This window comes from Methylobacterium sp. A52T (genome assembly GCF_053346095.1).
In genome coordinates this window covers 1-54,824 of record NZ_JBKFBI010000022.1, presented here as the reverse complement: position 1 = coordinate 54,824, position 54,824 = coordinate 1, and the positions used below count along the sequence as shown (strand labels likewise).

Sequence of the window (54,824 nt, the reverse complement as noted above, 5' to 3'; positions counted from 1 at the left end):
GCAGGAGCGGCCGGCCCCGGCGCGGCCCGAGCGTCAGCAGGCGCCGGATCGCGATCAGGCTCCGCCCCAGGGGCGGCCCGCGCCGGAGCGTCCGCCGGCCCCGCCGCAGCAGCGCCAGGCGCCCGACCGGGATCGCCCCGGTCCCGATGACCAGACGAACCGTCCCGCGCAGCGCGACGCGGCCCCCGACCGGTCCGCGCCGGATCGCGGACCGCAGGGTCAGCGTCCAGGCGGTCCGGGTGCGCCCGGCGACCGGCCTCAGCCGCCGAACGCGCCCCCCGGCGCATCCGGTCGGCCGGCCCAGCGCCCAGACGCGCAGCCCGACAACCGCCAGCCCGAGAACCGCCAACCCGAGAACCGCGCCCAGCCGAATGGCGGTCCCGGTGCCGAGCCCGGCCGGCCGCAGGCGCCCAACGCCGCTCCGGGCGTTCCGGGACGGCCGTTCCAGCCGCAGGGAGCCCAGCCCGAGGGACGGGCGCCGGCCCAGCCCAACGGTGCCCCCGGCGCCGAGCCCGGACGGCCGGTGCCGCCCAACATGGCCCCCGGGATTCCGGGACGGCCGTTCGTGCCGCCGGGCCAGGCGCCCGCCCCCGGACAGGCCCCGGCGCCCGGTGGCCCGCAGCCCGGGACGGCGCCGGCACAGCCGGGACAGCCGGGACAGCCGCCCGTGGGCGGCCCGGGGCGTCCGGCCGACCCGAACGCCTTCAACCGGCCGGGACAGCCGGGCTACGTCCCCGGCGGGTTCCGCCAGAACGACGGCGTGCGCGACTTCGAGCAGGTCCGCACCGACCGGCGCGAGTTCCGGGAGGATGGCCGGACCTATTACCGGGAGCCGGGCCGCATCATCGTGCAGGATCGCGACGGCTACCTGATCCGCCACGACGAGAACGAGCGCTTCCGCACCCTCGACCCGCGCGGCTACCGGTTCGAGCGGCAGGGCGCGGATTTCTACAGCTACGTCGACCGGCCCGGCGGCGAGCAGATCGTCACCGTCACGAACGATGACGGGCGGATGCTGCGCCGCTACCTCCGCTACCGCGACGGTCGCGAGGTCGTCCTGATCGACAACAGCTACGCCGGCCCGCTCCGCCCGATCTACGAGGACGTGGTGGTGCTGCCGCCGCCGGAGATCCGCATCCCGCGGGACCGCTACATCGTGGATTACGCCCAGGCCGACGAGGCGGAGGTCTACGAGGCGCTGACGGCGCCGCCCGTGGTCCAGGTCGACCGCCGGTACACGCTGGACCAGATCCGCTACAGCCCGGACCTCCGCGCCCGCCTGCGCTCGGTCGACATCAACACGATCACCTTCGACACCGGCTCGTTCACCGTCACGCCCGATCAGGCGGCCAAGCTGTCGGTGATCGCCGCCGCGATGAACCGCGCCATCCAGGCCAACCCGCGGGAGGTGTTCCTGATCGAGGGCTTCACCGACGCCGTCGGCTCCGCGCTCGACAACCTGTCGCTGTCGGACCGGCGCGCCCAGTCGGTGGCGACCGTACTGACCGAGCAGTTCCGCGTGCCGCCGGAGAACCTGACCACCCAGGGCTACGGCGAGCAGTACCTGAAAGTGAACACGCAGGGCCCGTCGCGGGAGAACCGCCGCGTCGTCGTCCAGCGGATCACGCCGCTGCTGCAGCAGGGGCAAGGTCAGGGGCAGGGCCAGGCAGCGCCTCCGCCGCCTCCGCCGCCGCGCTAGGGCGGCCGCCACGCGGGCCCGTCCCGCGCGGCAGTTGACCGTGCGGCCACAGCGCCTCACCACCGGTTGAGGACAGCGGCGCGGGACGGTCATGGACAGCGAGGCGGAGGACGGGCTCATCCGGTCGGGCACACCGGTCTTCCGCCGCACGGCTCTGGCCCTGGCGGCGGCCGGCTTCTCGACCTTCGCGGTGCTCTACGCGGTCCAGCCGCTGCTGCCGATCTACGCGGAGGATTTCGGCGTCTCGCCGGCCGCGAGCAGCCTCGCCCTGTCGCTGCCCTGCGGGCTGCTGGCGGTGGCGCTGCTCGTCGTCAGCCCGCTCTCGGAGATCTGGGGGCGCAAGCCGGTGATGCTGGCCTCGCTGGTCGCCTCGGCGGTGCTCACGGTCGTGGCCGCCCTGGTCCCCGGCTGGTACGGCTTCCTGGCGCTGCGCGCCCTCACCGGGCTGACGGCCAGCGGCCTCCCGGCCGTCGCCATGGCCTATCTCGCCGAGGAGATGGACGCCAAGGCCATCGGCCTGTCGATGGGCCTGCTCGTCGGCGGCAACGCGCTGGGCGGCATGTCGGGCCGCCTGATCAGCGGCGTGATGGCGGACTTCGTCAGCTGGCGCGCCGGGCTCGCGGTGATCGGCGGCCTCGCGCTCGCCGCCGCACTGGCGTTCTGGCGCTGGCTGCCGCCCTCGCGCCGCTTCGTGCCGCGCCGGCTGGCCTGGGCTGAAGTCCCGGGCAGCTTCGCCCACCATTTCCGCGACGCCGGCCTGCCCTGGCTCTTCGCCGAGGCGTTCCTGCTGATGGGCGGCTTCGTCTGCATCTACAACTATATCGGCTTCCGCCTGCTCGACCCGCCCTACTCTTTGAGCCAGGCGGTGATCGGGATGATCTTCTCGGTCTACCTCGCCGGTATGGTCAGCAGCCCGGTCACCGGCGAGCTGGCGAGCCGCTTCGGCCGCCGCCGCGTCCTCTGGGTCGCCACCGCCGTCGGCCTGGCCGGGATCGTGATGACGCTCTCGGACCGCCTGCTGCTGATCCTGGCCGGCATCGTGGTGACGACGGTGGGCTTCTTCGGCGCCCACGCGGTCGCGAGCAGCTGGGTCGGGCGGCGGGCGCTGCGCGACAGGGCCCAGGCCTCGGCGATCTATCTCGGCCTCTACTATCTGGGCTCGTCGGTCCTCGGGACCGCGGGCGGCTGGTTCTTCGCCCATTCCGGCTGGAACGGCGTGGTGCTGTTCGTGGGCGGGCTGTACGGTCTGGCGCTGATGATCGCCCTGCGGCTGTCTCGCCTGAAGCCGCTCGCGACCTGATCCGGGAGATCCGCCGATGAACGCCCGCAGCCACGCCCGACACGTCGTCGACCAGTTCGGCGCGCAGGCCTCCGCCTACGTGACCAGCGCCGTGCACGCCGCCGGCGCCGATCTCGAGCGGATCGGCGAGCGGGTCCGCGCGCGACCGGGCCTGCGGGTGCTCGACCTCGGCTGCGGCGGCGGCCACGTCGCCTTCGCGGCCGCCGCCGCTGGCGCCGCCGTCACGGCCTACGACCTGTCGGCCGAGATGCTGGCGGCGGTCGCGGCCGAGGCGGCCCGGCGGGGGCTCGACCGGATCGAGACCCGGCAGGGCGGCGCCGAGGCCCTGCCCTTCCCGGACGCGAGTTTCGACGCGGTCCTGACCCGCTACAGCGCCCACCACTGGCGCGACGTGCCGGCGGCCCTGGCGGAGGCGCGACGGGTGCTGCGGGCGGACGGGTTCCTCATCGTCAGCGACATCGTCGCGCCCGAGGATCCGCTGCTCGACACGCACCTGCAGGCGCTGGAGCTGCTGCGCGACCCCTCGCACGTGCGCGACTACCGGGTCTCGGAATGGCGGGCCCTGCTGGAGGCGGCCGGATTCGCGCCCGGCGACGCGACGCCGAGCCGGCCGCGCATGGAGTTCGCGAGCTGGATCGCCCGGATGCGGACGCCGGAGACCCACGTCGCGGCGATCCGGGCGCTGCAGGTCGCCGCGCCCGCGGAGGTCGCGGCGCATTTCGCCATCGAGGCCGACGGCAGCTTCCTGCTCGACGCCGCGCTGATCGAGGCGCGCCCGAAGCCCGGCCGCTGACCGCTCAGGCGGCCGCGCCGGAGAGCCGGCGCGCCGCCCGCTCCCGCCCGATCAGCGGCAGCAGGCCGGCGAGGTCCGGCCCGTGCTCCACGCCGGTGAGGGCGAGCCGGAGCGGCATGAACAGGCCGCGGCCCTTGGCCCCGGTGCGGGTCCGGATCTCGGTCGTCCACGCCTTCCAGGTCTCCGGGCCGAACGGCTCGGACGGCAGGGTCTCGCGGGCGGCCGCGATCACGGCGGCCTCGGTGAGCACCGGCTCGACGGGACCTGCCACGACCCGCCACCAGTCGGCCGCCTCCGCGACGCGCCCGAGATTGGCCCGCACCGCGAGCCAGAAGGCCGCGGCCCCGTCCTCGGGGATCCCGAGAGCCGCGAGGCGCGCGGCCGCCTCCGGGTACGGCATGGCGTGGACCAGGCGGGCGTTGAGGCCGTCGAGCTCCGCCGGGTCGAACCGGGCCGGCGCCCGCGAGATCTCGCCGAGATCGACGAGGCCCGCGAGGGTGTCGAGGTCGGGCACCGCCCGCACCGATTCGGCCGAGCCGGTGAGCACCGCCAGCGAGCGCACCGCCGCGGGCTCGTAGCCGGCCTCGCGCAGGCCGCGCAGCGACAGGTGGCCGAGGCGCTTCGACAGCCCCTCCCCGTCGGCCGTCGTCAGCAGGTTGTGGTGGCCGAAGACCGGGACGGGCGCGCCCAGGGCCTCGAAGATCTGCACCTGCACGCCGGTGTTGGTGACGTGGTCCTCGCCGCGGATGACGTGGGTGATCCCGAGATCGGCGTCGTCCACCACCGACGGCAGCGTGTAGAGGTAGCTGCCGTCGGCGCGGATCAGCACCGGGTCCGACAGGGACGCGCAGTCGACATGGGCGGGCCCGCGGACGAGGTCGTCCCAGCCGACGGTCCGCGCCTCGAGCAGGAACCGCCAGTGCGGCCGGCGGCCCTCCGCCTCCAGCGCCGCCCGCTCCTCGGCGGTCAGCCGCAGCGCCGCCCGGTCGTAGATCGGCGGCTGGCCGCGGCCGAGCTGGCGCCTGCGGCGGCGCTCCAGCTCCTCCGGCGTCTCGTAGCAGGGGTAGAGCCTTCCCGCTGCGCGCAGGCGGTCGGCGGCGGCGTCGTGCTGCGCCGTGCGGTCGCTCTGCCGGGCGAACAGGTCGGGCACGATGCCGAGCCACGCGAGATCCTCTCCGATCGCCTGAGCGAAGGCCTCCGTAGAGCGCTCCGCGTCGGTGTCGTCGAGGCGCAGCAGGAAGCGGCCGCCGGTCCGGCGGGCGAACAGGGCGTTGAGCAGGGCCGGCCGGGCGTTGCCGATATGGAGATACCCGGTCGGCGAGGGTGCGAAGCGGACGAGAGTCATGGCCCGCTCTCTAGCCGATCTCCGCGGGAATGTGCGCGGGACTTCGCGATCACACCGGCCCGATGCGCCGCCCCGCGGCGCCCGCTACCCAGGACGCGGGAAACCCGTCAGAAGGGCGCGCGTGGTGCGGTGCAGGATGTGAGCGGCATGGCGACGGACGAGACGGCCGACATCGTGGTGGTCGGCGGCGGGATGGTCGGCCTCGCCAGCGCCATCGCGCTGAGGGACCGCGGGCTCGACGTGGTGCTGCTGGACCCCGGCGAGGCGCGGGCCCGGACCTCCTACGGCAATGCCGGCGTGGTCAGCCGCGGCTCGATCCTGCCGATGTCGAGCCCGGCCCTGTGGGGCAAGCTCCCGGCCTACCTGCGCAACGCCGATCGCGGCCTGCGGCTGCACTACGGGCATCTCCCGCGGATAGTGCCCTACACGGCGCACTTCCTCGCCGCCGCGCGCGCCTCGCGCTGGCGCCGCGCCGCGGCGGCGCTGCTGCCGCTGACCAGCGCCGCCTATCCGGCCCACGAGCGTCTCGCGGCCCGGGCCGGGACCGGCGACCGGCTGCAGCGGACGGGCTGGATCAAGGCCTACCGCACCGAAGCGGCCTTCGCGTTCGCCGCCCTCGAGCGCGAGATCCTGGCCGGGCACGGGGTCGCCTTCGACATCCTCGACACCGCGGCGCTGCGCGCGCTCGAGCCGGCGCTGGTGCGGCCCTACGCGCGGGCCATGCTGCTCACCGAGACGGGATCGGTCCGCGAGCCCGGCCGGCTCATCGAGGCGTGCGAGGCCCTGTTCACCGGTCTCGGCGGCCGCCGCCTGCGGGGCAGCGTCGCCCGGCTGGAGCCCGAGTCGGACGGCTGGCGCGTCGATCACGACGGCGGCGCGGTGCGGGGCCGACAGGTCGTCCTCGCGGCCGGCGCCGCGTCCGGGGCGATCGCCCGGACCCTCGGCTACCGTTTCGCCGTTGCGGCCGAACGCGGCTACCACCGCCACTACGCCCTGCATCCGGACAGCCCGCCGCTGACCCGGCCGATCCTCGACACGGGCGCGGGCTCGATCCTGTCGCCGATGGGCGAGCACCGGGTCCGGGTCCTGTCCGGTGTCGAACTCAACGCGCGCGCCGCCGCGCCCGACCACACCCAGATCGATGCGGCGTCCCGGGAGGCGGCCTCCACCCTTCGGCTCGGCGGGCCGCTGGACAACGCGCCGTGGCTCGGCTCCCGGCCGTCGACGCCCGACGGGATGCCGGTGATCGGCCGCGCACCCCGGCACGACGGCCTGCTCTTCGCCTTCGGCCACGGCCATATCGGCCTGTCCACCGGCCCGATCACCGGCGAGATCGTCGCCGACCTCGCCACGGGCCGGGAACCGGCCGTGCCGGTCGCGGCCTTCGCGCCGGAGCGGCTCCTGCGCTGGCCGCGGCTGCTCTGAGAGCCGCCTCCCTCAGCGCCAGTCGTAAGGGTTGTAGGGCTCGAGCGCGGCCTCGACCTTCCGCAGGATTTCCGGCTGGCGCTGGAGGTCGGCCTCCCGGGCGAGCGCCCGGAGGAAAGCCTGCGGGCCGTGCTCCAGGTCGCGCGTCAGGCCATTGTAGCGGTCGGCCGGCTCGACATGGGCGGGATTGACCGCGACGCGGTAAGCGAGGCCGCAGGTCGGCGGGTCGATCCCCAGGCGATAGCAGATCCGCACCCGGGCGAAGGGGACGTCCGGGCGGTAATCGACCCGGTAGCCGCCGAGACGGAAGGCGCCGCCGGTCGCGCGCTCGGCATAGGCCAGCGTCCGCGCCACCGTGGTGAAGCCGGCGGTGCGCCGGTCGCGCACGAGGTCGATCGCCGCCCGTTCCGTGGGCACGAAGGATTGCGCGCAGGCCGGGCCGGACACCAGCGCGACCAAGAGTGCGGGAACGGCGAGTCTCATGGCTTCTTCATGCAGACCGCGACGGGCTGGGCATCCTTGGCGGCCTTGGCGGTCATGTCGAGGCAGCCGACCGTGGAGACGCCGTCCGTGACGGTCACCGACGGCACAACCGCCATGCCTCGGCAGTAAGCGCCAATCAATTCCTCGTCACGGCGGCACGCCACGTCGAGGCGCACCTGGCTGTTCAGGGACGGTCCCGGCTGTCCGGCCGGTCCGGCCGGTCCCGGGTCGCCCGCGGGGCCGCGGGCGCCGGTGGCGCCGTTCACCCCCGCCGGCCCGGCCGGCCCCGCCGGTCCCCGATCACCCTTCGCTCCGGGAGGTCCGGCCGGTCCCGGCTTCGGGGCATCGCAGGCGGCGAGCGCGAGCGCCATCGCGCCGACCACGAGCGCGATCAGGGGGGATCTCATGGGGTTCTCCGGCACGCCTGCGCGCGAGGAACTGGCGCGCGCCGGCGGTGCGTCAACCGCGCGTCGCCGACACGCCGGCGCTATTACAACCAAAAGTAGCAGCCGTTTGATAACCCTGGTCTAGTCGATCGAATTAAGAGTTTCGCAAAAGCTTGGCGTCAGATCGGATGAGGTGGCTATTTCCGACTGATCTGCTCGCACATGAACAGCCGAGGACTTGTAGGAACGCAGGTCAGAGTGACGCCAGGTTGTCTCCTCGCGCGCCTCGGGCGCGACACCGGGGGCGCGGCCGCGGTGGAGTTCGCCCTCGTGGCCCTGCCCTTCCTGGCGCTGTGCGGCGCGATCATCCAGATCGTGTTCCAGATGTGGGCGACGCAGAATTTCGATCGCGCGCTCCAGAACGCGGTCCGAACGATCTTCACCGGCCAGTTCCAGCTCGACACCGCGGGACAGACCAATCCGGCGACCGTGCTCGCGACCCTGAAGGCGCGGATGTGCGGGTCGCCCGTCAGCCCCGTGCCCACCGTGTTCAACTGCCAGAACGTCAAGATCGACGTCGCGACCTCGAGCAGCTTCGCGAGCGCGACCGCGACCAAGCCGATCGACACCGCCACGGGCACGTGGAGCACGAGTTTCGGCTCCAACTACAAATGCGCTTCGCCCGGCACGATCGTGATCGTCACCGCGGCGGTGCCGTTCCCGACCTTCTTCAACCTGATGGGCCTCAACACCAAGCAGTTCACCAGCGGCTCCGCGGAGGGATCGAGCCTGCTGACCTCCACGGCGGTGTTCCGCACCGAGCCCTACCAGATCGTCGGAGCGAGCCCGTGCCCGTCCTCACCGTCCTGACCCGGCGGGCGGCGCGGCTCCGGCACGACAGGCGCGGCGGCGCGGCCGTCGAGTTCGCCGTCATCCTGCCGATCCTGCTCGCGATCTGGGCGGGTATGACCGAGGTGACGCACGCCATCGACGAGTGGCGCAAGCTGACGCAGCTCGGCCGCACCGTGGCGGACCTGACGGCGCAGGGCGACACACAGAACCCGATCAGCACCACCGTGATGAACGACATCCTCGCCTCCGCCACGGCGGTGATGCGCCCGTTCGACACGTCGAAGGTCAAGATCGTGGTCAGCGCGATGGGCACCGACGTGAAGGACCCGAGCGGTCCTCCTTTGGTCTGCTCCAGCGTCGCCAACACCAACGGGACCGCGCGGAGCCCGGGCCCCGCGCCCAGCCTGACCGTGCCGGACGGCTACCGGATGCCGGGCATGCGCTACGTCCTGGCTGAGGTCAGCATCAGCTACACGCCGATGATCGGGAGTGCGCTGGTCAAGCTCGCCAAGGGCGTGAGCAACACGATCACGTTCACCAGCAGCGCGCCGTGGCCGACCCGCGGCGGCCAAGCCTACGGCACCAGCACCTACACGGAAGTCGTCCTGCCGGACGACAAACAATCGAACTGCGATGGCACGAAGATCGTCCGCTAGTCCTGACGGCCGCCCCGAGCGGCGCCGCGATGTCCTGCGCGACCGCGGCGGCAACGTCGCCCTGCTGTTCGCGTTCCTCAGCGTGCCGATGGTGATGGTCGGCGGCGCGGCGATCGACTACGGCTTCGCCACGCGGCTGGAGACGAAGCTCCAGGCCGCGGCCGACGCCACGGCGCTGCTTCTGTGCCAGACGCCGCTGACGACGTCCGAGACCGAACTCAACGCCCTGGCGCAGACGACGATGACCGGTGCCATGGGGGCCGCGAGCCTCGTGGTCGACCGGCTGGCCATCACCAGCAACCCGCGCAAGATCACGCTCACCGCTCACAAGCAGTCGACGACCTTCTTCGGCGGGCTGACCGGCACCCAGCGCATCAACCCGGGCGCCGTCTCGCAATGCGCCACGCCGCTGCCGAAGACTTTCGAGATCGCGCTCGTGCTCGACAACACAGGCTCGATGGCCGCCTCGAGCGGGGGACAGTCGAAGCTCCAGGCCGTCCAGACGGCCGCGACCGACTTCGTCAACTACGTCTACACCAGCCCGGCCTTCTCCAGCGCGACCAAGGTCGCGATCGTGCCCTTCGCCGCCGCCGTGGCGGTCGATCCGTCCGCCTACCGCTACGCGAGCTGGATCGATCAGAACGGCCTCTCCAGCTACCACTGGACGAACATCGTCCAGTCGAATCCGGCGCCGTTCAAGAACCGCTTCGACGTCTTCGCGAAGCTGCAGGCGGCGAACCGGAACTGGGGATGGGCCGGCTGCCTCGAGGCGCTCCCCTACCCCTTCAACGTCCAGGACGGAGCGCCCACGACCAAGGATTCCTTCTACGTGCCGCTGCTCGCGCCCGACGAGCCGGGTGACGGCACCTCGGGCGGCGCGTCATTCCCGGTCGGCGCCTCGCGGGCGACGGCCTACAGCTACAACAGCTACATCGACGACGAGACCGGCCCGACATGCCGGAACAGCAGTACCTACAACACCGCGCTCGGGCAGGCCTGCAAGTACATCACGCCCAAGGATGCGGCCTCCGGCGCCCCGCTCGGCATCCCGAACGGTCCGAATTTCGGGTGCACGACCCAGCCGCTCCAGAGGCTGACCAGCGACACGAACGCGTTGAAGACCCTTATCAGCAAGATGGCGCCGTCCGGATCGACGAACATCCACGAGGGTTTCATGTGGGGCTGGCGCACGCTCTCGCCCAACAGCGTCTTCGCGGACGGCCAACCCTACGCGTCGAGCGCGAACAGCTCGAACGCGACGACGATCAACAAGATCATCATACTGATGACCGACGGCACGAACAGCTGGGGCACCAATTCCAGCGCGCCGACCGGCTCGCTCTACTTCGCGGCCGGGTATTTCAAGAACGCCAATGGCACGACGCCGAACCCGCGCCTGACGACGGCATACCAGAACACCAATATCGCCGACAGCAATACGGCGCGGAAGGCGCTCGACGCGCTCACCGCCGAGGCATGCGCGAACACGAAGTCCGTCAACATCTCGATCTACACGATCGGCTTCAGCATCCCGACGGATCCGATCGATTCGGCCGGGCAGACGCTGCTGCGGAACTGCGCCTCGTCGCCGGACCAGTTCTACCTCGCCAACTCGTCCGACGACCTGATCAAGGCCTTCAAGTCGATCCAGGCCAGCATCGGCGCGCTGCGGCTGACGCAGTAGGCGTCGCGCCAACGGAAAGCGCAATGCGGCGCGCGGCCGGGTCCCGGTCAGTCGTCGCGGTAGACCCGCTCGCGGCGCTCGTGCCGCTCCTGCGCCTCGAGCGACAGGGTGGCGATCGGGCGCGCGTCGAGGCGGCGCAGGGAGATCGGCTCGCCGGTCTCCTCGCAGAACCCGTAGGACCCGTCCTCGATCCGGGCCAGCGCCGCGTCGATCTTGCCGGTGAGCTTGCGCTGGCGGTCCCGGGCCCGCAGCTCGATCGCCCGGTCCGTCTCGGAGGACGCGCGATCGGCGAGGTCGGGGTGGTTCTCGTTCTCGCTCTGCAGAGCCACCAGCGTATCCTGCGCCTCGCGCAGAATGTCGTTCTTCCAGCTCAGCAGCTTGCGCCGAAAATATTCGCGCTGCCGGTCGTTCATGAAGGGCTCGTCGTCGGACGGGACGTAGCCGTCCTCCAGCTGCACCTTCGCCATGCGTCACCCTCGCTGGATGGTAAACCGCCCACCAGGGGATGGCCGGTGTGCGGCGATAACGTGAGGTGCCGTATAGTCGAGGTGCCTCATCGCCACAACGCACACGGATGCAGGGGCTGTAACTGGCTGTCACTGCATCGCCGCGTGCGGCAAACAGGCCACGGTACAGATGTTTTACGCTGTCATCTGGTCCGCAACCGTACGATCGCTTCTGCGATCTCGGTGGTCAGGCTCCGGGCGATCGGCAGCCTGTAATGGGTTTGGTCGAAGAACTGGTCGGGATCGGCCGCGGCGGGGCGGCCGTCGCGCCAGTCGACCACCGTGCTAAGCGCGTGGGTCGCCAGCACAGTGCGCACCTCGGCCCGGCAGGCCGCCTCGGCCCGCGCCCGAGGGCTGCCGGGCGGCGGCTCGCCGCGGGCGTAGACCGGCGGGAACACCACCACGACCGGCGTCTCCGCCGGGATCTGGGTCAGCTCGGCGCGCAGGCGCGCCGCGATCGGGAATGGCCCGCCGTGCCGCGGCTCCGGCTCGGATCCGACCGGCTTCTCCAGCGCCGCCTTCTTGGCGGGATCGACGCCGAAGCCCTGACTCAGGTAGTTGCGCTCGTAATCCCACCAGCCGTCGGCCACGGCGGACTTGCGGCGCGGGTTCAGGAGCCAGCCGATGCGGTTGACCGTCTCCTGCGCGGCCGAAAAGCGGATCAGCCCGCGCAGGTAGGCGGCCCAGTCCCCCACGAGCCAGTAGGGAAAGCCGTGCTCGCTCGGGAAGGACGGGTCGTCCGCGCACCAGAACGCGTCGGCCGAGAGCACGATCGCGGCGGGGCGGGCGTGGTGCCGCAGGTACCATCCCAGCAGGGCGAACTGCTCGGACGGGCCGGTGGCCGGCACCGAGAGCTGGAGGAACGGGATGCCGGTGAGCCGGGTGAGTGCCGCCGGCTCGATGAGCTGGATGTGCGAGTTGCCGATTACCACGCCCGCATAGGCCGGATCGCGGCCGCGGACGGCCGAGGCCGTGCGCGGCCCCTGCGGCCGCACGGCCCCTCGCGACAGCAGCGTCGAGCGGCCGGTATCGTAAGGGTCGACCAGCACCGCGAGGGCCAGGTAGCCCGCGAAGAGGCCGACCATCGACAGGGCCAGGGCGCGGGCGAAGCCGCGCCAGTCCCTGTCGGTCGTGGGGGGTGCGGGCGCCATCCTCAGAACTGGAAGTAGATGAACTCGTAGTTCGCATCGTCGCCGATCTTCAGCAGGACGAGCACGAACAGCAGCGCGAAGCCGAAGGCGAGGAGGCGGCGCGGGGGCAGCCGGTGCACCGCGTTCCAGGCGGTGGGCCCGACCGTCGCGACCAGGGCGGCGATGGCGATGGTGCGCCACTTGAAGCCGGAGCCCCTCGGCGCGAGCCCGAAGAGTCCTTTGAAGATCGCGAGGGCCGCCTCGAAGCTCGTCGCGCGGAACAGGACCCAGGTCAGCACGACGAACAGGCTGGTGAGCGCCCAGCCCAGCGGCGCGGGGATCGCGATCCGGGCCCGGCGCGCCAGGACCCCGGCCCCGAGGCCGATCCCGTGCAGCGCCCCCCAGGCGAGGAAAGTCAGGCCGGCCCCGTGCCAGAGGCCGCCGAGCGTCATCGTGGCGACGAGCGCCCCGACCTGCCGCGGCAGCCCGCGCCGGTTCCCGCCCATCGGGATGTAGAGGTAGTCGCGCAGGAAGCGCGACAGGGTCATGTGCCAGCGCCGCCAGAAGTCGCGGAGCGACGTGGCGCGGTAGGGCGCGTCGAAGTTCTGCGGCAGGACGAGGCCGAACAGCAGCGCGATGCCCAGCGCCATGTCGGTGTAGCCGGAGAAGTCGAAGTAGATCTGGAAGGTGAAGCCGAGCGTCGCCTGCCACGCCTCGACCACCGTGACGGCCTTGCCGGCAGCGGCGGCCTGGAACACCGGATTCACGTATTCCGCGAGCGGATCGCCGAGGAACACCTTCTTGGCGAGGCCGACGGTCAGCAGCATCAACCCGCGGGCGAAGCGCTCGGCGGCGTCGGGCCGCGCGTAGGGCGCCTCGTCGAACTGGTGCATGATCTCGCTCCAGCGCACGAGCGGGCCGGCGAGAACCTGCGGGAAGAACGCGATGTAGAGGGCGTATTTCACGAGCCCGAAGCCCGGCGCCCGGCCGGCCCGCAGGTCGGCGAGATACATGATGTGGTGGAAGGTGAAGAACGAGATGCCAAGCGGCAGGGCGAGGCCGAGCCGCGGAGCCTCCAGGCCGGGGATCAGGTTGGCGAGGTCGGCCGCGAAGTCGAGGTACTTGAACACGCCGAGCAGCGCGAGGTTGGCGGCGACCGCCGCCGGGATCAGCCAGCGGCCGGGCCACCGGCGATAGGCCCGGGCCACGCACCAGTTCGCCAGGATCGACCCGGCCAGCAGCGGCACGAACCGGACGTCCCACCAGCCGTAGAACACGAAGGACAGGACGACGAGGAGCGGCAGCCGCCACGCGGGCGCGGCGCGCGCCACCAGCCCGTGCAGGATCAGCGCGGCCGGCAGGAAGGCGAGGAGGAAGACGAAGGAGTTGAACAGCATCGGGCGAGGCGGCGCGGAGGAGCCCGGATGGGCCGCCGTTGTCTCCGAGCGGGAGGGACCGCCTTGTCGAGGATCGGGGCCGGCCCGTCAATCGCCGCAGAGCCTGTGCGGCCGGCCGGGCGCGGCCTCACGCCCCCCGGCGGGCCGCCTCGATGGTCAAGCCCAGCCCCACCGAACCGAACGTGTCGCCCTCCACCACCCGGGCGGCTGGCAGCGCGGCCGTCAGCGCGGCGCGCAGGTGCGGCAGGCCGGTGGAACCGCCGGTGAGGAACAGGGCGTCGACCCGGTCGGCCGTCAGCTCCGCCTGCGCGAGGCAGCGCGCGATCCGGGCCGCAACGGCGCGGGCGAGGTCCCCCGTCTGAGCGGACAGGGTCGCACGATCCACCGGGACCGCGAGCCCGGGCTCCAGGAGGCCGAGGTCGAGCAGGGTCGCGTCCTGTTCGGACGCCGCGATCTTGGCGCTCTCCACCGCCCCGGCCAGGGCGTGACCGCGCTCGCCCTCCACCGCCTCGCGCAGCCGCGCGAGCAGGTCGGGCCGCGCGCCGTCGCGGATGACCTCCTCGATCTCGCGCAGGGTCTTCTGATTGTAGAGGCGGTTGATTGCCGACCACGTGGCGAGATCGTGGTAGTAGGCGTTCGGCACCGCGAGGTCGCCGCGGCGCATCGCGGTGCCGAGACCCAGGAGCGGCATCACCGTGCCGAGGCTGAGCTGGCGGTCGAAATCGGTGCCGCCGATCCGCACGCCGTCGTTGGCCAGGATGTCGCCGGCCCGGTCCGGCCGTCCCCGGCGCTCTGGCGCGAGGCGCACGATCGAGAAGTCCGAGGTGCCGCCGCCGATATCGGCGACGAGGGCGATCTCCTCCGTGCGGACCTGCCGCTCGTAGTCGAGCGCCGCGGCGATCGGCTCGTACTGGAACGAGACCTCGCGGAAGCCGACGTCGCGGGCGATGTCGCGCAGCGTGTCCTCCGCGCGGCGGTCCGCCTCCGGGTCGCCGTCGACGAAGTGGACTGGGCGGCCGTGGACCACGGTGTCGAGGCTCTGGCCGCTGGCGGCCTCCGCCCGCGCCTTCACGGCGGTGAGGTAGCGGGCGATGACGTCGCGCAGCCGCAGCCGCTGGCGGCCGACCGGCGTCGCCTCCTCCATGAGGGGCGTGCCGAGCACGGATTTCAGCCCGCGCATCAGCCGGCCGGACCGGCCCTCGACATAGGCCGCCGTGGCGGCCCGGCCGATGATCGGCTCCCGGCCGAGCTCGAAGAAGATCGCGCTCGGGATGGTCCGGTGCGCGCCCTCCAGGGGCAGCAGCGTCGGACCGTCCGGGCCGATATGCCCGAGCGTGGTGTTCGATGTGCCGAAATCGAGGCCGCAGGCCGCCATCGCGTCGTGGATCCGGGAATGGAGAGAAGGGCCGTGGGCCTACAGGGCCGCCATGCCGGGGTCCAGGCCGGAGGAGCGGGGCCCGGGGCTCCCGGACGGGGGTTGACGGCCCGATCGCGCACCGGCGGCGGAGCCACGCCTCGGACGAACGCCCGCATGCGGCCCACATGCGGGAAGCGTGGACAGTGCCGCGGCGGCACACCCGAACCCGCCGGGCCGTGCTATGAGGCCCCATGCGTTCCGACATCGATCTCGGCCTGACCGGCGAGCGCCCCGCGCTCCTCGACCTCACCGAACTGCTCGCCACGCGGCTCCTGGTCCAGGGCAATTCCGGGTCCGGCAAATCGCACCTGCTGCGGCGGCTGCTCGAGCAGAGCGCCGGCCTCGTCCAGCAGGCGATCATCGATCCGGAGGGCGATTTCGCCAGCCTCGCCGACCGCTACGGCCACGTCGTGGTCGAGGCCGACGGCGACGACGTCGCCCTGCAGCGCATCGCCGCCCGGGTGCGGACGCATCGGGTCTCGGTGGTGCTGTCGCTGGAGAATCTCGACGCCGACGGCCAGATGCGGGCCGCCGCCACCTTCCTGGGCGGCCTGTTCGACGCCGACCGCGACCACTGGTACCCGATGCTGGTGGCCGTGGACGAGGCGCAGCTCTTCGCGCCCGCGGCCGCCGGCGAGGTCTCGGACGAGGCCAGGCGCCTGTCGCTCGGCGCGATGACCAACCTCATGTGCCGCGGCCGCAAGCGCGGGCTCGCCGGCATCATCGCCACGCAGCGCCTCGCCAAACTCGCCAAGAACGTCGCGGCCGAGGCCTCGAACTTCCTGATGGGCCGGACCTTCCTCGACATCGACATGGCGCGCGCCGCCGACCTCCTCGGCCTGGAGCGCCGGCAGGCCGAGACGTTCCGCGACCTGCCGCGCGGGCATTTCGTGGCGCTGGGCCCGGCCCTGTCCCGGCGCCCCCTCACCATCGCGGTCGGGCCGACCCAGACCGTGAGCCGGAGTTCCTCGCCGGTCCTCGTGCCCCTGCCCGACGCCCTGGAGGATGCCCGCGCGCTGATCCTCACGGCGAGCCCCGCGGAGACCGTCGCGCCGCTGGCGCCGCGGCCGAAGCCGCGCCCCGCGCCAGCGCCCGACGTGCTCGTCCAGCTCGCCAACTACCGTCCGCCGGCTCCGGCCGAGGAGCCGGAGGAGGAGCCCATGGACCCGGAGGCCCGCGAGGCGGCGCTCGCCGAGGTGCTGGCCTCCGTGCTGGCGGATGCCGACGCCGCCGCCTGCACCCCCGCGACGCTCTACCAGGACTTCACGGTCCGCTGCCGCATCCGGCGCCTGCGCGGCGACACGATGGGCCTGCCCGAGTTCAAGCGGCGCCTCGCCGTTGCGCGGGCCGAGGCCGGCGGCGCGGTCGCGGACAATTCCGGCTGGGAGCAGGCCCAGGCGATCGCGGCCGGCCTGCCGGACGACCTCGCCGGCTTGTTCCTCGTGGTCGCGCGGGCCGCCATCGAGGGCGCCCCCTGCCCCACCGACACCATGCTGGCCGAGGCCTACGGCACCAGCTCGGGCGGCCGGGCGCGGCGGATGCTGGCCTATCTCGAGGAGCGCGGCGCCATCGTCACCCGCAAGGACCTGCGCGGCGCACCGATCATCGCGGTGCCGGATCTCGGCGTCGAGACCGGACCGGGCGAGCCGCAGATGCTGCCGACGGGCCCGAAGCGGCGGGCGGTGTAGCGGCCGAGGTAGCGGGATCGGGCGCCCGCCCGGCGCGTTGCCGGGATGCGCCAAGGGTCGGGTGCAGGAGCCTTCAGACGCGCCGGGCCATCTCCAGCTTGGCGAGTTCCACCGCGGCGCGCAGCTCGATCTCGGCCATCAGGCCGTCGAGCCGCGGATCCCCCGAGAGGCCGGCACGCTCGTTCAGGCGGCCGGCGATGGCGCGCAGATCCTGCGGCGCGACGCGGCCGCCGAGCAGCGCCGCCTTCAGCCGGTCGAGGCCGTCGAGGATGTCCTGGCCGCGCTGGGCTGAGCGCCGGCGCCGCTCCTGGGGCGTGTCGGCCTCGGCCTGGAGAAGCAGGACCGCGTCGAGCCCGGCGAGCGTCGCGGCCGCGGCCGGCGGGCCGGCAGACGCCGTCGACGACGGGGCCGCGCCGAGGCTGAAGGCCGCGCCGCCCTCGGGCTTCCGGGCGGACGCGACACCGCCGGCGCTCTGGATCGGCTGGCGAGTCTCGACACGCATGATCCGGTTCGCGTTGCTCCAAGCGCCCCCGCGCAGAACCGGAAATTCGGCCGCCAGGGTTAAGCGCGGGTAAACAAGCCGGCAGAAGCTGCCGGGTCGGCAGGTTCGGTGCCGGTACCGCGGGGCGCGGGGCCAGACATGGCCCGGAAAAACTTTGTTTTCTTCAATGGCTTGCACAGATCGGGCGGCTGGCACGACCCTGGCAGGATGGGGGCAGGTCCGTCACGGTCGAAACACGGCATGCGCCCGCGTCACGCGTTCAGTCCTCTCCGGTCTCTCTCGGTCGCCCTCGCGGGCGCCCTGCTTCTCGCCGCGCTGTCCGTGCCGGCGCTCGCCCTGTCGCGCGTCAAGGATCTCGCCTCCATCGAGGGCGTTCGCCAGAACCAGCTCGTCGGCTACGGCATCGTGGTCGGCCTCAACGGAACCGGCGACACGCTGAACAACATCCCGTTCACCAAGCAGTCGCTCCAGGCCATGCTGGAGCGCCTCGGCGTCAACACCCGCGGCGCCACGATGCGCACGCAGAACCTCGCCGCCGTGATGGTGACCGCGAGCCTGCCGCCCTTCGCCGCGCAGGGCACCCGGATCGACGTGACGGTCTCGTCGCTGGGCGACGCCAAGTCCCTCCAGGGCGGGACCCTGCTGGTGACGCCGCTCCTCGGCGCCGACGGCGAGGTCTACGCCCTGGCGCAGGGCTCGGTGGCGATCGCCGGCTTCGCCGCCGAGGGCGATGCCGCGAAGATCACCCGGGGCGTGCCGACCAACGGCCGGATCTCCAACGGCGCCAATATCGAGCGCGAGATCGCCTTCAAGCTGAACGACGCCCGCTCGCTGCGGCTGTCGCTGCGCAACCCGGACTTCACCACCTCGAAGCGGATCGCCGCCGCGATCAACGACTTCATGGGCGCCGACACCGCCGAGCCCACCGACCCGGCCACCGTCACGATCCAGATCCCGTCCCGCTACAACGGCAACATGATCCGCCTCATCACCGAGGTGGAGCAGCTGAAGGTGGAGCCCGACCAGACCGCCCGGGTCGTGGTCGACGAGCGCTCTGGGATCATCGTCATGGGCCGGGACGTGCGCGTGTCGACGGTGGCCATCGCCCAGGGCAACCTCACCGTCACCATCACCGAGCAGCCGCAGGTCAGCCAGCCGGCGCCGTTCTCCGACGGACGCACCGTCGTGGTGCCGCGCACGGGGGTGAAGGTCGATACCGGGGACGGAAACAAGCTCGCCCTGGTGAAGGAGGGTGTCAGCCTGCGCGAGCTGGTCGACGGTCTCAACGCCCTGGGCGTCGGCCCGCGGGATCTCATCTCGATCCTCCAGGCGATCAAGGCCGCGGGCGCGCTCCAGGCCGATATCGAGCTGATGTGACCGAACGGACGCGAAGGGACGATCCATGCTGCAACTCGCCAGTGTCGCGGCCAGCGCCGCCGCCAGCGTCGGAACCTCGGTGGCCGGGAGCGCCGTCGACGGGATCATCAAGACCGCCAACAAGGCCAAGGCGCTGAAGACGGCGACCGAGTTCGAATCGATGTTCCTAGAGAACAGCCTCGACCGGCTGACCCAGTCGGAGGGCACCGACGGGCCGCTCGGCGAGAACGGCACCGGCGGCGGCGTCTACCGCTCGATGCTGACCAAGGAATACGCGAAGCAGATCGTGAAGAGCGGCGGAGTCGGCATCGCCGATTCGGTTTTCCGTGAGATCATGAAGATGCAGGGTGCGGCGAGCGAGGGAGCGATCCATGCAAAGAGCTGAACCGCTGCGCGTCGGGGACCGGATCACCGCCGAGGCCCTGGTGGCGGGCGTGCTCGGCAACATGGCCGCGCTGGAAGCCGTGCTCGCCGAAGAGGCGGCCTACGTCCGGGAAGGGCGGCTGCAGGAGGGCGTCGCCGCGGCGGAACCGAAGGCCGCGCTGGCCGCCGCCTACATGCAGGGTCTCGAGGTCGCGAAGGCGAACGCCGTCGCCCTGAAGCGCTTCCATCCCGACGGGGTCGAGGCCCTGCGCACCGCCCACCGGCGGTTCACCGCGGCCGTGGAGGCGAACCAGACGGTGCTCGCCAGCGCCAAGACCGTCTCGGAAGGGCTGATCAAGACCCTGGCGGAGGAGATCGGCCGGGCGCAGCTCCCCTCCGGCTACGGGCGGCAGACGCCAGCGCCGTCCCCGTACGGCCGCGGCGTGCGCAGCGGGCCGCTGGTCCTCTCGCGCAACCTCTAGGGCCCGCCCGGACGGCGGCCGGCGCCGATCCGGACGTAGGTCCGCACCTCGCCGAGATCGGTGTCGACGCGGTTGTCGACCGCGATGCGGCCGGCCACGGCCGGCGCTGCCGCGACGCCGCTCCCCGCGGTCAGATCCGCCCCCGCGACGACGCGGCCCGAGACGCGGAGGCAGCTGCCGCTCCCCGGCAGCCGCACGAAGCCCTGGCCCTTGGACGGGCACGGCACCGGCCCCGGGATCACGGGCAGGTCCCGCAGGTCGAGGGCCTCGGCCGGCCCAGCGCCGGCCACGATCGCCGCGAGGGCAGCGCAGACCGGGAGCCGGCCGCGCATCTCAGGCGGCCTGGCGGGCGAGATCCCGGTGGAGCAGGTCGATGTAGTGCTCGACCTCGCCGACGAACCCGTCGAGATCGGGCTCGTGGATGCGCAGGCGGGCGAGGTCGCGCAGCAGGATGTCGAGGGCGATGGCGCGCTCTTCGGGATGCGCGTAACCCGCGAGATAGGTGTCGACGGCCTGCTCGACCAGGACGATCGCGCCGGTGCGCGGGACGACTCCCAGGCGGAGGACGAGTTCGATGGGTCCGGACAGCGCCATGCCGACCTCTCCTCAATCGAATGACGGCGCGTGGGCGCGACCGCACGCTGCGCTTCATTCCCGGAAAGCGGCGAGACTATGGTGAACCGGACACGTCGCGAGATTTTTTTTGAGCGTCAGGCGAGCGCTGACCGGTCTCGGCGATCAGCTCAGCTGATGTAGTTCACGAGGGAGAGCTTCGAGAGCGTCGCGGTCACCTGATAGCTGGCCTGGAGCCGGTTCTGCACGTCGAGCAGCTTGGTGATGACCTCCTCGGGGGAGATCTGCTCGATCCCGTCCAGGGTGTTCTGGACGGTGTTCTGGAGCGCCTTGTTGGTCGTGCCGGCGTTCGAGAGCCGCGTCGACGCGACGGTGAGCTGCGTGACCGTGTCCTGGACGCTGGGGGTCTGGTTGGCGGAAGAGAGCAGGTTGCCGGCCTTCGTCGCCACCGTCTGGTAGGTGTTGTAGGTGTTGGCGTCGTTCGTGGTGGGCAGGCCGAAGGCCATGGTCGCCAGGCCGGCGAGCACGTTCTGGACCGCGGGATCGTTGGCGCGGGCGCCCGTCCCGACGCTCCCGGTCGCGCTCACCTGGACCGACTGCGTGTCGATCGCCGAGGTCGGCTGCGGCACGGCCGGCGGCGCGGGCTGCGTGTAGGTGTTCTCGCCCTGGTACCACAGCACCGTGTCCTGGGGCGTGGCCGCCCTGTAGCCGATCGGGGTGGTGCCATCGTACAGGATGCGCTGCGGCATCACGCCGGACCCCGACGGGCCGCCTTCCGCCGCGCCCGAGAAGAAGTTCGACGCGGTCGCCGCGGTGGCGTTCACCGCCAGCGTGCTGTTGGCCGCGCCGGTGAGCGCGTTGCTCAGCGTCGTCGACAGGTTGGCCATCGTCTGGGCGGGCGTCGAGCCGATGGCGAAGTTGGTGATCGATTTCGGGTCCGCGCTCGTCGCGGCCGTGAGCGTGATCGTCGTGGAGGTGCCGTCGGCCATCTTCAGCGCGAACGACACGGTGTCGCCGGCGCTCGGCTGCGTCGTCATGCCGAGGCTGAAGCTGCCCGGGCTCGTGGCCGTGCCCGCCGTGTAGGTCGCGCCGATCGCCGAGCCGGTCGTGGTCGGCGCGCCCGCCAGGGTGAAGCCGAACTGTCCTCGGGTCAGGTTGTTCGACTCCTCGGTGACCTGCACGCTCGTGGCCGGGCTCGCCAGGGTCTGCGTCAGGCGGCCGTTGCCCCCCGCGCCGAGCTCGGCGTTGACCCGCTGCGAGATCAGGGTCGAGAGGCCGTCGAGCGTGTTGCCGCTCGCGTCGGTCGTGCCGTTGAGGATCTTGCTCGAATCGACCACCGGCTGGGTCGTGGTGTCGGTGCCGCCGAACAGGTAGTTGCCCGCCGCCGATTCGTTCAGCGTGTCGAGGGCCGTCTGCAGGTTGGCCAGCGCCGTCGACCGGCCGGAGACCGAGTTCGCCGCCACGCTCTGCAGGCCGTTCTGGAGCATCGTCCCGGTGGAGGTGCCGAGGGTCGCCACCTGCGTCAGGCTCGTGACCGCGAGGTCGGTCCGGGTCTGCGCGGCGGTGATGCCGGCGGCGTAGCCGGTGAGCGCGCTCAGGGTGGCCTGCGCGGACAGAGCCGTCGACCGCCCGGAGCCGAGGCCGCCATAGGTCTGCGAGACCTGACCGCTCGAGAGCTGGTTGGTCAGGTCGTTGAGCTGGCTCTTCAGCGTCTGGAGCTGCGAGGCGTTGCGGTTGGTGATGTAGGAGCCGGCCGCGAAGGGCGTGATCGTCGTCATGATCAGATCTGCAGCAGCTGGTTGAGCATGTCGCGGGCCGCGGTGAGCACCCGCGCGTTGGCGCCGTACGCGGTCTGCAGGGCGATCAGGTTCGACATCTCCTGGTCGATGTTGACGCCCGCCCCGGCGGAGAACCGGCTCTGCGCGGTGGAGAGCGCCGTCTGCTGGGTGGCGTCGAGGGCCGCGGCGTTCGACGCGTTGGCCCCCTGCGTGGACACGATATCCTGCGCGAAGCCGATCACGGTGGCGCTGTAGGGCGCCGAGACGCCGCCGATGCCGCTCGACGACGAGAAGGTCTGCTGGTTCGCGGTGAGCGCCGTGAACAGCTTCTGGGCGCGCGCGCCGGACGCGCTCGGATCCGTGGCGCTCGCCGCCGTCAGCGCGGCGGTGTTGCCCGCCAGGGCGCCGTTGACCGTGATGCGCTGGGCGAAACCGGTGAGCTGCGAGCCGCCGTCGAACGTCCCGGTGTAGAGCTTGTTGCCCGTACCGTCGACGAACATCGCGATCGACGGGTTGCCGGTGTTCAGGTCAGACGCCGAGACGGCCGTGACGCTGGCGCTCGCCGCGCCGGCGACCTTGCCGGCCGCCCCCAGCGTCAGCGTCGCGCTGGTGGCGGTCGAGGAGACCGGACTCGCCGACAGTGTCGGCAGCTTGTAGGTGCTGCCGGAGGCGTTGAACGTGGCGAGGGCGGACTGGATCGCCGCCGCGTAGGTGCCGGGCCCGCCGCTGGCGTTGAAGGTCAGCGTGAGGCCGCTGGCATCCGTGGTCTGCGCGGCGGGCACGACCGCGCCGCTGGAGGTGGCGGACGCCACCAGCGTCACGTTGCGCACGGCCCCGGTGTTGTCGGTGACCGGGAAGGTGATCGTGTTCCCGGGCTGCATCGTCGAGACGCTGATCTGCGTGTCGGTCCCGCTATACGTCCCGGTGGTCGCGGTATTCGTGAGCGCCTTCGAGAGGCCGGCCGCGAGATCGTCGAGCTGCCGCTGCGCCTGCGGCAGGGTCTGGTCGCGCATCTCGATCTCGGCGGCCAGGCTGCCGGACCGCAGCACGCCGGGGGCGCCGAGGTCGATCTTGCCGCCGCCCGGCAGCGTCGCCGTGATGGTTCCGACCGTCCGCTGCGCGGGATCGGTCGAGTAGCTCGCGGTCGGGCTGAGCACGCCGCGTCCGTCGAAGGTCAGGGTCGCGGCGTTCCCGCGGTCGACCAGCGTCACGCCCGACTGGGTCATGACCGAGACCGTCCCGTCGCGCTGCGGGACCGTCTGCACGTCCATGTAGCTCGACAGGCTGTTGATTGCCTGGTCGCGCTGGTCCTGAAGATCGGTCAGCGAGGTGCTATCGGTGGTGTTCTGGATCTTGCCGTTGAGCGTCGCGATGTTGGACAGGATCGTGCTCGCCGCGCTCGTGTCGTTGCCGAGCTGCGACTCGAGACCGGTGCGCAGATTCTGCACCGTGCCGGCGGCGCTGTTGATGAGGCTCGCGACGGCCGCGGCATTGCCCAGCACCGTCGTGCGGGCGGCCGCCGAGGTCGGGTTCGCGGCGAGTTCCTGGAGCGATTGGGTGAAGGTGTTCAGCGTCCCGTCGAGGGAGGTGGAGCTGCCGGGCACGCCGTAGAGGGCGTCGAGCTGGGCGGCGATGCCGGACTTGGTGCCCGTGTAGGCGGCCCCCGAGGTCTCCAGCCGGAGCTGGTTCAGCGCTGCGGCGTCGAAGCTGCGGGTGATCGTGCCGGCGGCCACGCCGGAATTGTTCGTCCCGGTGGCGACCGTCGAGAGCGTGCGCTTGACGTAGCCCGCCGTCCCGGCATTGGCGACGTTCTGCGAGACGATGTTGATCGCCGCCTGGGTGGCGGCGAGGCCTGCGCTCGAGGTGGAGATCGCATTCAGCGACATGTCACGGCCTCCGCGGCTCGAATCGCACCCTCACTCAGCGGATCACGTTGAGCAGATCAGACATCATCGTCTGGGCCGTCGACATGACGCGCGTGTTCGCAGAGTAAGCCTGCTGGGTTACGATCATCTTAGAGAATTCGGTCGCAATGTCGGTGTTCGATTGCTCGTTGCTGGCACCCGAGATCGTGCTGCCGTTGAGGCCCGCGAGCGGAGGCCCCGAATCGACGGTCTGGAGATAGTTCCCGTTCGTATCGGCCTTCAGGCCGTCGGCATTGGCGAACTGGACGACGCCGACCGAGGCGAGAGCCACGACCGAACCGTTGGAGAAGGTGCCGTTGACCTTGCCGTCCGGACCGACGGCCACGCTCGTGAGCGTGCCGGAGCTGTTGCCGTTCTGCGTCAGCGCGTTGGTCGTCGCCGCACCGGTCGTATCGGCATACTGCGTCAGGCCTGAGGCGCTGAGATTCATGTTGAGGCTGGGGAACGTGTAGTCACCCATGGTGATCGGCCCCAGCGGGATCGGGTTCGTCGAGGGCGAGGTGAGCTTCCCGGTGGAATCGAAGGTGAAGGCCGTGCCCACGTTGTTCCAGTCGGACGTCGTGAGCGCGCTCGGGTTGGTGGAGTAGTACAGGTTCCACACGGCCGGCTGAGCCGGCGTGGTCGTCGCGTCCTGGACTTTGGCCCAGCGGGTCGTCAGCGTGAGCGGCGCGCCGGTCGACGTGTAGACCGGCAGCGACGGGCCGGCGATGCTGTTGCTCATGAATGTCGAGACGGCACCGGTCTGGGTCGAATCGACCTTGACGCCGGTCTGCCCCGATCCGGAGGTCACGACCGCGGCGGTATTCTGATTGTAGAGATCGGATCCCGACGTCGCCGAGGCCGACGTGCTCGGCGTCGAGGGCAGGTTGGCGGCGTAGGTGATCGTCGTGGTGGCCTGCGCCGGCAGCGCCGAGTTGCCGATCTTGATCGGACCGATGCTGGTCGTCTGACCGGTGATCGGATCGAGGTTGGATCCGGTCAGGTATCCGCCGGCGCCGTTGACGAGATAGCCGTCCTTGTCCTGGGCGAAATCGCCCCGGCGCGTGTACAGGTTCGTGCCGCCGAAGGATGTGGCGCCGTTCGCGTCGCCGGTCTTCTGCACGACGGTGAAGAAGCCCTGGCCGTTGATGGCCATGTTGGTGGGCACGCTCGACGAGACCACGTTGCCGGCCAGCGTGTTGGTGAGCTGCGACTGGGGCAGCACCGAACCCGCGACCTCGCGGCCCGGCGTCTTCTCGGACATCAGGTCGACGAAGCTGGTGTCGATGCGCTTGTAGCCGGTCGTCTGCGAGTTCGCGATGTTCCCGGAGATGTTGCTGATGGCGTAGGACTGCGCCTGGAGTCCGGAGACCGAGGTCTGCAGGGCGGTGAAAAGATCCATGGCGAACGATCCCGATGCGCGCCGCACTGGCCCGCAGCCGGACCGGCCGCAACCGGCGTGCCAGGGCTAAGTCCTTGAGAATCCTGGACCGGACCGTCGACGACCCGGCAGGGTTGACCGGTCATGGCCGCGCGCCCGGCAGATCCTGCCGGGTCGGTCCCGCAGGGGCGGAGATCCGGACCGGAAGTCCCGGCCGCCGCGTTTACGCGGTGTTATTCGACACGCGCGAAGATGCCGCCGGGCCGGGGCCACGCGCGGTGCGTCCTGTCCGGAAGCGCTGAACGGGTACGGATTGCGGATCTCGGGATCATGCGGGCGAAACGGACAAGCCTCGTCCACATCATCTACTTCTCGCGTCTCAACCTGTCGTCGGACGCGGCGAAGAGGTCCGAGCAGATCAGCGATATCGGTCGCATCGCTCAGAAGAAGAACGAGTTCGCGGTGATCACGAGCTTTCTGGTCATCGAGGGCAACTTCGCCTGCCAGGTCATCGAGGGCGAGCGAACGTCCGTGCACGAGACCTTCGATCGGGTGAGTGCCGACAGCCGCCACCGCGAGGTCCAGATCAGCGAGTGGCGGGAGATCACCAAGCGCGAGTTCGTCCACTCGTTCAAGAGCGCGCAGCGCACGGCCGGGAACGACACGCTGTTCGCCAAGGCCAACCTGCTCCCGATGCTCCAGCGCGGAACGCCGAAGGCGTCCGCGATACACGGGCTGTGCCTGTCGCTGCAGTCCGACGCGATGTCCCGTCAGGGCATCGACCACCTCTTCATCTGAGCTGCCGATGTCCGAGAGCGATACGCCCCCGATTCTCATCGTCGACGATCAGGAGAAGCTTCTGCGGCTGATCGTGATGCTGATGACCCGCATCGGCTTCCCGGATGTCGAGGGCGTCACCAACGCGCCCGAGGCACTGGAGCGGATGCGGCAGCGCCGCTACGCCCTGGTGATCTCCGATCTCGACATGGAGCCCATGGACGGGCTCACCCTGCTGCGCGAGATCCGCGCCGACGACGCGCTGATGAACACGCCCTTCATGCTCACCGAGTCGTCCTTCGACTTCGAGGACATCAACCTCGCCCACCAGGCGGGCGCGGACGCCTTCATCCTCAAGCCGTTCGACATGGCGGTGCTGAAGACCAAGCTGAAGCAGGTCCTCAACCGCAAGCCGCGCAAGCGCGAGGCGCCGATCGCGTCCGAATCGACCCTGAGCGTCGAATTCCCGATGCTCGGCAAGTTCTGACGCCGCGCCCCCCTCGCGAGCGCGGCGACGCGGAGGCCCCGCCGACGCGCGTCACGCCGCCCGCTTCTGATAATCCTTCACGTCGGTGAAGCGCACGGCCGGGTAGCGCTCCTCCTCGTAGCGGAGCGAGAAGGCCGTGGTCGCCATGAAGACCGGGGCGCCGTCGAGGTCCTTGGCCATGGCCGAGCCGTGCGAGTCGATGAACTTGTCGAGCTCGGCCTCCGATTCGGACGACACCCATCGGCAGACCGAGAATCGCGAGGTCTCGTAATCCACCGGCAGGCCGTACTCTGCCTGGAGCCGCTCCTTCAGCACGTCGAGCTGCAGCGCGCCGACCACGCCGACGATCGCCTGGCTTCCGTCCTGCGGCACGAACACCTGCACGACACCCTCCTCGCCCATCTGCTGGAGCGCCTCGCGCAGCTTCTTGGCCTTCATCGCGTCGGTGAGCTTGATCCGGCGCAGGATCTCCGGCGCGAAGCTCGGGACACCCCGGAACACGATATCCTCGCCCTCGGTGAGCGTGTCGCCGATCCGCAGCGTGCCGTGGTTCGGGATACCGACCACGTCGCCGGCATAGGCCTCGTCGGCGATGGCTCGGTCCTGGGCGAAAAAGAATTGCGGCGCCGAGAGCGAGATCGGCTTGCCGGTGCGCACCAGCCGGGCCTTCATGCCCCGGTTAAGCTTGCCCGAGCAGACCCGCATGAACGCGATCCGGTCCCGGTGATTCGGGTCCATGTTCGCCTGGATCTTGAACACGAATCCGGTCATCCGCGGCTCGGTCGGCTCGACGAGGCGCTTGTCCGCGTCCTGGCCCCGCGGCGGCGGCGCAACCTTGGCGAGACCGTCGATCAGGTCCCGCACGCCGAAATTGCGCAGCGCCGAGCCGAAGAAGACCGGCGTCAGGTGCCCCTCGCGGAACGCGTCGAGGTCGAACGGCTTCAAGCCGCCCTCGGCGAGCTCCACCTCCTCGCGCCACGCGTCGGCCGCGCCGTCCTCGGTGAGCAATTCGTCGAACAGCTTGTCGCCGGGACCCGAGACCGGGACCATCCCGGCATCCTCGGCGGCGTCGAGGCGGCGGACACGGTTGCCGCCGAGCTCGTAAGTACCGGAGAAGTTGCGGCCCGTGCCGATCGGCCACGTCACCGGAGCGACGTCCAGCGCCAGCGTCTTCTCGATCTCGTCCAGAAGCTCGAACGGGTCGCGCGCCTCGCGGTCGAGCTTGTTGACGAACGTGACGATCGGGATGTCGCGCAGGCGGCAGACCTCGAACAGCTTGCGCGTGCGCGCCTCGATGCCCTTCGCGGCGTCGATCACCATGACGGCCGAATCGACCGCCGTCAGCGTCCGGTAGGTGTCCTCGGAGAAGTCCTCGTGGCCGGGCGTGTCGAGGAGGTTGAAGACGCAGTCGCCGTACTCGAAGGTCATCACCGAGGTGACCACCGAGATGCCGCGCTCCTTCTCGATGCCCATCCAGTCGGAGCGGGTCGAGACCCGGTTGCGCTTCGCCTTCACCTCGCCTGCGAGCTGGATCGCGCCCCCGAACAGCAGGAGCTTCTCGGTGAGCGTGGTCTTGCCCGCGTCGGGGTGGGAGATGATCGCGAAGGTGCGCCGCCGCGACACCGGATCGGCCGGCCTCGCCTCGGTCTTGGTCTGCATCAGCATGGAGCGAACGCCCTGGGTCGGCGGAACGTGGTGGTGCGCGGCGCGGCACTCGCGCGGTCTCGGGATCGTGTAGCGGCAAGCCCCGATATTGGCAAAGACGGCGGCAGAATGGGGCCGCCTTTCAGGCACCGTACAGGGGCGCGGCAGCACGCTTCCCCGGTCGATCCACGCTTCGCGAGGCCCCGATGTCGCGCGCCGCAGCACGCTGTTGTCTGGTCACCGCCCTGCTGCTCACCTCCGCGGGCGCCGGGCCCCGCGCGGCCGAGGCGCCGCAGCGCGCCGCAGCGGCTGACGCCGCCTTCCTCGATGCCCTGACCTGGGGTGCCACGCCCTCGGCCTTCGCGCAGCTCACCGCTGAGGGGCGGGCGCGCTGGCTGCACGATCAGCTTCACCCGCCCGCCGAAACGCGCCTGCCCCCCGACGCCCAGGCGCAGGTCGACGCGCTGACCCCGCCGGGGAGCCTGTTCGAGCGGGCCCAGGCCCTGGACGCGCAGGCCAAGGCCGCCAAGGACATCGCCGATCCCGAAGCCAGGAAGGCCGCGCAGCAGGCTTTCCAGGCGGCGCTCAACACGGCCGCGCGGAACGCCGCCTCCGTCTGGGTGCTGCGGGCGCTCTACAGCCCCGACCAGCTGCGCGAGCGGCTCACGTGGTTCTGGTTCAACCGGCTCAACGTCCACCAAGGGAAGTCGACCTTGCGCGCCGCCGTGGGCGACTACGTCGAGACGGCGATCCGCCCGCACGTGCTCGGGCGCTTCCGCGACCTGCTGATGGCGAGCCTGCGCCACCCGGCGATGCAGCGCTACCTCGACAACGACGCCAACGCGGCCGGCCGCCCGAACGAGAACTACGCCCGGGAGATCATGGAGCTGCACACGATGGGTGTCGGCTCCGGCTACACGCAGGGCGACGTCGAGGCGCTGGCCCGGATCCTGAGCGGGGTCGGCATCGACCTGAAGCCCGAGACCCCGAAGCTCCGCCCCGAGCACGCCGCCGACTTCCGCCGGGACGGCCTGTTCACGTTCAACCCGAACCGGCACGATTACGGCGACAAGGTCTTCCTCGGCACGCGCATCCGGGGGCGCGGCTGGCCCGAGGTCGAGGAGGCGGTCGACCTGATCGCCCGCAACCCCGCCACCGCGACCAACGTCTCCCGGGCGCTGGCGACCTACTTCCTCGGTCAGCCGCCCGACGACGCCCTCGTCGCCCGGCTCGCCGCCGTCTTCACGCGGACCGACGGCGACATCGCCGCGGTGATGGAGGCGCTGGTGCGCGAGCCGGCCTTCACGGCCGAGCGCGGCGGCGCCTTCAAGGACCCGGTGCGCTACGTCTTCTCGGCCCTGCGCATGGCCTACGACGCGCGCGTCATCCGCAACGCCGGTCCGGTCCTCGGCTGGCTGAACCGCCTCGGCGAGGGCCTGTTCAACCGCTCGACGCCGGACGGCTACCCCCTCGACGCGGCCGCCTGGAGCGGGCCCGGGCAGCTCGCGACGCGGTTCGAGATCGCCCGGCAGATCGGGTCCGGCTCGGCCGGCCTGTTCAAGCCGGCGCTGCCCGATCAGGCCGAGGAGCCGGCCTTCCCGGTGCTCGCCAATGGGCTCTACTTCTCGGCTTTGTCCGGCACCCTGTCGGCGGCGACGCGCGCGGCCCTCGCCCAGGCGGTCTCGCCGCAGGACTGGAACACCCTCTACCTCGCCTCGCCGGAGTTCATGCGATGAACCGTCGCGACCTGATCCGCGCCTCGGCGGCGCTCGGCCTGTCCACGGTGGCCGGCCGCGTCTGGGCCGCCCCGAAGGCCGACGCGCGCCTGCTCGTGGTGTTCCTGCGCGGCGCCTACGACGCCGCCAACGTGGTGATCCCGACCGGCAGCGATTTCTATTACCGGTCGCGGCCGAACCTCGCGATCCCGAAGCCCGACGCGTCGGACCCGAAGGCGGCGCTGGCGCTCGACGCCGACTGGAGCCTGCATCCGGCTCTGCGCGACACGCTCCTGCCGCTCTACGCCAAGGGTCAGGCCGCCTTCGTGCCCTTCGCCGGCACCGACGACCTGACCCGGAGCCATTTCGAGACCCAGGACACGATCGAGATGGGCCAGACGGTCGGCGCGGCCCGCGACTACAATTCCGGCTTCATGGCCCGGCTCGCCGCCGAGCTGACGCGGGTCCGGCCGATCGCCTTCACCGACCAGATGCCGCTCATCTTCCGGGGCGGCGAGACGGTACCCAACATCGCCATCAACGGGGTCGGCAAGCCCGGCATCGACGACCGGCAGGCCCGCCTCATCGCGGCGATGTACAGCGACACCAAGCTGGCCGCCGCCGTGACCGAGGGGTTCCGGGTGCGCGACGCGGTCTACCACACGATCTCCGATCATGCCGGGCAGGCCGACCGCGGTGCGGTCTCGCCCAAGGGCTTCGAGCTGTCGGCGCGGCGCATCGGCCGCCTGATGCGCGAGAATTTCAACCTCGGCTTCGTGGATGTCGGCGGCTGGGACACGCACGTGAACCAGGGCGCGGGCACCGGCTACCTCGCCGACCGGCTCGGCGAGCTGGGGCGCGGCCTCTCGGGCTTCGTCGAGGAGATCGGGCCGGGCTGGTCCGACACGGTGGTGGTGGTGCTGTCGGAGTTCGGGCGCACCTTCCGGGAGAACGGCAGCCGCGGCACCGATCACGGCCACGGCAGCGTCTACTGGATCCTCGGCGGCGGCGTCCGGGGCGGCCGGATCGCGGGACCGCAGGTGCGGGCCGACGAGGCGCACCTGTTCCAGAACCGGGACTATCCGGTGCTCACCGACTACCGCGGCCTTCTGGGCGGCCTGTTCCGGCGGCTCTACGGGCTCGACCCGGCGAGCCTGCGGCGGATCTTCCCCAGCGCGGACCCGGCGGATCTCGCGCTGCTGTAGGGAGCGGGTCGAAGTATCGCGCTGCTCCCTTCCTCCCGGGCCCGGCTTTCCGATCCCTCAGTCATCGCGAGCGGAGCGAAGCGACCCAGAGCCTCACGTCATCGGCAGGCGTCGCGCGTCGCTGGGTCGCTTCGCTGCGCTCGCAAGGACGAGCGTGCGCACGTCGCGCCAGCGTATTCACGCCTCTCAGAGAAACCGGGCACCTGCGCGCGAGACACATTCGGTGAGGCGGCTCTACCGCGATGTCCGCGCGCTCAGGCCGCGGCGGCCGCCAGCGCGCGCAGGTCGCCGACCAGCTCGTCGACCCGCTCCGTCCGGGCATCCCAGGCGAACATGAACCGCGCGCCGCCGCCGATGAAGGTGTAGAAACGCCAGCCCCGGGCGCGCAGGCCCTCCATCGTGGCCGCCGGCATCGTCAGGAAGACCGCGTTCGCCTCGACGGGAAACAGCGCCCGCACCCCCGGCAGCCCGCCCACCGCCTCGGCGAAGCGGCGGGCGCAGGCGTTGCCGTGGGCCGCGTTCCGCAGCCACGCGCCGCTCTCCAGCATGCCGACCCAGGGGGCCGCGAGGAAGCGCATCTTCGAGGCGAGCTGGCCGGCCTGCTTGCAGCGGTAGCCGAAATCCTCCGCGAGCTCGGCGTCGAAGAACACCACCGCCTCGCCGGCATGCATGCCGTTCTTGGTGCCGCCGAAGCACAGGACGTCGATGCCCGAGCGCCACGTCATGTCGGCGGGGCTGCACCCGAGGCTCGCGCAGGCATTGGCGAAGCGCGACCCGTCCATGTGAAGGGCGAGGCCCAGCTCGCGGCAGGTCGCCGAGAGGGCCCGCAGCTCGGCGAGGCTGTAGACCTGCCCGGTCTCGGTGGGCTGCGTGATCGTCACCACGCGCGGCCGCGGGAAGTGGATGTCGCTGCGGTTCTGGGCGAGCCCGCGGATCGCCTCCGGCGTGAGCTTGCCGCCCTCGGTCCGGACGGTCAGCAGCTTCGAGCCGTTCGAGAAGAATTCCGGCGCGCCGCACTCGTCGGTCTCGACATGGGCCGAGTCGGCGCAGATCACGCTGTGGTAGGACTGGCACAGCGCGGCCAGCGCCAGCGCGTTGGCGGCCGTGCCGTTGAAGGCGAAGAACACCTCGCACGGGATCTCGAACAGGTCGCGGAAGGCGTCGGCCGCCCGGGCGGTCCAGGCGTCCTCGCCGTAGGCCGGGGCGTGGCCGCGATTGGCCGCCTCCATCGCCGCCCAGGCCTCCGGGCAGATGCCGGAATAGTTGTCGCTGGCGAATTGCTGCGAGTCGTCGTGTCTCATCCGCGCAACCTAGCACGGCGCAGGCGCGGATGGATCGCGCGGACAGGTTGGAACTGGTGCGCGCTTGGTGTAATAGCCCCGTCAAGGCGTGAGCTCCACGCCGATTCGGAAACCGACGTTCCCGTCCCTCCCGGGTTCAAACCGGGCGAGGGACGTTGCCGGTTTCCAGATCGGCGGCGGGCCGCGTGAACCCAGAACTTCAGGTCCAGAGGATCAAGTCCGTTGCAGGTACTCGTTCGCGACAACAACGTCGATCAAGCGCTCCGCGTCCTCAAGAAGAAGATGCAGCGCGAGGGCATCTTCCGCGAGATGAAGCAGCGCAAGGCTTATGAGAAGCCGTCCGTGCGCAAGGCTCGCGAGAAGGCCGAGGCCGTCCGCCGCGCCCGCAAGCAGGCCCGCAAGACCGCGATCCGCGAGGGTCTGATCGCCGCGCCGAAGCCGAAGCCCCGTTTCCCCGCCGGTGGTCGTCGTCCCGGCTTCCCGTCGCCGTCCGCCGCGCAGGGCCAGGGCGGCAACGCCGCCGGCCAGACCCCGGTCGGCCCGGCTCCCGCCGCCTGAGCGACACCACGTCAGTCATGAGAGAGCCCGGCCTGCGCGCGTAGGCCGGGCTTTTTCTTTGCGTCGCGTCCGGACGGCGACGCCCGATAACGCGAGACGTGCGCGGCGCGGGTCCCCTCTCCCGTGCGGGAGAGGGACAGGGTGAGGGATGCGACCTCTCCGGAAAGACCGGGACGCTCGCCCCAACCCTCTCCCGAACGGGAGAGGGGGCGTGGCGCGGCCGTCTCGACCGGAGTTGTATCCTCCGAACCGCTGCAACACGGGCGAGAACAGCTCCAGTCGCACCAATCGGAGCCGCATCCGCTGATGCGGCGCCGAGTTGGGTGGCGGCGCTCGCGACGACGTGAAGAGCGCTGCTTCAAGCCGCCTTGGCGGCCATGGTCGCGTGCTCGGCCTGGACCAGCACGTCGAGGGCCCGCCAGGGCTTCTGCATGTAGACCGCCTGATCGGGGAGCCGCGCGTCCCGGCTCGCGCCCGAGGTGACGACCACGCGCACGTCCGGCCACCGCCGCTTGACCGCCTGCGCCAGGGACACGCCGTCCATGGCGCCCGGCAGGCGCACGTCGGCGAAGAGCAGCGCCACGGTCACGTCGGACCGCTCCAGCACCGAGAGGGCCGCCTCGGCGCTCTCGCAGGCGATCACGCCGAGATCGGTCTCCTCGAGCACCGCCGTCGCGAGATCGCGCACAGCCGCATCGTCCTCCACGACGAGCGCCACGGGGGCGGAACTATCGGGCGTTGCGCGATCCATCAAAGTCTCCTGCTGCCGGTGCCGTGCCCCGCGTCGGGCGGTCGCCTGAAAGGCGAACTTCTGATTCCCCGATTCGGCCATGCTGATCCTTCATGAGGCGGCTCACAAGAGTCGCGTCGCTCCGGGGGCGAATGCCTGCCCTGCGGACAGGCGGCACCATTTTCATGCGGAACGCACGAAAATGGCGCAGTTTCCGGGCGGTTAAGAAACTGTTCACCGGAGTGGACCGACTGTTAACGTCCTGCGGCGGAACGTCTCCACCCGCGCGGGGGCGTTTCGCCGGATCGAACGCGGCCCAGAGCTGAAGGATCATCGTCCGACATGTGCCGTTTCCTCGCCTACAGCGGTGAGCCGGTCTTCCTCTCCGACCTCGTCTGCGCGCCGACCCACTCGCTGGTGCACCAGTCGCTGCACGCCGACGAGGGGAAGACCGAGACCAACGGCGATGGTTTCGGCATCGGCTGGTACGCCGAGCGGCCCGAGCCGGGTGTCTACCGCGACATCTCCCCGGCATGGTCCGACGAGAACCTCGTGAACCTCTGCGGACAGGTGCGGGCGCGGACGTTCTTCGCGCACGTGCGCGCCTCGACCGGAACGGCCACCGCCCGGGCCAATTGCCACCCCTTCGTGTTCGGCCGCCACCTGTTCATGCACAACGGCCAGATCGGCGGCTATCATCGCATCAAGCGGCGCCTCGAGGCGCTGATCCCGGACGCCTACTACGACCATCGCCGCGGCAGCACGGACTCGGAGGCGATCTTCCTCCTGGCGCTCGCCAACGGCCTGGAGGCGGACCCCGTCGGCGCGATGGCGCGGACGCTGAAGACCGTCCGCGAGTTGATGGAGGCGGCGAATGTCTGCGAGCCGCTGCGCTTCACCGCGCTGCTCACGGACGGCGAGACGCTGACCGCCTATCGCTGGGCCTGCGACGGCCGGCCGCCGAGCCTGTACTATCGCGAGGGGCCGGGCGGCATCGTCGTCGTCTCGGAGCCCATCGACGGCTGCCGCGAGGGCTGGCGGGTGGTCCCGAAGGGCGCCACCCTGCGCGCCCGCCACGGGAGCGCGACGCTCGTCGAGGCGCCGGAGCCCGCCCGCGCCGCCGCCTGAATACAGACGGCCCCAGCCATGCCGCCGCGGGGATTGCCGGGGCGCGCCACATCGCCACATTCCGCCTGCGGCCGATGGTGCGGCCGAGCGGGAATCGACCGATGTATCCGGATACCGAGCTTCACATCGCCGGGCGCTGGCGCGCGGGTGCCGACCGGGACACCCTGGGGGTCCTGAACCCCGCCACGGGCGAGACGATCGGCCAGTGCGCGGTCGCCACCACGGCGGATCTCGACGAGGCCCTGGCGGCCGCCGCCCGCGCCTTCCCGGCCTGGCGCAAAGTCGCCCCCTTCGAGCGCGCCAAGGTGATGCGCAAGGCGGCCGACCTGCTGCGCGCCCGGGTCGACGAGATCGCCCGGATCATGACGATGGAGCAGGGCAAGCCGCTCGCCGAGTCGCGCGTCGAGACCCTGGCGGCGGCCGACATCATCGACTGGTTCGCCGAGGAGGGTAAGCGCGCCTACGGCCGCGTCATCCCGGGTCGCGCCGACGGCGTGCTGCAGGCGGTGGTTCGCGAGGCGGTCGGGCCGGTGGCCTGCTTCACGCCCTGGAACTTCCCGATCAATCAGGCGGTCCGCAAGATCTCGGCGGCGCTCTGCACCGGCTGCACGGTGATCCTGAAGGGCCCGGAGGACACGCCGGCGAGCTGCGCCGCCCTGGTTCGCGCCTTCCTGGATGCCGGCATCCCGGGCGACGCGCTCTCGCTGGTCTACGGCGATCCCGAAGCGATCTCGGCCTACCTGATCCCGCACCCGGTCATCCGGAAGATCTCGTTCACCGGCTCGACCGTGGTCGGCAAGAAGCTCGCGGCCCTCGCGGGCGAGCACATGAAGCGCGCCACGATGGAACTCGGCGGCCACGCCCCCGCGATCGTGTTCGGCGACGCCGACGTGGAGAAGGCGGTGGCCGTCCTGGCCCCCTCGAAGTTCCGCAATGCCGGCCAGGTCTGCGTCTCGCCGACCCGCTTCCTCGTGCACGATTCCGTCTTCGACCGCTTCGTCGAGGGCTTCACCACCTTCGCCAAGTCGGTAAAGGTCGGCGACGGGCTCGATCCCGAGACCAAGATGGGACCGCTGGTCCACGGGCGGCGCCTCGACGCCGTCACGGCGCTGGCGGCGGACGCCGAGTCGAGCGGCGCGACGCTGCGCGCTGGCGGCAAGCGCATCGGCAACCAGGGCAACTTCTTCGAGCCGACGGTCTTCACCGAGGTGCCGCTGACCGCCCGGATCATGAACGAGGAGCCCTTCGGGCCCCTGGCGATGATCAACCGGTTCTCCGACGACGAGGAGGCGCTCACCGAGGCCAACCGCCTGCCCTACGGGCTCGCGGCCTACGCCTACACCCGCTCCGCCGAGCGGGCGGCGCGGGTGTCGAACGCGGTCGAGAGCGGCATGATCTCGATCAACCACCACGGCCTCGCCCTGCCCGAGACGCCGTTCGGCGGCGTCAAGGATTCGGGCTACGGCAGCGAGGGCGGCCCGGAAGCCCTCGACGCCTACCTGGTCACCAAGTTCGTCACGCAGGCGAATTTCTGACGCACCGGCCGGCGCGCCGCGGCGCGCCGGCCCCTCCCTCAGTAATGCGGCGGCGGCGGTTCCGGCCCGCGCGGCGCCGCCCGGGCGGCCGCCTCCTCCACCTGCTCCCGCAGCGCGTCGAGCTGCCGGAAGAGCCGGTCGATCACCCGCCACTGCTCGGTCAAGGTCCGGTTCAGGTCCTCGATCGTCGCGTCCTGCTCGGTCAGGCGTATCTCCAGGCGGTCGATTCGTGCGGCCTCGTCCATGTCGGGTCTCCAGGCAGTGCCGTGTCGCGTGATGTCCCCGCCCCGCTCGGGTCGGACCGCCGGCGCTCAACGCTCCTCCTAACGCAGGCCGCGCGTCGAACAACCCGACGGACCGCCTCCAGCCATGACCAGTCGAAAACGTCGATCAGTCGATGTATAGGCTCGACGACCGATAATAGCGCAGATATTGTTTATATCCCGACCATCTTTGCCACTCGAAAAAATACATCCCGCGATGATCGACTGCGCTGACACAGCTCTCTCGCATTCTCGCCCGGCCCGTTTCATGACGAGAGCGCGCCATTGACGGTTTTTTAAGCGCGTATCCTCATGATCGCCGCCACTTTACAGATCAGGCGGGAACGAGCTCCGATGGCGATGTTTGGTTCACGCGACGACGCGCTGCTCGCGGCGATCGATCGGACGATGGCGCGGGTGGAATTCGACCTCGACGGTACCGTCACCGACGCGAACGCCGTGTTCCTCGACCTCGTCGGCTACACCCTGAACGAGGTCCGGGGGCAGCATCACCGAATGTTCGTGCCGGAGGCCGACAGGTCCGGTCCGGACTACAGCGCCTTCTGGGACCGGCTGCGCGCCGGCCAGCACGAGGCGCGTGCCTTCCCGCGGGTGACGAAAGCCGGCCACACCGTGTGGATCCAGGGCTCATACAACCCGATCCTCGACCGCCGCGGCAAGCCCACCAAGGTCGTCAAGCTCGCCACCGACATCACCGCGGAGCGCGCCCGCAACGCGCTCCACGCCGGTCAGGTCGAAGCGCTCAACCGTTCGCAGGCGGTGATCTGCTTCGCCCTCGACGGGACGATCACGGACGCCAACAGCAACTTCCTGTCCACGATGGGCTACGCGCTGGAGGAGATCCGCGGGCGGCATCACCGCATGTTCATGGCGCCGGCGGAGGCGGCCAGCCCGGACTACACGGCGTTCTGGGCCGCGCTCGGCAACGGCGAGTACCAGGCCGGCGAGTTCCGGCGCGTCGGGAAGGACGGCCGCACCGTCTGGATCTTCGGCGCGTACAATCCGATCCTCGACGCCGACGGCAAGCCCTGCGCCGTGGTGAAATTCGCCACCGATGTGACCCGGCAGGTCGAGGACCGCCAGCGCCGGGCCGAGGGGCAGCGCGCGATCGACGCCGACATCGCGGCGATCCGCGATTCGATGAGCCGGGTGGTCCGGCAGGCGGACGACACCGCGGAGGCCTCGAGCCGGACAAGCCGCAACGTCGACGCGGTTGCCGCGGGCTCCGAGGAATTCGCGGCCTCGATCGAGGAACTCAGCCGTCACGCGATGCAGGCGAAATCCTCCGTCGATCTGGTCGTTTCCCGCGCCGAGGAGGCGGGGGCGATCGTCGTGGGGCTGACCGGCGCCGCGGACCGGATCGGAGCGGCGGTGAGCCTGATCCGGTCCATCGCCGACCAGACGAACCTGCTGGCGCTGAACGCCACGATCGAGGCGGCCCGGGCCGGAGTGGCCGGCAAGGGCTTCGCGGTCGTCGCCGCCGAGGTGAAGGCGCTCGCCGAGCAGACCGCCAAGGCCACCGGCGAGATCGGAACCCAGATCGCCGCCGTGCAGGCCGAGACTTCCCGCGCCGTCTCGGCGATCGACGGGATCGGCGCCACGATCGAGCAGCTCAGCGCGATCTCGCTCAGCGTCTCGTCGGCCGTGACCGAGCAGGCCGCGGTGACCCGCGACATGACCGAGAACATGCAGTCGGCGGCGCAGGGCGTCGCGGCGATCCACACCGCCATGGCGGAGATCGCCTCCTCCGCGAGCGTCGTCGATGCCTCGGTGCGCAAGGTCTCGGAGGCGGCGCGCGCCCTCGCGTGAGCCCGCCCGGCAGGGCCTCAGGCCGCGCGCGTGGCGGCCGGATCGGCCACGGAGATCCGGTCCCGTCCGCCATTCTTGGCGGCGTAGAGCGCGGCGTCGGCCCGCTGCATCAGCAGGTCGAACGCGATCCCGGGGCGCGCCTGCGCGATCCCGATACTGACGCTGACGCGCAGGGCCGGAAGCTCGGGAACCGCGAGCTGCGCGAAGGTCTGGCGCAACTCCTCGGCCCGGGCCAGGGCCTCGGCGGGCGAGACGTCCGGTAGCAGGCACGCGAACTCCTCACCGCCGAGGCGGCCCAGCAGGGCCTCCCGCGGTAGCAGGGTCGACGCCATGGTGCAGAAGCCGACGAGGACCGCGTCGCCGACTCCGTGGCCGAAGCGGTCGTTGACGGCCTTGAACCGGTCGAGGTCGAACAGCAGCAGGGCGGCGTCGCCGTGCCGCGCTATCGCGTCCGCGGCGGCCCCGGCGAAGGCCCGGCGGTTGCGCACGCCCGTCAGCGCGTCGGTGGAGGCGGCGATGCGCTGCTCCCGCTCGGCCCGCTCCTTGACCAGCGCCATGAAGGTGAAGGCCGAGGCGATCGAGAACATCAGGGTGACGAAGCACAGGATCGCCACCCAGGGCGATGCGAGCGGGCTGAGACCCGGCTGTGGGGGCGCCACCAGCGTCGCGGGGATCCGCACGATGTAGAAGCTGCCGTGCAGCCCCAGGATGGTGGCGGCGGCGATCCGGGAGGCGAGCCGCTCGGCGCGACCGCGCCAGATCTCCGCGGCCGCGGCGCAGCAATAGAGCGCCGCGGTCCCCGAGGCGTAGATGATGCGGGCCTCGATCGACGCGTAGAAGGTCGGGATCAGGCACAGGGCGCACCAGCCGAGGGCGCCGGCCATGGCGATGCCCACCCGCGGCTCCCGATGCTCGAAGGAGCGGACGCCGCTGCAGATGAGGCCGTAGGCGGCGAGCACCACGGCATTGGCCAAGCCCACCGAGATCAGGTCGGGGATCTGGTTGCGCAGCGCGAGGCCGGCCGATCCGGCCGCGCCCACGAGATGCGCCGCGCCCCAGTAGGCGAGCACCCGGGATTCGGGCGCCTGCCGCCACGAGGCCATGAAGAGCGTGCCGACCAGGAAGGTCGTCGCCGCGCTGACGACCAGCAGGGTGGCGGGATCGAGCTGCACGGACGCCTGTCTATCCTCGACCCGGACGTTAGCCGCCCCCGCCCCCGCGTCGCGCCGCACTATGGCCGAGCAACGATACGAGCCGGCAGAGTATATCGCTCTATCTTGCCGGAAGCCACTGTAAGCTAGATTGGAACGACCAACCGGGACGAGGGTGCTAGTACACCGGCATATTCGTCCCGGAGCCTGCTGGGTCTCTCGTGCTGAGTGCCGCAGAGTCGCCGCCTCTGACCTCGGCGCGGGCCCGCCCCCGCACGGTCCCGGGACGCCGGGACCGGAACGCGCGGTGCGGCCCGCCCGTCAGGCGCGGTGGATCACCGGGACCGCGGGCGCGCCCTCCCACTCGGTGTTGGCGGGGATCGACTCGCCCTTCATGACGATGGTGAGCGGGCGCAGCCGGGCGAAATCGCCCACCTTGGTGTCGTAGAGCACGGTCGAGAACGCACCCACCGAAACGCCGCGCCCGACGACGACGCGGCCGATCTTCATGATCCGGTCCTCGTAGAGGTGCGTCTGCAGTGCCGAGACGCGGTTGATCGTGGCGTAGTCGCCGATGGTGACGCAGTCGAACTCGGTGATGTCGGTGGTGAGCATGCAGACGCCCTTGCCGACCTTCACGCCGAACAGCCTCAGCACCCAGGGCAGGAAGGGCGTGCCCTGGAGATGTTCCAGCAGCACTTTGCCGGCGAGCCCCCAGTAGGCCACCGCGATCGCCTCGGTGCGCATCGCCCACCACGACCACATCGGCTGCATGCCGGGCTTGTAGACGCCCATCAGCAGCCACTTCATCGCGATCACCGCCGAGGACTGGATCAGCGCGATGGCGACGCTCGCACCGACGAAGCTGTAGGCCAGACCCCACCAGTCCTGCTCCAGGATGGCCGGGTAGAAGTACCAGTCGATCGCCGTGATCGCGAGGGTGATGTAGAGCATCGGCGAGAACGAGGTCGCGAAGGCCTCGAAGACGCCGCGCCGGATCTTCGGCCACGCGCCGGGCTCGTAGGTCTGGGCGGTCGAGCCGAGATCGACCTTCTGGCGGGCCGGCAGCCGGATCGGCGGCGAGCCGAACCACGTCTCGCCGGGGCTCATCGCGGCGTTCTCGGGCGGCTTCGACTTGATGCCGATGAGTACGTCGTCGGGGATGACGGCGCCGGGCGGCACCACGGCGTCGTTGCCGACGAAGACCCGGGCGCCGGTGCGCACCGGCTCCAGGTGCATCCAGCCGCGCCGGATCTCCTCCTCGCCGTACACCACCTCGTCGGCGATGAAGTTCTTCGCGCCGACCTCGGCGAGGTCGTAGCGGCCCGCGAGGTTGGTCGAGATCTCGGCGCCGTGGCCCATATTGGCGCCCATCAGCCGGTACCAGGCCCGCATGTAGACGGTCGCGAACAGCGACGACAGCGTCTCCAGAGTGACCTCGACGGCGAGCGCCAGCGACCATTTCCGCAGGTAGAACAGCGAGTGGACCGAGTAGGTGCCGGAGCGGGTCCGCGGCAGCACCACCCAGCGGATGCCCGCGATCAGCAGCACCGTGCCGGCGGTCATCAGCATGGCGGTCGGCCAGGTGAGGATCGGCAGGTACCAGTGGTAGTCGATGTCGGTGATGTCGGAGAGCGAGTCCGAGATCTGGTCGAAGATGAAGAAGGCCGGGAAGATCGGCAGCAGACCGACCGCGGGGATCGCGCCGAGCAGCACCACGTAGGCCGCCATGAACGCCGCGCGGCGCGCGAAGGAGGCCTCGGCGGGGGCGGGCAGCTCCGTGGGGTCGGCCATCCCGACCTTGCGGCCGGGCGAGCCGTCCCACCGCTCGGCCGCGCCCACCCGCGAGCCCGTGGGAATCGTGGTGAGGTCGGCGATCTCCGCCTGCGGCCCGATCACCGCGTCGTGGCTGATCACGCAGGAGGTACCGACCGCCGCGTCCGCGCCGATCTCGACCCTGCCGATGACCAGCTCGTTGCCGACGATCTCCGCGTTGGCGATGACGAGGCGGCCGCCCAGGGACGCGCCGTCCCCGATGGTCAGGAGGTCGGCCGCGCCGATCTCGATGTCGGAGATCAGCGTGTCGCGTCCGACCTTCGCACCCATCAGCCGGAGGTAGACGGCGATCGCGGGCGAGCCCTGGAGCCACTTCACGTGGACGAGGGGCGCCAGCCGCTGCGCGAGCCACCAGCGATAATAGTAGGTGCCCCAGAGCGGGTACCGGCCCGGCCTGGTCCGGCCGAGGATCAGCCACTTGCCGGCGACCGCCGCGACCGCGGTCACGCCGTTGATCGCCACGTAGACGAGGAGCAGCACGCCGAGTTCGGCGAAGAAGCTCAGGCCCCCGCCGGTGAGCAGCAGGTAGGTCACGAACATGCCGAGCCACTGCGCGGTGGCCAGCGCGATCACGAAGGGCAGCGCGACGAGCTGCCCGAGGCCGCACAGCGCCCGGCGCAGCAGCGGCGGCGGCGCGAAGCTCAGATCGCGGGTCGCGGCCCCGGCGCCCATGCCGCCCGTGCGGGCGATGAGCGCGTCGGCCATCGCCCGCACGGTACGCAGGGCGTAGACGTCCGGCAGCGTGATCCCCGCCAGCGGCGGGTTCTCGCGCACCGCCGAGACGAAGCGCGCGGCGAGCAGCGAGTGGCCGCCGAGATCGGCGAAGAAGTCGCCCTCGAGGGCGATCGGCTGGTTGCCGAAGATCTGCTTGGCCGCGGCGACCAGGGCCGCCTCGGTCTCGTTGGCGGGCGTCTCCTGCTCGCCGTCGGCGGCAACCACCGTGAGCGGAGCGACCTTGAGCGCCTTGCGGTCGACCTTGCCTGACGTGAGCCGGGGCAGCGTCTCGGCCACCTCGAAATGGCCGGGCACCATATAGGGCGGCATCTGCCCGGCGAGGGTCCGGCGGAGGGCGGCAGCGTCGATGGACCGGCCGCGCTCCGGGATCAGGAAGGCGACGAGGCGGTCGACGCCGTCGTCGTTCCGCAGCACGACGGCGGCCTGGTTGACGTCGGGCACCGCCCGGATCCGGGACTCGATCTCGCCGAGTTCCACGCGGAAGCCGCGGATCTTCACCTGGTCGTCGATCCGGCCGTGGAACACGATCCGGCCGGCGGCGTCGAGGGAGACCGCGTCGCCCGAGCGGTAGAGCACCGGGTCGGTCCCGTCCGACGCGAACGGGTTGGCGATGAACTTCTCCGCCGTCAGCTCGGGACGGGCGAGGTAGCCCCGCGCCACGCCGGGACCGCCGATCAGCAGCTCGCCCTGCTGGTCTCGGCCGAGTAGGGCGAGGTCCTCGCCGGCGACGTAGACGGAGTAGTTCGGGATCGGGCCGCCGATAGTCACCGGCTCGCCGGGCCGCATCTCGGCCGCGGTGGCCACCACGGTGGCCTCCGTCGGGCCGTAGGTGTTGAACAGCTGGCGGCCGCCGGTCGCCCAGCGGGCGATCAGCGGCTCGGGCAGCGCCTCGCCGCCGAGCAGGACGAGGCGCACCCGCGGCAGGTCGCCGGAGATCATCGCCAGGAGCGTCGGGACGGTGTCGAGCACCGTGATCCCCTCGGCCTCCAGGATGCCGGGGAGCGATTCCAGGTCGCCCATCATGGCGGGGCTCGCCACGAACAGGGTCGCGCCCACGAGATACGGGACCCAGATCTCCTCCATCGAGAGATCGAAGGCCACCGAGGCGCCCTGGAAGACCACGTCGTCGGCGCGCATCCCGTAGAGGGCGTTTCCGGACCGCAGGAAGTGGCAGATGTTGGCGTGGCTGATGACGATGCCCTTGGGCACGCCGGTCGAGCCGGAAGTGTAGATCAGGTAGGCGGGGTGCTCGGGCGTCAGCCCGGCCGCGCGCGGATCGGGCAGCGGCGCGCCGGCAGGCGTCCCGGCATCGAGATCGGCGGGCGTCAGGGCCGGGGCGGCGTCGGGCGCCGCCGCGGCGAGCGCCGGAGAGACCAGCAGCGCCTTCGCGCCCGCGTCGGCGAGGCACACGCCCACCCGGTCCGCCGGCGCCTCGGCGTCGAAGGGCAGCCAGGCCGCGCCCGCCATCGTGATGCCGATCTGCGCCACGAGGAGGTCCGGGCCACGGGCCATCCAGAGGCCGACGATGTCACCCGGCCCGATGCCGCGATGGGCGAGGCCGGCGGCGATCCGGCCGGCCCGGGCGGCGACCTCCGCGTAGGTCAGGTGCGGGTGGACGCCCCCGGCGCCGACGCCGGCGCCGTCGACCAGGCAGGGATGGTCGGGCCGGGTCTCGGCGGAGTGCAGGAAGATCTCGGCCAGGACCTCGTCGCGGATGAGGTCGGGCCGGTGGTCGCCGCGCAGGATCGCCGCCGCGGCTCCGAGAGGCGCGGGCTCCCCGGCCGCCGGTCCGGGCCGGGTCTTCTCGGCGACGTCGCTCATCCGCTGCTCCGCTGGCCGCCCGCTCGGGCCGGCGCCTGTCCTGGCCGCCGCCCTATAGCCTGCCGATCATGCCGTTATCGAGGCGGCTTTGCACTGCGCCGGCGCACGGGATCAAGCCCAGCGCCAGCCACCGGGCTCGAGGATCAGGACCTCGCCCTGGCGGATGCCCAGGCGGGGCGCCGCGTAGACGTCGAGGTGGCCAAGGGCGACCAGCGCGGCCCGCGCGACGCCGCCATGGGCGACGATGACCGTGTCCCGCTCCAGCCCCGCGATCATCGGCCCGACGCGCTCGACGAGGCCTGCATAGCTCTCCGCGCCGAGGCCGGGCGGGCGGTAGTGCCAGCGGTCCCGGTCGCGGCCGGCGGCCCCGGCCGGGTCGCGGCGGCGGATCTCCGCCCAGGTGGAACCCTCCCAGCTGCCGAAACCGATCTCCCGCAGGCGCGGGTCGACGCGGTACGCCTCGGGCGGCAGGCCAAGGGCGCCCCGCAGGATCTCCATGGTGCGCCGGGTGCGCTTGAGCGGGCTCGCGACGAAATCGACCTCCGCCAGGGCCGGCCCCGCCGCGGCGGCGAGGCGCTCCGCCACGGCCGCGGCCTGTGCCTCCCCCTGGGCATTGAGGTCGGTGTCGCGCCCGCCCTGGAGGCGACCCTCGGCGTTCCAGGCGGTCTGGCCGTGCCGGATGAAGTAGATCGTACCCAACCGTCTCAACCCCGTCCTGCACAGGCGTCCGGAACAGCCTGGACTACCGGCCGTTCTCGCCGGCGGTCGGCAATATCCGGAACTAGGTCCTGCCCCATGTCCAAGAAGCACGGCAAGCATCATCGCGGCCACAAACGCGGTGACGGCATGACAGGTGAGGCCGATCTGCATGGCGCCACCGTGGATCACCGCCCGTCGACGGCCCGCTGGGCCGGCAGCGTCGACAGCGTGGCCGAATCCGTCCCGGCGGCGCTCGGCCGGTACGGGCCGGTACCGATCCGCCCGGCGCCCGGCATCGTGGCGGTCGAGCCGGGGGCGCCCTTCGATCTCGGCTCGGTCGATCCCGACGACGTCGGCGGCCTCGAGAAGGACTGGGCCAAGGACGCCCTCACCCAGGAGCGCGCGCGCATCGTCGCCCTCCAGGAGCGGCTCTACGCGGAGCGCGCCCGGAGCCTCCTGCTGGTGTTCCAGGCGATCGACACGGGCGGCAAGGACGGCACGATCCGGTCGGTGCTCAAGGGGGTGAACCCCCAGGGCTGCGCGGTGGCCTCGTTCAAGGTGCCCTCGAGCGAGGAGCTCGATCACGACTTCCTGTGGCGCTACCACGCGCGGGTGCCGGGGCGCGGCATGATCGGGGTGTTCAACCGCAGCCACTACGAGGACGTGCTCGTCGTGCGGGTGAAAGGCCTCGTGCCGGACGCGGTCTGGCAGAGCCGCTACGGCCGGATCAACGATTTCGAGCGCCTGCTCACCGAGTCGGGCACGACGGTCGTGAAGTTCTTCCTGCACATCTCCAAGGCGGAGCAGAAGCGGCGCCTGGAGGCCCGGATCGCCGACCCCGAGAAGCACTGGAAATTCGACCCGGCCGACCTAGTCGAGCGGAAATCCTGGGACGCCTACCAGCAGGCCTTCGCGGACGCCCTCGGCCGCTGCTCGACGCCCGAGGCGCCCTGGCTGGTGGTGCCGGCCAACCACAAGTGGTTCCGCAACTACGTGATTGCCCGGACCGTGGCGGATACGCTGGAGGCCATGGACCCGCGATTCCCCGAGGCCGCCAAAGGCATCGCGGATCTGACGGTCCCCGACTGACGCGGGAGAAACCGGGATGCTGGTGGTTCGAGAGGTCGTGGTCTCGGGCTACCGCTCGCTGCGGCGGATCGGCTTCCCGGTCGACACGCTGTCGGTCTTCGTCGGCGGCAACGGCACCGGCAAGACCAACCTCTACCGGGCTTTGGAGTTGCTGCAGGCCGCCGCCCGGGGCACCCTCACCCGCGACCTCGCCGCCGAGGGCGGCATGGACTCCGCCCTCTGGGCCGGCCGCCGGCGGCAGGGCGAGGCCGCGCGGATCCGCCTGTCGGCCACCCTGCGCCACGACACGATCGGGCAGGAATTCGTCTACGCCGTCGAGATCGGGCTGGTGCAGCAGGTCGGCGGGACGACCTTCGGCGCCGCCTTCCGGAAGGAGCCGCAGGTCAAGGCCGAGCGCCTGACGGTCCGCACCCGCGGCCGCGCGGCCGTGATCCTCGATCGCGACGGGCGGAGCGGCTTCGTCCGGGACGCCGAGGGCCGCAAGCGCCCCCTCGGCGGTGACCTGCTGCCGACCGAGACCGCCCTCGGCAGCCTCCTCGACGCCACCGGCCATCCCGAGATCGCCGTGGTCCGCCTCGCCCTGGCGGGGTGGCGCTTCCACCACGATTTCCGGACGGATGCCGAGTCGCCCCTGCGCCGGCCCTGTCTGGCGGTGACGACGCCGACCCTCGCGTCCGACGGCGCGGACCTCGCCGCCGTCTTCGCCACCCTCGCGCATATCCGGGAGGACACGACCGAGATCGACGAGGCCGTCGACGGCGCCTTCCCGGGCGCGGCGCTCGTGCTGCCGGAGCCGGGCCGTCACGCGCGCTTCGGCCTGCGCTTCCCCGACTTCCCGGGCCGGACCTTCGATCCGCCGGAATTGTCGGACGGCACCCTGCGCTACCTCGCCCTGGCCGGCGCGCTGCTCGGCTACCGGCTGCCGCCGTTCATCGCGCTGAACGAGCCCGAGACCAGCCTGCATCCCGATCTCATGGATCCGCTGGCGCGGCTGATCGCGCGGGCCGCGGAGCGCGCGCAGGTCTGGCTCGTCACGCACTCGGAGCGGCTGGCGGCCGGCATCGCGGAGCACGGGAACGTCCGGCCGCGCACCGTCATCAAGCGCGACGGCGAGACCTGGATCGACGGGCTCAAGCTTTCGGGGGAGTTCGACGAGGCGGAGGACGCGTGAGCCACGCCGGGCCGCTCACGCCTCAGGTCCGGGCGGCCGCGACGACCGACCCGTCTCAGTCCTTGTCGAGGGTGAGGTCCGGCGCCTCGGGATTCTTCATGCCGACGACGTGGTAGCCGGCATCCACGTGGAGGATCTCGCCGGTCATGCCGGCCGCCATGTCGGAGACAAGATAGGACGCGGTCTCCCCGACCTCCCCGATCGTCACGGTCCGGCGCAGGGGCGCGTTGTACTCGTTCCACTTCAGGATGTAGCGGAAATCGCCGATCCCGGAGGCCGCGAGGGTCTTGATCGGGCCGGCCGAGATGGCGTTGACCCGGATGTTCTTTGGGCCGAGATCGGCCGCGAGGTAGCGCACCGACGCCTCCAGGGCCGCCTTGGCGACGCCCATCACGTTGTAGTGGGGCATCCACTTCTCGGCGCCGTAATAGGTCAGCGTCACCAGCGAGCCGCCCGGGCGCATGATCTTCTCGGCGCGCTGGGCCACGGCGGTGAACGAGTAGCACGACACGAGGAGCGACTTGGTGAAATTGTCCTCGGAGGTCTCGATGTAGCGGCCGGTCAGCTCGTCCTTGTCGGAGAAGGCGACGCAGTGGACGACGAAGTCGATGCCGTCCGGGAAGACCCTGGCGGCCTCCGCGAAGACCGCGTCGATCGTGGCCGACTCGGTGACGTCGCAGTGCCCGATCACGTGGGCGTCGAGTTCCTTGGCCAGGGGCTCGACGCGCTTGCGCAGGGCGTCGCCCTGGTAGGTGAAGGCCAGCTCGGCCCCGTGGGCGCGGGCGCTGCGGGCGATGCCCCAGGCGATCGAGCGGTTGTTGGCGACCCCGAGGACGATGCCCCGCTTGCCCGCCAGAAGGCCCTGCCCGTGTTCCGCCATGATCGATCCCGAAGCCGCGCGACCCCTCTCGGGGCCGGGGGGCCTCCTTAGCGGAGGCGGCCCGGCGACGGAAGTCCGGGACGCCGCCGAGCGCCTTCATGCGCGCCCCGGTAGCTACTTCGGCCCGTCAGGCCGCGTTGGCGGCCCGGCGGCCGCGGGCGAATTCGGTCAGGGCCGCGTCCTCGCCTTCCGGCAGGACGATCGCCGTCGTGGCGAACAGGTCGCCGCGGGTGCCGTCCTTCTTCGGAAGCCCCTTGCCGCGCAGGCGGAAGGTGCGGCCGGAACTCGTCATCGCCGGGATCTTCATCTCGACGGCGCCGGTGAGCGTCGGCACGCGGATCGTGCCACCGAGCACGGCATCCTCCAGCGGGACGTCGACGCTGGTGCGCAGGTCGGCCCCCTCGACGGTGAAGCGCGGATGCGGCCGGATCCGGATGGTGAGGAGGGCGTCGCCCGGCTCGGCCCGGAGGCCGCCGCTCTGGCCGAGGCCGCGCAGCCGGATGGTCTGGCCGTCGACCACGCCGCGGGGAATCACGACGTCGACCTCACGGCCCGTGGGCAGGGCGAGGCGCAGCTTCTCCTCGCTGGCGACCTGCTCCAGCGTCACCAGCAGCTCCGCGGCGACGTCCTCGCCCCTGGCCGCCTGACGCTGGCCGCCCGGACCGGCCCCGCCGGCGCGGAACGCCTCCCCGAAGATGTGCGAGAAGATGTCCTCGCCCATCCCGCCGCCGCCGCCGCGCTGCGCGCGCGCCATGTTCTCGAAATCGAAATTGCCCCCGCGCCCGCCGCCGAACCCGCCGAACCCCTCGAAGCCGGTCGCGCGCGGCTTGCCCTCGGCGTCGATCTCGCCGCGGTCGAACTGCTTGCGCTTCTCGGAATCGCCCAGGATCTCGTAGGCCGAGTTCGCCTCGGCGAACCGGTCCTTGGCCTTGGCGTCGTTCTTGTTGCGGTCGGGGTGGAAGTCCTTGGCGAGCTTGCGATAGGCCTTCTTGATCTCGGCCTCGCTCGCCCCCTTGGCCACGCCCAGCACGTCGTAGGGATTGCGCATGGATCTCTTGGCTGTGCGGTTGGCTGTGCGATGTGGGTTCGCCACCGGGATGTGGGATCGATGTTGCATCCCTGCAACGGTTCTGGCGGCGAAAGTCTGCGGGTTCGGGCCGAACGTCAAGCGGCCGACCTCGCCGCGGCTGCGCGCCGGCCCTATCGTCGGACACGGCGCGGAACGGCACCGCCGGGCCGAGGGCCGCGCCCGTCTGGATCACCTGAAACCGGGAAGCCGATGCACTACGCCTGCGACCACCTCCACCTGCGCAGCCGCGACGCCGTCGCGGCCGCCTCCTTCTACGTCGACACCTTCGGGGCCCGGGAGGTGAAGCGCGTCGGCGCGGACCCGGTGCAGCGCGTCGTGCTCGACCTCGGCGGCCTCGCCGTCTTCATCGAGCAGGCCCCGGACGAGATCGCGCCGGCGACCGCCACGCCCTGCCTCGGGATCGAGCATTTCGGCCTGCGCGTCGCCGACATCGAGGCCGCGATGGCCGATCTCACCGCCCGGGGCGTGCGGGTGCGGACCGGCATAACGGAGCGCGGCCCTGGCCTGCGGATCGCCTTCGTGGAGGGGCCCGACGGGGCGCTGATCGAGATCCTGGAGCGGAAGCCCGCCTGATGGCGCCGCGACCCGGCCGCCGCCGCGCCCTCACTGCGGCGCTGATCCTGCTGCTGGCGGCGTCCGGCGGGGTGGCGGCGCGCCCGTTCACGGACGCGGCCGGCCGCACGGTCGAACTCCCCGAACGGGTCGGGCGGGTGCTCGCCGCGGGACCGCCGGCCGCGGTGCTGCTCTACACGCTGGCGCCCGACCTCATGGCCGGCTGGGTGAGCGCCCCGCATCCCGAGGCGCTGCCCTTCCTCGCGCCCCGGACCCGGGCCCTCCCCGCCTACGGCCGCCTGACCGGACGCGGCGGCACGGCGAATGTCGAGGCGGTGCTGGCCGCCAAGCCGGACCTGATCGTGGATTCGGGCAGCCTCGGGCCGACCTACGCGTCGCTCGCCGACCGGGTCCAGGCGCAGACCGGGATCCCCTACATCCTGCTCGACGGCAGCTTCGCGAAGACCCCGGAGGCGTATCGGCATCTCGGCGCGGCCCTGGGCCGTCAGTCCGACGCGGACGCCCTGGCGGCGGAGGCCCAGAGCCTCGCCGACACGGTGGACCGCGCCGTCGCGACGGTCCCGGAGGACAAGCGGCCCCGGGTCTACTACGCGCGCGGGCCGCGCGGGCTCGAGACGGGGTTCGCCGGCTCGATCAACACCGAGCTGGTCGAGGCCGCCGGAGGCCGCAACGTCGCGCAGGACGGGGGCGGCCGCCTCGGCAACGTCTCGCCCGAGCAGGTTCTCGCCTGGAACCCCGACGTGATCGTCACCCTCGACCCGGCCTTCGCGGCCGGGCTGCGCGCCGACCCGCTGTGGCGGGACGTCCGGGCCGTCCAGACCGGGCGGGTCTACGTGGCGCCGCTCCAGCCTTTCCCGTGGTTCGACGCCCCGCCGGGGGTCAACCGGCTGATCGGCCTGCGCTGGCTGGCGGCCCGGCTCCATCCGGAGCTGTTTCCGCAACCGATGCCCGAGGTGGTGCGCGCCTTCTACGGCCGCTTCTACCATGTCGACCTCGATGCCGGTCGGGTCGACGCCCTCCTCGGCCCGACGCCGCCGGTCGCCCCCCCGGGCCCGGCGCGGTGAGTCGCGTCCCGACGGCCGCCGAGACGATCCGGGCGCGCACCCGCCTCCGCCTGCCCGCGGCGCTGCTGGCCGGTCTCGCCCTGCTGGCACTGACCGCCGTGGCGCTGGCGGTCGGCAAGTACCCGGTCGCGCCCGCCGACCTCGCCGCGATCCTCGGCCACCGCCTGCTCGGGCTGCCCCTCCGGGTTCCGGCGACCGCGGAGACGGTCGTGATGCAGGTGCGCCTGCCCCGGGTGATCGCCGCGCTGGTCGTCGGCGCGGCCCTGTCGGCCGCGGGGGCGACCTACCAGGGCCTGTTCCGCAACCCGCTGGTCTCGCCCGACATCCTCGGCGTCTCGGCCGGCGCCGGGCTCGGCGCCGTCCTGGGGATCTATCTCGGCCTGCCGGTGGCGCCCATCCAGGCCCTGGCCTTCCTGGGCGGGCTCGGCGCCGTCGCGGCGGTGTACGGCGTCGGCCTCGCCGTGCGGCGGCACGACCCGGTCCTGACGCTGGTCCTCGCCGGGGTCGCGGTCGGCGCGGTGCTCGGGGCGGGCATCTCGCTCCTCAAGGTGCTGGCCGATCCCTACAATCAGCTGCCGGCGATCACCTTCTGGCTCCTCGGCAGCCTGTCCTCGGTCACCCCCGGCGACGTCGCCGCCACGCTGCCGATGCTGCTGCTCGGCCTCGTGCCCCTGGTGCTGCTGCGCTGGCGCATGAACCTGATGAGCCTCGGCGACGCGGAGGCGCGGGCCCTCGGCGTGGAGACGCGGGTGCTGCGCCCCGTCCTGATCGCCGGCGCGACCCTGATCACGGCGGCGGCCGTGGCGATGACCGGGGTCATCGGCTGGATCGGGCTGATCGTGCCGCACGTCGCCCGGCTGCTGGTCGGGCCGGATTACCGCCGCCTGCTGCCCGCCTCGCTCGTCCTCGGGGCGGGCTACCTCGTGCTGGTCGACCTGATCGCCCGCAATCTGGGCACCGTCGAGGTGCCCCTCGGCATCCTGACGGCCCTGGTCGGGGCGCCGTTCTTCCTCTGGCTGCTGGCGTCCGGGCGCCGGGGATTCAGCTGATGCTGCTCCGGGTCCGGGACCTCGCCTTCGGCTACGGCAGCCGGATCGTCGGCCACGACGTGTCGTTCGACCTCGCCGCCGGCGAGGTGCTGTGCCTCGTCGGGCCGAACGGCGGCGGCAAGACCACGCTGTTCCAGACGCTGCTCGGCCTGCTGCCCGCCCGCGCCGGGCGGGTGATCCTCGACGGCACCGACCTGTCGCGCCTGTCGCGGAAAGCTGTCGCCCGCACCATCGCCGCCGTGCCCCAGGCGCACGCGGCGTTCTTCCCGTTCACGGTGCGCGAGGTCGTCGTGATGGGCCGGGCGAGCCGGCTCGGCCCGTTCGCCGCTCCGGGCCCGTCGGACGTCGCGGCCGCCGAGCGGGCGCTGGCCGCGCTCGGGATCGGGCATCTCGCCGATCAGGTCTACACCGAGATCAGCGGCGGCGAGCGCCAGCTCGCGCTGATCGCGCGGGCGCTCAGCGGCGAGCCGCGGCTCCTCGTCATGGACGAGCCGACCGCGAGCCTCGATTTCGGCAACCAGGCCCGCGTCCTCGGTCAGGTCCGCCGCCTCGCCCAGGCCGGCATCGCCGTGCTGTTCTCGACGCACGATCCCGGGCACGCCCTGCTCTGTGCCGACCGCCTGATCGCCCTGCACGCGGGCCGCCTCGTCGCCGACGGGCCCGCCGCCGCGACGGTCACACCGGAGCTGCTGCGCCTGATCTACGGGATCGACGTGGTGGTGGCGCCCGTGCCGGGCCTCGCGGCGCCGGTCTGCGTGCCGGTCGTTACTTAACGTGGTCGACGAATCGCGGGCCGGTCCCTCACCCGGCCCGCGACAGCGTCTCGACCGGCTCGGTCCGGCGGGGCTCCTCGGCCCGGAAGACCGTGCCGAGCACCGCCTCGCACTGCATCCGCACGCGGGCGTGGCACTCGCAGGCGGCGCTCGAGACCGCCCGGCGGTCGAGGATCGTGATGCGCCCGCGGCCGACCCGGATGAGGCCCTGCTCCTGCAGCACCCGCAGGATCCGCGTGAGGTAGGTCCGCTGGACCCCCAGCATGGAGGCCAGGACCTCGTGCGTGATCGGGAGCGTGTCGCCGCCGGTCCGGTCCTGCAGCGACAGCAGCCAGCGCAGGCAGCGCTGCTCGATCGGGTGAAGGGCGTTGCAGGCCGCGATCTGGAACAGCTGAGCCAGGAAGCAGTCGGCGTAGCGCGCGAACAGGTCGCGGAGCGTCGATGACTCGAGCTCGGCCTGCCGGAGCCGCGCCGCGTCGAGGCGCAAAGCCGCGCCGCCGATCTGCGCCAGCCCGCTGACCGCGGGCGGCAGCCGCCCCTCGCCGATGATCCCGCCGATCGCCCCCTCGTGCCCGACGCTCGCGATCTCGGCCGTCCGGCCGTCCCGCGTGGCGACGATCAGCGCCACGACGGTCTGGTCGCGGGGAAAGATGACGTGGCTCGCGGCGGCGCCCGCCACCAGCGCCGTATCCCCCTTGGCGAAGCTCACGGGCTCCAGGTGGGGGGCGATCAGGGCGCGGTCCGAACCCGGCAGCGCGTCGAGGAGCAGGTTGCCGGTGGAGGCGGCAGAGTCGATCGGCATGGGGACGGAGAGGTGCGGGAGGAGAGTCTCCCGTCAGGATCCTCTCGGGCTCGCCCGCCGGTGCGCGGGCCCGTCAGCCATACCCCGCGCTCTACGTCCTTGAACTAACCTAGGTTTCGCCGACGCCTTTCATCTACTTGTCCGTGCATAGCCCCTGCTCGGAGAGCCGCTTGTGCTCGCGTGGGTCGCAGTCGGTCGTCAGGAACGAGGCCCATTCGGACGGGGTGCCGTAGAAGGCGTTGCGGTCGACGTCGCCGCGGACACCCGGAACCCGGCCCGTGGACGTGAACTGCCACAGCATCCACTTGCGGTTGACGAAGCGCTGCTCCGGCTCGGCCGCGGTGGAGCGCAGCCAGTGCGGGTAGTCGGGGAGCTCGCCCTCCAGGACGTCCTTGTGGAACGTGATGTCGGTGTAGATGATCGGGCGCTTGCCGGTGTAGCGCTCCATCTCCTCCAGCATCTCGGTGACCATCGCCAGGGCCTGGGCCTTGGGCAGCTTCTTCGGGCAAGTCTGCGAGTGGCCGTTCCACTCGACGTCGAGGACCGGCGGCAGGGCTGTGGGGTCGTTGGGGACGTTCTTCTTGAACCAGTCCATCTGCTCCCGGGCGGAGCGGCACCAGAACACGAAGTGGTAGGCCCCGCGCGGCACGCCGGCCCGGGCCGCGCCGTCCCAGTTGGTCCGGAAGCGCTCGTCGACGTGGTCGCCGCCCTCGGTGGCCTTGATGAAGGCGAACTGGGTGCCGGCGGCGCGGACCGAGGCCCAGTCGACGTTGCCCTGCCACTTCGAGATATCGATGCCCTGGATCGGGTGAAGCTTGGCCTTAGCCACGCCCGGATGGGGCTTGGCGTCGCCCTTCGTCGGGTAGAAGTCGTTGTTCGACGCGCAGGCGGCGAGGCCGGCCAGGATCGCGGCGGCGGCGAATCGCCCGGCGAGGCGCCGGGCCGGCTTGAGGCGATTGATCAGGCCCCGAGCGAGATCTTCGATCGGTGACCGCGAAGGCGTGTAGATCCGCGACATCAGTGTTTAGCCCGCCACCGAAGATGCGCCACAGACAGGCGTATTCGATGGCCCTGGCGCGGTTAACGGAGCTTTGCGATCATTGCGGCGGAATTCCGGGACGCGTTGCATCCCCGCGACATACGGCGTCGATCCCCGGCTGGTTCACAGGGCCGCATACGGCTAAGTCGCGGTCCCGCAACGCGAGTCCGGACGGGGCACCGTGAGTAAGCAACTCTTTACCATAGGCTACGAAGGCCTCGACTCGGAGCGCCTCGTCGGCGTCCTGCGCTCGGCCGGGGTCGCGGTGCTGGCGGATGTCCGGGCGGTGGCGAACTCGCGCAAGCGCGGCTTCTCGAAGGGCGCGCTCGGCACCTCCCTGCGCGAGGCCGGGCTCGGCTACGCGCATCTGCGCAGCCTCGGCACCCCGAAATCCGGCCGGCAGGCGGCGCGGGCCGGGGACGCGGCGCTGATGCGCCGGATCTACTGCGAGGAAGTGCTGGACACCGCTGCCGGGATCGCGGCGCTCGACGAACTCGCCGCGCTCGCCGAGGCGTCGCCGATCTGCCTGCTCTGCTTCGAGCGCGATCCGGCCGGCTGCCACCGGCGCGTGCTGGCCGAGCGCCTCGCGCCGCGAGGCTTCGTGGTCAGCGATCTCTACGGCTGAAGCGTCTCAGCGCCCGGGCAGCGGTCGCGGCTGCGGCTGCGCGCGCATGCCCAGCGCGCCGGCGAGGCGCCGGACCGGGCCGAGGGCGGCCGTCAGTCCCCGCGGCGCGGCCCCGCGGGGCGCAAGGCGGGTC

The 54,824-nt window shown here is 71.6% G+C and carries 50 protein-coding genes; 26 read left to right on the top strand and 24 right to left on the bottom strand.

From position 1 onward, the window contains the following. The 3 genes from ACLBYE_RS08220 to ACLBYE_RS08210 form a co-directional block, all read left to right on the top strand. Positions 1 to 1,699 (top strand): OmpA family protein (locus ACLBYE_RS08220; RefSeq protein ID WP_447693784.1); only part of this gene is annotated, 1,699 nt, incomplete at its 5' end. A 91-nt stretch (positions 1,700 to 1,790) separates the two neighbouring features. Next, the gene (locus ACLBYE_RS08215) at positions 1,791 to 2,999 is read left to right on the top strand and encodes an MFS transporter (RefSeq protein ID WP_447693783.1); all 1,209 of its coding nucleotides are present in this window, start codon (positions 1,791 to 1,793) and stop codon (positions 2,997 to 2,999) included. A gap of 16 nt (positions 3,000 to 3,015) precedes the next feature. Continuing rightward, positions 3,016 to 3,792: a class I SAM-dependent methyltransferase gene (locus tag ACLBYE_RS08210; protein ID WP_447693782.1), complete on the top strand. Its 777-nt coding sequence runs from the start codon at positions 3,016 to 3,018 to the stop codon at positions 3,790 to 3,792. A gap of 4 nt (positions 3,793 to 3,796) precedes the next feature. Here the strand turns inward: ACLBYE_RS08210 and ACLBYE_RS08205 are convergent, their stop codons facing one another. Beyond that, a complete protein-coding gene (locus ACLBYE_RS08205) occupies positions 3,797 to 5,137 on the bottom strand; it encodes a glutamate--tRNA ligase (protein WP_447693781.1) in 1,341 nt (446 codons plus the stop codon). Positions 5,138 to 5,284: 147 nt separating this feature from the next. Between ACLBYE_RS08205 and ACLBYE_RS08200 the strand changes: the two genes are divergently transcribed. After that, positions 5,285 to 6,562 carry an NAD(P)/FAD-dependent oxidoreductase gene (locus ACLBYE_RS08200; protein ID WP_447693780.1) on the top strand — a complete coding sequence of 426 codons (1,278 nt, stop codon included), beginning with the start codon at positions 5,285 to 5,287 and terminating at the stop codon, positions 6,560 to 6,562. Between the two features lie 12 nt (positions 6,563 to 6,574). On the opposite strand, the gene ACLBYE_RS08195 is transcribed toward ACLBYE_RS08200, so the two are convergent. Both ACLBYE_RS08195 and ACLBYE_RS08190 read right to left on the bottom strand, forming a co-directional pair. Then, positions 6,575 to 7,045, bottom strand: a complete 471-nt coding sequence (locus ACLBYE_RS08195; protein ID WP_447693779.1) for a hypothetical protein — start codon at positions 7,043 to 7,045, stop codon at positions 6,575 to 6,577. Beyond that, positions 7,042 to 7,452 carry a collagen-like triple helix repeat-containing protein gene (locus ACLBYE_RS08190; RefSeq protein ID WP_447693778.1) on the bottom strand — a complete coding sequence of 137 codons (411 nt, stop codon included), beginning with the start codon at positions 7,450 to 7,452 and terminating at the stop codon, positions 7,042 to 7,044. The genes ACLBYE_RS08195 and ACLBYE_RS08190 overlap by 4 nt, the downstream gene beginning before the upstream one ends. Positions 7,453 to 7,689: 237 nt before the next feature. Between ACLBYE_RS08190 and ACLBYE_RS08185 the strand changes: the two genes are divergently transcribed. From ACLBYE_RS08185 to ACLBYE_RS08175, 3 genes are read left to right on the top strand one after another with little or no spacing between them, the layout of a single operon-like run. Next, a complete protein-coding gene (locus tag ACLBYE_RS08185) occupies positions 7,690 to 8,301 on the top strand; it encodes a TadE/TadG family type IV pilus assembly protein (protein WP_447693777.1) in 612 nt (203 codons plus the stop codon). Continuing rightward, on the top strand, positions 8,280 to 8,939 hold the full coding sequence (locus ACLBYE_RS08180; RefSeq protein ID WP_447693776.1) for a TadE/TadG family type IV pilus assembly protein: 660 nt from the start codon (positions 8,280 to 8,282) through the stop codon (positions 8,937 to 8,939). The genes ACLBYE_RS08185 and ACLBYE_RS08180 overlap by 22 nt, the downstream gene beginning before the upstream one ends. Continuing rightward, on the top strand, positions 8,917 to 10,623 hold the full coding sequence (locus ACLBYE_RS08175) for a pilus assembly protein TadG-related protein (protein WP_447693775.1): 1,707 nt from the start codon (positions 8,917 to 8,919) through the stop codon (positions 10,621 to 10,623). The genes ACLBYE_RS08180 and ACLBYE_RS08175 overlap by 23 nt, the downstream gene beginning before the upstream one ends. A gap of 47 nt (positions 10,624 to 10,670) precedes the next feature. On the opposite strand, the gene dksA is transcribed toward ACLBYE_RS08175, so the two are convergent. The 4 genes from dksA to ACLBYE_RS08155 all read right to left on the bottom strand — a co-directional run bounded on the left by dksA (position 10,671) and on the right by ACLBYE_RS08155 (position 15,031). Then, entirely contained in the window at positions 10,671 to 11,090 is a 420-nt protein-coding gene (gene dksA, locus ACLBYE_RS08170) for an RNA polymerase-binding protein DksA (RefSeq protein WP_012322444.1), read from the bottom strand. 182 nt (positions 11,091 to 11,272) lie between these two features. Next, on the bottom strand, positions 11,273 to 12,280 hold the full coding sequence (locus ACLBYE_RS08165) for a hypothetical protein (RefSeq protein ID WP_447693774.1): 1,008 nt from the start codon (positions 12,278 to 12,280) through the stop codon (positions 11,273 to 11,275). Positions 12,281 to 12,282: 2 nt separating this feature from the next. Then, positions 12,283 to 13,656: an MBOAT family O-acyltransferase gene (locus ACLBYE_RS08160; RefSeq protein WP_447693773.1), complete on the bottom strand. Its 1,374-nt coding sequence runs from the start codon at positions 13,654 to 13,656 to the stop codon at positions 12,283 to 12,285. A 127-nt stretch (positions 13,657 to 13,783) separates the two neighbouring features. Next, complete coding sequence (locus ACLBYE_RS08155) at positions 13,784 to 15,031, bottom strand: Hsp70 family protein (protein ID WP_447693772.1); 1,248 nt, start codon at positions 15,029 to 15,031, stop codon at positions 13,784 to 13,786. Positions 15,032 to 15,264: 233 nt separating this feature from the next. Between ACLBYE_RS08155 and ACLBYE_RS08150 the strand changes: the two genes are divergently transcribed. After that, positions 15,265 to 16,761 (top strand): helicase HerA domain-containing protein, encoded by a 1,497-nt coding sequence (locus tag ACLBYE_RS08150; protein ID WP_447693771.1) that lies wholly within the window; start codon positions 15,265 to 15,267, stop codon positions 16,759 to 16,761. Positions 16,762 to 16,834: 73 nt separating this feature from the next. Here ACLBYE_RS08150 and ACLBYE_RS08145 read toward each other — a convergent pair whose 3' ends face one another. Next, positions 16,835 to 17,263 carry a flagellar assembly protein FliX gene (locus ACLBYE_RS08145; RefSeq protein ID WP_447693770.1) on the bottom strand — a complete coding sequence of 143 codons (429 nt, stop codon included), beginning with the start codon at positions 17,261 to 17,263 and terminating at the stop codon, positions 16,835 to 16,837. Positions 17,264 to 17,503: 240 nt separating this feature from the next. Here ACLBYE_RS08145 and ACLBYE_RS08140 point away from each other — a divergent pair, with 240 nt between their 5' ends. From ACLBYE_RS08140 to ACLBYE_RS08130, 3 genes are read left to right on the top strand one after another with little or no spacing between them, the layout of a single operon-like run. Then, a complete protein-coding gene (locus tag ACLBYE_RS08140) occupies positions 17,504 to 18,640 on the top strand; it encodes a flagellar basal body P-ring protein FlgI (RefSeq protein ID WP_042672916.1) in 1,137 nt (378 codons plus the stop codon). Between the two features lie 25 nt (positions 18,641 to 18,665). Next, a complete protein-coding gene (locus ACLBYE_RS08135; protein ID WP_447693769.1) occupies positions 18,666 to 19,025 on the top strand; it encodes a rod-binding protein in 360 nt (119 codons plus the stop codon). Next, positions 19,012 to 19,485, top strand: coding sequence for a hypothetical protein (locus ACLBYE_RS08130; protein WP_020092929.1), 474 nt, complete (start codon positions 19,012 to 19,014; stop codon positions 19,483 to 19,485). Before ACLBYE_RS08135 ends, ACLBYE_RS08130 begins: the two co-directional genes overlap by 14 nt. Here ACLBYE_RS08130 and ACLBYE_RS08125 read toward each other — a convergent pair. The 5 genes from ACLBYE_RS08125 to ACLBYE_RS08105 form a co-directional block, all read right to left on the bottom strand. Next, on the bottom strand, positions 19,482 to 19,817 hold the full coding sequence (locus ACLBYE_RS08125) for a hypothetical protein (RefSeq protein WP_447693768.1): 336 nt from the start codon (positions 19,815 to 19,817) through the stop codon (positions 19,482 to 19,484). The two genes, ACLBYE_RS08130 and ACLBYE_RS08125, sit on opposite strands and share 4 nt — an antisense overlap. Before the next feature lies 1 nt (position 19,818). Next, the gene (locus ACLBYE_RS08120; RefSeq protein ID WP_447693767.1) at positions 19,819 to 20,079 is read right to left on the bottom strand and encodes a hypothetical protein; all 261 of its coding nucleotides are present in this window, start codon (positions 20,077 to 20,079) and stop codon (positions 19,819 to 19,821) included. A gap of 149 nt (positions 20,080 to 20,228) precedes the next feature. After that, positions 20,229 to 21,836 (bottom strand): flagellin, encoded by a 1,608-nt coding sequence (locus ACLBYE_RS08115; protein WP_447693766.1) that lies wholly within the window; start codon positions 21,834 to 21,836, stop codon positions 20,229 to 20,231. Between the two features lie 2 nt (positions 21,837 to 21,838). Further along, positions 21,839 to 23,722, bottom strand: coding sequence for a flagellar hook-associated protein FlgK (gene flgK, locus ACLBYE_RS08110; RefSeq protein WP_447693765.1), 1,884 nt, complete (start codon positions 23,720 to 23,722; stop codon positions 21,839 to 21,841). Between the two features lie 34 nt (positions 23,723 to 23,756). Further along, on the bottom strand, positions 23,757 to 25,142 hold the full coding sequence (locus tag ACLBYE_RS08105; RefSeq protein WP_447693764.1) for a flagellar hook protein FlgE: 1,386 nt from the start codon (positions 25,140 to 25,142) through the stop codon (positions 23,757 to 23,759). A 309-nt stretch (positions 25,143 to 25,451) separates the two neighbouring features. On the opposite strand from ACLBYE_RS08105, the gene ACLBYE_RS08100 reads away from it, so the two are divergent. Next, positions 25,452 to 25,919 carry a BLUF domain-containing protein gene (locus ACLBYE_RS08100; RefSeq protein WP_020092935.1) on the top strand — a complete coding sequence of 156 codons (468 nt, stop codon included), beginning with the start codon at positions 25,452 to 25,454 and terminating at the stop codon, positions 25,917 to 25,919. A 7-nt stretch (positions 25,920 to 25,926) separates the two neighbouring features. After that, a complete protein-coding gene (locus ACLBYE_RS08095) occupies positions 25,927 to 26,385 on the top strand; it encodes a response regulator (RefSeq protein WP_020092936.1) in 459 nt (152 codons plus the stop codon). A 51-nt stretch (positions 26,386 to 26,436) separates the two neighbouring features. Here the strand turns inward: ACLBYE_RS08095 and ACLBYE_RS08090 are convergent, their stop codons facing one another. Then, positions 26,437 to 28,050: a peptide chain release factor 3 gene (locus ACLBYE_RS08090; RefSeq protein ID WP_447693763.1), complete on the bottom strand. Its 1,614-nt coding sequence runs from the start codon at positions 28,048 to 28,050 to the stop codon at positions 26,437 to 26,439. A gap of 185 nt (positions 28,051 to 28,235) precedes the next feature. On the opposite strand from ACLBYE_RS08090, the gene ACLBYE_RS08085 reads away from it, so the two are divergent. Both ACLBYE_RS08085 and ACLBYE_RS08080 read left to right on the top strand, forming a co-directional pair. Further along, on the top strand, positions 28,236 to 29,765 hold the full coding sequence (locus ACLBYE_RS08085) for a DUF1800 domain-containing protein (RefSeq protein WP_447693762.1): 1,530 nt from the start codon (positions 28,236 to 28,238) through the stop codon (positions 29,763 to 29,765). Further along, complete coding sequence (locus tag ACLBYE_RS08080; RefSeq protein WP_447693761.1) at positions 29,762 to 30,949, top strand: DUF1501 domain-containing protein; 1,188 nt, start codon at positions 29,762 to 29,764, stop codon at positions 30,947 to 30,949. The genes ACLBYE_RS08085 and ACLBYE_RS08080 overlap by 4 nt, the downstream gene beginning before the upstream one ends. A gap of 254 nt (positions 30,950 to 31,203) precedes the next feature. Here the strand turns inward: ACLBYE_RS08080 and ACLBYE_RS08075 are convergent, their stop codons facing one another. Then, entirely contained in the window at positions 31,204 to 32,250 is a 1,047-nt protein-coding gene (locus ACLBYE_RS08075; RefSeq protein ID WP_447693760.1) for a threonine aldolase family protein, read from the bottom strand. A 222-nt stretch (positions 32,251 to 32,472) separates the two neighbouring features. Here ACLBYE_RS08075 and rpsU point away from each other — a divergent pair, with 222 nt between their 5' ends. Continuing rightward, positions 32,473 to 32,808 (top strand): 30S ribosomal protein S21, encoded by a 336-nt coding sequence (gene rpsU / locus ACLBYE_RS08070; RefSeq protein WP_447693759.1) that lies wholly within the window; start codon positions 32,473 to 32,475, stop codon positions 32,806 to 32,808. 358 nt (positions 32,809 to 33,166) lie between these two features. Here the strand turns inward: rpsU and ACLBYE_RS08065 are convergent, their stop codons facing one another. Then, positions 33,167 to 33,559 carry a response regulator gene (locus tag ACLBYE_RS08065; protein WP_026604893.1) on the bottom strand — a complete coding sequence of 131 codons (393 nt, stop codon included), beginning with the start codon at positions 33,557 to 33,559 and terminating at the stop codon, positions 33,167 to 33,169. A 321-nt stretch (positions 33,560 to 33,880) separates the two neighbouring features. Between ACLBYE_RS08065 and ACLBYE_RS08060 the strand changes: the two genes are divergently transcribed. Continuing rightward, the gene (locus tag ACLBYE_RS08060) at positions 33,881 to 34,666 is read left to right on the top strand and encodes a class II glutamine amidotransferase (protein WP_447693758.1); all 786 of its coding nucleotides are present in this window, start codon (positions 33,881 to 33,883) and stop codon (positions 34,664 to 34,666) included. Positions 34,667 to 34,767: 101 nt separating this feature from the next. After that, complete coding sequence (locus tag ACLBYE_RS08055) at positions 34,768 to 36,201, top strand: NAD-dependent succinate-semialdehyde dehydrogenase (RefSeq protein ID WP_447693757.1); 1,434 nt, start codon at positions 34,768 to 34,770, stop codon at positions 36,199 to 36,201. A 38-nt stretch (positions 36,202 to 36,239) separates the two neighbouring features. On the opposite strand, the gene ACLBYE_RS08050 is transcribed toward ACLBYE_RS08055, so the two are convergent. Continuing rightward, on the bottom strand, positions 36,240 to 36,446 hold the full coding sequence (locus ACLBYE_RS08050) for a SlyX family protein (RefSeq protein ID WP_447693756.1): 207 nt from the start codon (positions 36,444 to 36,446) through the stop codon (positions 36,240 to 36,242). A 372-nt stretch (positions 36,447 to 36,818) separates the two neighbouring features. On the opposite strand from ACLBYE_RS08050, the gene ACLBYE_RS08045 reads away from it, so the two are divergent. Beyond that, positions 36,819 to 38,294: a methyl-accepting chemotaxis protein gene (locus ACLBYE_RS08045; protein WP_447693755.1), complete on the top strand. Its 1,476-nt coding sequence runs from the start codon at positions 36,819 to 36,821 to the stop codon at positions 38,292 to 38,294. A gap of 17 nt (positions 38,295 to 38,311) precedes the next feature. On the opposite strand, the gene ACLBYE_RS08040 is transcribed toward ACLBYE_RS08045, so the two are convergent. The 3 genes from ACLBYE_RS08040 to ACLBYE_RS08030 form a co-directional block, all read right to left on the bottom strand. After that, on the bottom strand, positions 38,312 to 39,466 hold the full coding sequence (locus tag ACLBYE_RS08040; RefSeq protein ID WP_447693754.1) for a diguanylate cyclase domain-containing protein: 1,155 nt from the start codon (positions 39,464 to 39,466) through the stop codon (positions 38,312 to 38,314). Positions 39,467 to 39,766: 300 nt separating this feature from the next. After that, the gene (locus tag ACLBYE_RS08035) at positions 39,767 to 43,837 is read right to left on the bottom strand and encodes a Pls/PosA family non-ribosomal peptide synthetase (protein WP_447693753.1); all 4,071 of its coding nucleotides are present in this window, start codon (positions 43,835 to 43,837) and stop codon (positions 39,767 to 39,769) included. A 111-nt stretch (positions 43,838 to 43,948) separates the two neighbouring features. After that, positions 43,949 to 44,536: a histidine phosphatase family protein gene (locus ACLBYE_RS08030; protein ID WP_447693752.1), complete on the bottom strand. Its 588-nt coding sequence runs from the start codon at positions 44,534 to 44,536 to the stop codon at positions 43,949 to 43,951. Positions 44,537 to 44,632: 96 nt separating this feature from the next. Here ACLBYE_RS08030 and ACLBYE_RS08025 point away from each other — a divergent pair, with 96 nt between their 5' ends. After that, positions 44,633 to 45,625, top strand: a complete 993-nt coding sequence (locus ACLBYE_RS08025; RefSeq protein ID WP_447693751.1) for a polyphosphate kinase 2 family protein — start codon at positions 44,633 to 44,635, stop codon at positions 45,623 to 45,625. 16 nt (positions 45,626 to 45,641) lie between these two features. Further along, complete coding sequence (locus tag ACLBYE_RS08020; protein WP_447693750.1) at positions 45,642 to 46,796, top strand: AAA family ATPase; 1,155 nt, start codon at positions 45,642 to 45,644, stop codon at positions 46,794 to 46,796. Between the two features lie 55 nt (positions 46,797 to 46,851). On the opposite strand, the gene fabI is transcribed toward ACLBYE_RS08020, so the two are convergent. Both fabI and ACLBYE_RS08010 read right to left on the bottom strand, forming a co-directional pair. Further along, the gene (fabI, locus tag ACLBYE_RS08015) at positions 46,852 to 47,676 is read right to left on the bottom strand and encodes an enoyl-ACP reductase FabI (protein ID WP_132366064.1); all 825 of its coding nucleotides are present in this window, start codon (positions 47,674 to 47,676) and stop codon (positions 46,852 to 46,854) included. Between the two features lie 127 nt (positions 47,677 to 47,803). After that, positions 47,804 to 48,724 (bottom strand): DnaJ C-terminal domain-containing protein, encoded by a 921-nt coding sequence (locus ACLBYE_RS08010; protein ID WP_056531888.1) that lies wholly within the window; start codon positions 48,722 to 48,724, stop codon positions 47,804 to 47,806. A gap of 231 nt (positions 48,725 to 48,955) precedes the next feature. Between ACLBYE_RS08010 and ACLBYE_RS08005 the strand changes: the two genes are divergently transcribed. The 4 genes from ACLBYE_RS08005 to ACLBYE_RS07990 are packed head-to-tail and all read left to right on the top strand — an operon-like array spanning position 48,956 to position 52,225. Next, positions 48,956 to 49,339: a VOC family protein gene (locus ACLBYE_RS08005; protein WP_447693749.1), complete on the top strand. Its 384-nt coding sequence runs from the start codon at positions 48,956 to 48,958 to the stop codon at positions 49,337 to 49,339. Beyond that, positions 49,339 to 50,403, top strand: coding sequence for an iron ABC transporter substrate-binding protein (locus ACLBYE_RS08000; protein ID WP_447693748.1), 1,065 nt, complete (start codon positions 49,339 to 49,341; stop codon positions 50,401 to 50,403). The genes ACLBYE_RS08005 and ACLBYE_RS08000 overlap by 1 nt, the downstream gene beginning before the upstream one ends. Beyond that, positions 50,400 to 51,452, top strand: a complete 1,053-nt coding sequence (locus tag ACLBYE_RS07995) for a FecCD family ABC transporter permease (protein WP_447693747.1) — start codon at positions 50,400 to 50,402, stop codon at positions 51,450 to 51,452. Before ACLBYE_RS08000 ends, ACLBYE_RS07995 begins: the two co-directional genes overlap by 4 nt. Then, positions 51,452 to 52,225: an ABC transporter ATP-binding protein gene (locus ACLBYE_RS07990; protein ID WP_447693746.1), complete on the top strand. Its 774-nt coding sequence runs from the start codon at positions 51,452 to 51,454 to the stop codon at positions 52,223 to 52,225. The genes ACLBYE_RS07995 and ACLBYE_RS07990 overlap by 1 nt, the downstream gene beginning before the upstream one ends. A gap of 28 nt (positions 52,226 to 52,253) precedes the next feature. Here the strand turns inward: ACLBYE_RS07990 and ACLBYE_RS07985 are convergent, their stop codons facing one another. Both ACLBYE_RS07985 and ACLBYE_RS07980 read right to left on the bottom strand, forming a co-directional pair. After that, positions 52,254 to 53,027 (bottom strand): Crp/Fnr family transcriptional regulator, encoded by a 774-nt coding sequence (locus ACLBYE_RS07985; protein ID WP_447693745.1) that lies wholly within the window; start codon positions 53,025 to 53,027, stop codon positions 52,254 to 52,256. 133 nt (positions 53,028 to 53,160) lie between these two features. Beyond that, complete coding sequence (locus ACLBYE_RS07980) at positions 53,161 to 54,045, bottom strand: glycoside hydrolase family 25 protein (protein WP_447693744.1); 885 nt, start codon at positions 54,043 to 54,045, stop codon at positions 53,161 to 53,163. A 202-nt stretch (positions 54,046 to 54,247) separates the two neighbouring features. On the opposite strand from ACLBYE_RS07980, the gene ACLBYE_RS07975 reads away from it, so the two are divergent. Beyond that, on the top strand, positions 54,248 to 54,691 hold the full coding sequence (locus ACLBYE_RS07975) for a DUF488 domain-containing protein (RefSeq protein WP_020092959.1): 444 nt from the start codon (positions 54,248 to 54,250) through the stop codon (positions 54,689 to 54,691). Positions 54,692 to 54,824 lie beyond the last annotated feature (133 nt).

Bases quoted from the DNA above. Each gene is read 5' to 3' on its own strand.
- ACLBYE_RS08215 (WP_447693783.1), top strand. From the start codon at position 1,791: ATGGACAGCGAGGCGGAGGACGGGCTCATCCGGTCGGGCACACCGGTC.
- ACLBYE_RS08210 (WP_447693782.1), top strand. From the start codon at position 3,016: ATGAACGCCCGCAGCCACGCCCGACACGTCGTCGACCAGTTCGGCGCG.
- ACLBYE_RS08205 (WP_447693781.1), bottom strand. From the start codon at position 5,137: ATGACTCTCGTCCGCTTCGCACCCTCGCCGACCGGGTATCTCCATATC.
- ACLBYE_RS08200 (WP_447693780.1), top strand. From the start codon at position 5,285: ATGGCGACGGACGAGACGGCCGACATCGTGGTGGTCGGCGGCGGGATG.
- ACLBYE_RS08195 (WP_447693779.1), bottom strand. From the start codon at position 7,045: ATGAGACTCGCCGTTCCCGCACTCTTGGTCGCGCTGGTGTCCGGCCCG.
- ACLBYE_RS08190 (WP_447693778.1), bottom strand. From the start codon at position 7,452: ATGAGATCCCCCCTGATCGCGCTCGTGGTCGGCGCGATGGCGCTCGCG.
- ACLBYE_RS08175 (WP_447693775.1), top strand. From the start codon at position 8,917: ATGGCACGAAGATCGTCCGCTAGTCCTGACGGCCGCCCCGAGCGGCGC.
- dksA (WP_012322444.1), bottom strand. From the start codon at position 11,090: ATGGCGAAGGTGCAGCTGGAGGACGGCTACGTCCCGTCCGACGACGAG.
- ACLBYE_RS08165 (WP_447693774.1), bottom strand. From the start codon at position 12,280: ATGGCGCCCGCACCCCCCACGACCGACAGGGACTGGCGCGGCTTCGCC.
- ACLBYE_RS08160 (WP_447693773.1), bottom strand. From the start codon at position 13,656: ATGCTGTTCAACTCCTTCGTCTTCCTCCTCGCCTTCCTGCCGGCCGCG.
- ACLBYE_RS08155 (WP_447693772.1), bottom strand. From the start codon at position 15,031: ATGGCGGCCTGCGGCCTCGATTTCGGCACATCGAACACCACGCTCGGG.
- ACLBYE_RS08150 (WP_447693771.1), top strand. From the start codon at position 15,265: ATGCGTTCCGACATCGATCTCGGCCTGACCGGCGAGCGCCCCGCGCTC.
- ACLBYE_RS08145 (WP_447693770.1), bottom strand. From the start codon at position 17,263: ATGCGTGTCGAGACTCGCCAGCCGATCCAGAGCGCCGGCGGTGTCGCG.
- ACLBYE_RS08140 (WP_042672916.1), top strand. From the start codon at position 17,504: ATGCGCCCGCGTCACGCGTTCAGTCCTCTCCGGTCTCTCTCGGTCGCC.
- ACLBYE_RS08135 (WP_447693769.1), top strand. From the start codon at position 18,666: ATGCTGCAACTCGCCAGTGTCGCGGCCAGCGCCGCCGCCAGCGTCGGA.
- ACLBYE_RS08130 (WP_020092929.1), top strand. From the start codon at position 19,012: ATGCAAAGAGCTGAACCGCTGCGCGTCGGGGACCGGATCACCGCCGAG.
- ACLBYE_RS08125 (WP_447693768.1), bottom strand. From the start codon at position 19,817: ATGCGCGGCCGGCTCCCGGTCTGCGCTGCCCTCGCGGCGATCGTGGCC.
- ACLBYE_RS08120 (WP_447693767.1), bottom strand. From the start codon at position 20,079: ATGGCGCTGTCCGGACCCATCGAACTCGTCCTCCGCCTGGGAGTCGTC.
- ACLBYE_RS08115 (WP_447693766.1), bottom strand. From the start codon at position 21,836: ATGACGACGATCACGCCCTTCGCGGCCGGCTCCTACATCACCAACCGC.
- flgK (WP_447693765.1), bottom strand. From the start codon at position 23,722: ATGTCGCTGAATGCGATCTCCACCTCGAGCGCAGGCCTCGCCGCCACC.
- ACLBYE_RS08105 (WP_447693764.1), bottom strand. From the start codon at position 25,142: ATGGATCTTTTCACCGCCCTGCAGACCTCGGTCTCCGGACTCCAGGCG.
- ACLBYE_RS08100 (WP_020092935.1), top strand. From the start codon at position 25,452: ATGCGGGCGAAACGGACAAGCCTCGTCCACATCATCTACTTCTCGCGT.
- ACLBYE_RS08095 (WP_020092936.1), top strand. From the start codon at position 25,927: ATGTCCGAGAGCGATACGCCCCCGATTCTCATCGTCGACGATCAGGAG.
- ACLBYE_RS08090 (WP_447693763.1), bottom strand. From the start codon at position 28,050: ATGCTGATGCAGACCAAGACCGAGGCGAGGCCGGCCGATCCGGTGTCG.
- ACLBYE_RS08085 (WP_447693762.1), top strand. From the start codon at position 28,236: ATGTCGCGCGCCGCAGCACGCTGTTGTCTGGTCACCGCCCTGCTGCTC.
- ACLBYE_RS08080 (WP_447693761.1), top strand. From the start codon at position 29,762: ATGAACCGTCGCGACCTGATCCGCGCCTCGGCGGCGCTCGGCCTGTCC.
- ACLBYE_RS08075 (WP_447693760.1), bottom strand. From the start codon at position 32,250: ATGAGACACGACGACTCGCAGCAATTCGCCAGCGACAACTATTCCGGC.
- ACLBYE_RS08065 (WP_026604893.1), bottom strand. From the start codon at position 33,559: ATGGATCGCGCAACGCCCGATAGTTCCGCCCCCGTGGCGCTCGTCGTG.
- ACLBYE_RS08060 (WP_447693758.1), top strand. From the start codon at position 33,881: ATGTGCCGTTTCCTCGCCTACAGCGGTGAGCCGGTCTTCCTCTCCGAC.
- ACLBYE_RS08055 (WP_447693757.1), top strand. From the start codon at position 34,768: ATGTATCCGGATACCGAGCTTCACATCGCCGGGCGCTGGCGCGCGGGT.
- ACLBYE_RS08050 (WP_447693756.1), bottom strand. From the start codon at position 36,446: ATGGACGAGGCCGCACGAATCGACCGCCTGGAGATACGCCTGACCGAG.
- ACLBYE_RS08045 (WP_447693755.1), top strand. From the start codon at position 36,819: ATGGCGATGTTTGGTTCACGCGACGACGCGCTGCTCGCGGCGATCGAT.
- ACLBYE_RS08035 (WP_447693753.1), bottom strand. From the start codon at position 43,837: ATGAGCGACGTCGCCGAGAAGACCCGGCCCGGACCGGCGGCCGGGGAG.
- ACLBYE_RS08025 (WP_447693751.1), top strand. From the start codon at position 44,633: ATGTCCAAGAAGCACGGCAAGCATCATCGCGGCCACAAACGCGGTGAC.
- ACLBYE_RS08020 (WP_447693750.1), top strand. From the start codon at position 45,642: ATGCTGGTGGTTCGAGAGGTCGTGGTCTCGGGCTACCGCTCGCTGCGG.
- fabI (WP_132366064.1), bottom strand. From the start codon at position 47,676: ATGGCGGAACACGGGCAGGGCCTTCTGGCGGGCAAGCGGGGCATCGTC.
- ACLBYE_RS08010 (WP_056531888.1), bottom strand. From the start codon at position 48,724: ATGCGCAATCCCTACGACGTGCTGGGCGTGGCCAAGGGGGCGAGCGAG.
- ACLBYE_RS08005 (WP_447693749.1), top strand. From the start codon at position 48,956: ATGCACTACGCCTGCGACCACCTCCACCTGCGCAGCCGCGACGCCGTC.
- ACLBYE_RS08000 (WP_447693748.1), top strand. From the start codon at position 49,339: ATGGCGCCGCGACCCGGCCGCCGCCGCGCCCTCACTGCGGCGCTGATC.
- ACLBYE_RS07990 (WP_447693746.1), top strand. From the start codon at position 51,452: ATGCTGCTCCGGGTCCGGGACCTCGCCTTCGGCTACGGCAGCCGGATC.
- ACLBYE_RS07985 (WP_447693745.1), bottom strand. From the start codon at position 53,027: ATGCCGATCGACTCTGCCGCCTCCACCGGCAACCTGCTCCTCGACGCG.
- ACLBYE_RS07980 (WP_447693744.1), bottom strand. From the start codon at position 54,045: ATGTCGCGGATCTACACGCCTTCGCGGTCACCGATCGAAGATCTCGCT.